A 57671-nucleotide genomic window follows, 5' to 3' on the forward strand; every position below is an offset into this window, starting at 1 on the left:
GGCGGCCAGGGCATGGCCATGATCATCGAGCGGCTGAGCTGACCTCGTTTTCGATCGCGGCCCGCGTCCGATGGACGCGGGCCGCTCGTCGTTCACGGCGAATGATCTACGTTACGCACCGGATAGGTCCTCGTTGGGGGGTTGTCACCGGCCCTTCCCTGTTGCATTGTCGGCACAAGAGCCCGCCCCGGGAGGTGCCGATGTCCCTGAACCACTCGCCCGAAACGCACTCCAAGCTCCTCGAGCGCATCCCCCAGGTCACGGGACGTGACCTCGCCGAGTGGTTCAAGACCATCGAGAACGGACCGTCGTTCCTCCGCTGTGAGGAACGCTCGCACTGGCTGGCCGACGAACACGGGCTGTCCCACGGTTATGCCGCGGCGATCGTCCGCGAGCACGAGCGCAGCCGCCGGCTCCGCCGGCTCTGACCGACGGCCTCATCGCCCCCTGGATCCCATCGACGAAGCGCGCAAGGAACACTGAAGACGCCGAGCGGCCCCCGTCACGGCGTGACGGGGGCCGCTCGGCGTCTTGCGCGTGTGGCGCCGGGGCTCTCCCCCGCTACTCGCGGAGGTAGGACAGCAGGCGCAGCAGCTCCAGGTAGATCCAGACCAGGCTGAGCACCAGGCCGAAGGCGCAGTACCAGGCGAACTTCTCCGGCATGCCGGCGTAGACGCCCTGCTCGATGGTGTCGAAGTCCATCAGCAGGAAGAAGCAGCCCAGCAGGATGGCCACCACGCTGAAGGCGATGCCCAGCGGACCGCTCTCCCGGATGCCCAGGCTGGTGTCGGTGAACGCGGTGAGCAGCAGGTTCACCAGCATCAGGCCCAGCATCGCGAATCCGGCGGCGACGACGAACCGGGCCAGCTTGGGCGTCATCCGGATGATGCGCAGGGCGTGCACCGCCAGCGTGCCGCCGAACGCCAGCGCGGTCCCGATCACCGCCTGGAAGACGATGCCGTTGTAGAGCGTCTCGTAGTAGTGGCTGATCGCGCCGACGCCCACGCCGTACACCCCGGCGAACGCCAGCACCAGCGGCGCGTTGGCCTTCTGCCCGAAGCTGATGAACAGTCCCAGCCCGAGCTGAAGCACGAAGGCCACCACGGCGATCGCCAGCGCGGTCTCCAACGGCACCAGCGCCCAGGTCAGCGCACCGGTCAGCATCAGCGTGCCGAGCGCCATGAAGCCCTTGACCACGACATCGTCGATGGTCATCGTGCGCTGTGCCGGAGCCGGGGGCGCGTAGGCCGGCCGGCCGTACATGTCATGAAGCTGCTGCGGGCCGGGCGCGTACCCCGCGCCGCCGCCCATGTGCCGACCGAAGCGGTCGCTCCGGAAAGCGGGGTTGTGGCTCTGCATCCCTGGCCTCCGAACCTAACGTTCCTGCGACCAGTGTAGACGTGCCAGGCCGCCCCGACGTTCCCGGCGAACATGACGGGTCGATATCGATGCCGGGCGGCTGCGGGCGGCGCGGGACCGCCCGCAGCCGCCCGAAAAAAGGAACTGCGACCGGTTCGTGCCCCCGGTCGGATTCGAACCGACACCGAAGGCCCTTTTAGGGGGCCTGCCTCTCCCGTTGGGCTACGGGGGCGGTGTCAGCCTATCGAAACCGACGGGAAAATAAGGCACTCCCGTATTGGTCCGAGCCCGGCTTTTGCCCTTTCCAGGGGCAGACATTTCCCGGACTCCGACAATTCCCCGCAAATTCCCCGCCTCGGTTCAGCGGCCTCCGGAACGCGCGGCCAACGCGTCCGCCAGCGACTCCCCGGCCCGGCCGTCGCGATCCCGGCGCACGGCGTGGATCTCGTGCACCCCGATCCGACCGGTCTCACAGGCCAGCGCGGACGCGGCCAGATACAGCAGCCACACCCGGGCCCGGCCCGGAGTGGCCAGCTCGCCGCACTCGTCCCAGTGCCGGCGCAGATTGTCCGCCCAGGCGCGCAGGGTGCGGGCGTAGTGCTCGCGCAGCGCGGTGACCCGCCGGACCTCCAGTCCGGCCTCCTCCAGCAGCGAGATCACCTCGCCCAGCGGCCGCAGCTCGCCGTCCTCGGGGAACATGTAGCTGGTGGTGAACGTGCGGCGGACCTGATGCGGACCGGGCCGGCGCAGCGTCTGCTGCACCAGCAGCCGCCCGCCGGGGGCCAGCAGCTCGTGCAGCCGCTCGGCGGACAGCCCGGCCGTGCCGATCCCCCCGCCCAGCTCGGCGCCGCCCAGCCCCACGATCGCGTCGTAGGGCCCGTCCCCGGCCACGGTCAGATCCCCCAGCCGCGGCTCCACCCGGTCGACCAGCCCCATCTCGCCGGCGCGTTCCCGGATGTGGTCGGCCTGGGCGCGGGAGCGGGTCAGCCCCACCACCCGCACCGACTCCTTGCGCGCGACGTGGAAGGCGAACGCGCCCCAGCCGCAGTTCAGGTCCAGCACCCGGGCGCCGGGGAACAGGCCCAGCCGGTCGGCGACCGCCTCGCGCATGGCGCGCTGGGCCTCGTCCAGATCGTCGGCGCCCGTCCAGTCGCCGCAGCTGTAGGCCATGCTGTCGCCCAGCAGCAGCCGGAAGAACTCCGCCGACTCGCCGAACGGGCCGGCCCCCTCACCGCCCCGCCCGGCCGGGAACTCCTCCGCCGGCGGCTTGGGCTCGGGCCCCACCGCGCCCAGCATCACCGCGGTGCGGACGATCTCCCGCTTGTCGTCGCTGCTCAGCCTGATCGGCTCGTCCCCGCGCCGCATCACCGACTGCACCGCGCCCAGCGCGGCGAAGATGTCGCCCTCGATGTCCAGCTCGCCCGCCACATAGGCGCGGACCAGTCCCATCTCGCCGGGTTTCCACAGCAGCCGGCGCAGCGCCCGGCGGTGCCGGATCACGAACGCCGGAGCCGTGTCCGGGCCGATCGAACTGCCGTCCCAGGCCCGCACTCGGACCGGCAGCTTCGCGGCGTCCTGGTGCGGATCGCCCGAAGCACGGTCCGTGCCCAGCATGATCCTGGTCAGCAACGGCGCGAGCCGTACGGCGACACCATCTTGCATGCCCGGCCCACCTTCCTGTCATCGCCACAGCGAGGCCTCCCGGCGTCCCGCCGCCAACGAGAACTCCTCCCGCGGACGGTGAATCTCCCCCATGGAGACGATCTCACGCCGGAAGAACAACGCCAGCGTCCAGTCCGCGGTCACCCGCACCTTGCGGTTGACCGTAGGCATTCGAGACAGATGGTAAGTGCGATGCAGGAACCAGGCAGAATACCCCTTGAGCCTGATGCCATAGACGTTCGCCACGCCTTTGTAAAGCCCCAACCCGGCCACCGACCCGGCGTAAGCATGCCGGTACGGACGGCGGGGCCTGCCGTGCAGATCGGCCACCAGATTGTCGGCCAGCCGGCGGGCCTGCCGGACGGCGTGCTGGGCGTTGGGGGCGCAGAACTCGCCGGGCTTGGTCAGATCGGGCACCGCGGCGCTGTCGCCGGCGGCGTACGCCCCCTCCCGCCCGACCACCACCAGGTCGGCGCCGACCTTGACCCGGCCGCGCTCGTCCAGCGGCAGGTCGGTGTCGGCCAGCATCGGGTTGGGCTTGACCCCGGCGGTCCACACCAGGGTCCCGGCCTCGAACTCCCGGCCGTCGCTGAGCACGATCCGGCCGTTCTCGGCCGACTCCAGACGGGTGTTCAGCGCGACCTCGATGCCGCGGCGGCGCAGCGCCTCCACGGTCCACCGCCCCATCTCCGCGCCGACCTCCGGCAGGATCCGGCCGGTGGCCTCCACCAGCACCCACCGCATGTCGCCGGGGTCGATGGACGGGTAGTAGGCGCAGGCGTCGCGGGCCATGTCCTCCAGCTCGCCCAGCGCCTCCACCCCCGCGTAGCCGCCGCCGACGAACACGAACGTCAGCGCCCGGCGGCGGACGTCCGCACGCTGGGTGGAGGCCGCGATGTCCAGCTGGGACAGCACATGGTTGCGCAGGTAGATGGCCTCGCCGAGGCTCTTGAAGCCGATGCCGTGCTCGGCCAGGCCGGGGATCGGCAGCGTCCGGGAGATGGAGCCGACCGCCACCACCAGCCTGTCGTAGGGCAGCTCGCGGTCGCTCTCGCCGTCGTCCTCGGCGCCCGCCACGCGGACGGTGGCGCGCCGGACGGCGTGGTCGATCCGCACCGCCCGACCGTTGAGGATGGTGCAGCGGTGCAGCACCCGCCGCAGGGGGACGACCACGTGCCGGGGCTCCAGGTTCCCGGCCGCCGCCTCGGGCAGGAACGGCTGGTAGGTCATGTAGGACTGGGGCTCGACGACGGTGATCTGCACCCGCCCCCGGGAGATCTCCCGGCGGAGCCGGCGCTGCAGCCGCAGGGCGGTGTACATGCCGACGTAGCCGCCGCCGACGATGAGGATCCGTGTGGTGTTGCGCGTACGCGTAGCCGACATGCGGGTCCGGTACCCCCGCACGCGGACGCGTCACGTGACCCGGTGTCTCCGCGGCCGGCAGGGCCCCTCCCCCGGCAGGCCGGGGACCCTCCGAAGAAATCCCGTGAATCCGCCGAACCAGACCGGGCGCGGGCGCATCTCAACGGGTGAACGGGGGACACCGGCGGGTCAGGGCCCGACGGGGGCGCCCAGCGATCACGCGTCGCTGGGCAAGGCCCTGGCCCGATCCGCGTCCTGTTCCGCGAGGCGGCGGGCGCGGGCGAACACGGCGTCCAGCATCTCCTCGGTGACCCGGCCGGTGAAGGTGTTCTGCTGACTGGGGTGGTAGCAGCCCAGCAGCGTCACCCGGTCCACGTCGGTCCCCTCCGGCGGGACCAGCGCGACCTCCACGCCGTGCCCGAACCGGGGACGGGGGCGCGGCAGGCCGTAGCCCGCCTTCCGCAGCGCCGGCCATACCCCCTGCCAGGCGAAGCCGCCGAGCGCGACGACGACGCGGACCGATCCGGCGACCTCGGCGACCTCGCGTTCCAGCCACGGCAGGCAGGCGGTGCGCTCGGCGGGGGCGGGCTTGTTGTCGGGCGGGGCGCACCGGACGGTGGCCGCCATCCGGGCGCCGAGCAGCCGCTGGCCGTCTCCGGCGTGCACGCTGGTCGGCAGCGCCGCCAGACCGGTGCGGTGCAGGGACGCGAACAGCCAGTCGCCGCTGCGGTCCCCGGTGAAGATCCGGCCGGTGCGGTTGCCGCCGTGGGCGGCCGGGGCCAGCCCGACGATCAGGATGCGGGGCGCCTCCTCGCCCCAGCCGGGGACCGGACGTCCCCAGTACTCCTGGTCGGCGTACGCCCGGCGGCGCTGCACCGCGACCCGCTCGCGCCACTCCACCAGCCGCGGACAGGCCCGGCACACCGACTGGCGGGCGCACAGTTCGTGCAGGGTGGGGGCGGCGGCGGCCAGGGCGCGGACCTCATCGGGGGTGCGGGCGACGGGAGTGGCGGGGGTGGCCGGGTCGCCGGGCCACCCCGACCCCGGGGGAACGAAGGGAGCGTTGCCGGAGGACATGGCTCGATCCTCGCACGCGCGCCGGTCCCCCAGACCTGCTCGGCAGAACAGCGTTTGCGCGGTCGGGCGGGGGATACGATCAAGCCAGTGCGGGTGCTCGGAGGTGCGCGTTGAGTCAGCCGGGTTGGTACTCCGATCCTCTCGGCTCGGGCCGCCTGCGGTGGTGGGACGGGCAGCGCTGGACCGAGCACGTCCATCCGCCCGAGGAGCGGCCCGCCCAGCAGTCCCCACAGGCCCAGCAGGCGCACCAGGCGCAACAGGCCCAACAGCCTCAACAGCCCCAGCAGGGCGACGCCGACGCGGTGGTCGCGGACGTGCGCGGCTATCGCCTGCACGCCGACCAGCGCGGCATCGCCTACGGCGCCATCTCGATGATCTGGGCGGTCGTCGAATGGGTGGCGTACTGGCCGACCGGCCAGGGCCAGTGGGTCTTCCAGGTCGGCCGCGAGCCGTTCCACGGAGGGGCGCGCGTGGAGGTGGTCTGCGACCAGGAGGACCTGTGGAGCCAGCTGGTGGAGCTGTGCCGTTCCCAGGTCGAGCCGCGGCTGGTCGCCGAGCTGGCCGGGCGGGTGCGCGCCGGCGAGCAGATCGACGTGGGCGCCGGGCTGGCCGTGCACCCCGACGGGCTGAGCGGCGGGCAGGTCTCGCTGAGCTGGGCCGAGGTCGGCGGCGCGAGCATCCGGGACGGCCGGGTGTGGCTGCACCGGGCCGAGTCGGAGACCCCGGTGCTCTACGTCCCCCAGCAGAACCCGAACGCGGTGATCATCCCGGCGTTGCTGAGCGAGCTGAAGCGCTGAACCGCCCCGCACGGCGGCTCGTGCGGCCCGCCGGCCCCGTCCCGCTCCGCAGGGGTCCGCCCCTCCCCCGCCCGAAGGGGGCCTCCTCGGAGGTCTCCGACGACCCGCGGTGCGTCCCGCCGCGGGTCACGCGGGACCGCACCGCCCGCGGACCGGCGTCCCTCAGACCAGCGACCAGGCCAGTCCGTCCAGGATGTCGTGCTCGCTGACCACCACCGCGCCGAACCCGTACTCGCGCATGATCCGGTCCAGGATCAGCGCGCCCATGCCGATCACGTCGACCCGGCCGGGGTGCATCACCCCGATGGCCGCCCGCTCCTCGTGCGTCATCCGCAGCAGGTCGCGGGTGATCTGGTGGACCTGGGCGGCGGTGATCCGGGACAGGTGGATCCGGCTGGAGTCGTACTCGGACAGCCCCAGCGCGATCCCCGCCACCGTGGTCACCGACCCGGCCAGCCCGACCAGCGTGCGGGCCTCGTCCACCGGGACGGTCTCGCGGACGGCGGCCAGCGCGGCGTCGATGTCGGCGACCGCGGCGGCGATCTGCTCGGGGGTGGGCGGCGCGCCCGGCTCGGTCCGGCCGGGGCGGACGTGGCGCTCGGTCATCCGCACGCAGCCGATGTCCACCGACCGGGCGGCCTGCGCGTGGGAGGAGCCCACCACGAACTCCGTGGAGCCGCCGCCGATGTCCACCACCAGATAAGGCCGCGGAGGGCGCAGCCCGGCCAGCTCCCGGGTGGCGCCCAGGAACGACAGCTCGGCCTCCTCGTTCCCGGTGATGACCTCCGGCTCGACGCCGAAGATGTCCAGCACTCCGGCGGTGAACTCGTCCCGGTTGGCGGCGTCGCGGGTGGCGCTGGTGGCCGCCACCCTGACCCGCTCGGCGCCGTGCTGGTCGATCAGCTTGGCGTAGCCGCGCATCGCGGTGAAGGTGCGCTCCAGCGCCTGGGGGGCCAGCCGCCCGGTGCGGTCCACGCCTTCGCCGAGCCGGACGATCTCCATCCGGCGTTCCAGATCGGTCAGCCCGCCGTCGGCGATGTCGGCGATCAGCAACCGGACCGAGTTGGTCCCGCAGTCGACGGCCGCCACCCGGGTCATCGGTCTCCACCTTCCTGCTCGACCTGTACGCAGGGACCGTCCTGCCACCACTGCGGCAGGGCGTCCAGGGCCTCCCTGCCGAACGGATTGGCGCCCGGGACGGCCAGTTCATGGGCGACCAGCGCATGCAGGCACTTGACCCGCGTGGGCATGCCGCCGGCGCTCTGGGTGCCGGGCGGCAGCGGCTCGACGCCCTCCTGGCGCGCCGCCTCCTCTCGGCGTCGCAGATAGTCCTCGTGCGCGGCGGCGTACCGCTCGGCCAGCTCGGGGTCGTGGGCCAGCCGCTCCTGCATCCGGCGCATGACGCCGTCGGCCTCCAGGGTGCCGATCGCCGAGGCCGCCCGCGGGCAGGTCAGGTAGTACAGCGTGGGAAAGGGGGTGCCGTCGGGCAGCCGCGGAGCGGTCTCGATCACATCGGGCAGTCCGCACGGGCAGCGGTGCGCCACCGCGCGGACCGCACGCGGGGTGCGGCCGAGCTGCTCGGCGACGACGGCCAAGTCCGCGGGGGTGGGTCCGTCCTGGCGTCGGTCGGTCACGCCTTCCTCGCAATCGAGCCGGTCGATCCGGCCGGTCAGGGACGGTCGGCGGCCTGCACCGACCGCCACAGCGTCTCATACCAGGGGGGTTTGCGGGCGGGACCGGTCTGCCGGGGGGCGTCGTCGGCGTCGTCGTCCAGCACCACGTAGCACTTCTCCCCCGGCATGCAGTAGTGCAGCCGCCGCCGCGCCTCGCGTTTGATGTACGCCTCGTCCGACAGCCGCCGCTTGTGCTCGGCGAGCCGCTGCACCTCCCGGTAGGCGAGGCGCTCTCGGTGGCGCAGCTCGGCGATCTCCCGGCGCTGGGCGATGTACTCGCGCACCGGATAGGCCAGGGTGAGCGCGATCGCGCACACCACCAGCGCCAGGATGGCCGCACGGCCGGTCAGATGGCCGCGGGGCCGCCGGTCGTCGTCGCGGACGACGTCGCCGGCGGCCCGGGGATCGCGTGCGCTCGGCACGGCGGTCGGTCAGCCGTCCCAGGAGAAGCGCGGGAACGCGGAGGCGCCCGCGTAGCGGGCCGCGTCGCCGAGCTGCTCCTCGATGCGCAGCAGCTGGTTGTACTTGGCGACCCGGTCGCTGCGCGCCGGGGCGCCGGTCTTGATCTGACCGCAGTTGGTGGCCACCGCCAGGTCGGCGATGGTGGTGTCCTCGGTCTCGCCGGACCGGTGGCTCATCATGCAGCGGTAGCCGTGGGCGTGGGCCAGCGCGACCGCGTCCAGGGTCTCGGTCAGCGTGCCGATCTGGTTGACCTTGACCAGCAGGGCGTTGGCGGTGGAGCCGTCGATGCCGCGGCGCAGCCGCTCGGGGTTGGTGACGAACAGGTCGTCGCCGACGAGCTGGAGCCGGTCGCCCAGCCGCTCGGTCAGCGCGCGCCAGCCGTCCCAGTCCTCCTCGTCGAGGGGGTCCTCGATGGACAGCAGCGGGTAGGCGTCGGCCAGCTCGGCGTAGTAGTCGCCCATCTCCTCGGCGCTGCGCTTGCCGCCCTCGAACGCGTACACCCCGTCGGAGCAGAACTCGGTGGCGGCCACGTCCAGGGCCAGCGCGACGTCCCGGCCGGGGGTGAAGCCGGCCTGGCGGATCGCCTCCATGATCAGGTCGAGGGCCTCGCGGTTGCTGGGCAGGTCGGGGGCGAAGCCGCCCTCGTCGCCCAGGCCGGTGGCCAGCCCGCGCCCCTTGAGCACGGACTTGAGGGCGTGGTAGACCTCCGAGCCCCAGCGCAGCGCCTCGCGGAAGGTGCCCGCGCCGATCGGGGCGATCATGAACTCCTGGATGTCCACGTTGGTGTCGGCGTGCGCCCCGCCGTTGAGGATGTTCATCATCGGCACCGGCAGCAGGTGCGCGTTGGGGCCGCCGACGTAGCGGAACAGCGGCAGCTCGGCGGACTCGGCGGCGGCCTTGGCCACGGCCAGCGAGACGCCGAGGATCGCGTTGGCGCCGAGCCGGGACTTGCCGGGAGTGCCGTCCAGGTCGATCAACCGCTGGTCGATCAACCGCTGGTCGCTGGCCAGATAGCCGACCAGTGCCTCGTCGATCTCGTCGTTGACGGCCTTGACCGCCTTCTCCACGCCTTTGCCGCCATAGCGCTCCCCGCCGTCGCGCAGCTCCACGGCCTCGAACTGACCGGTGGAGGCGCCGGAGGGCACCGCGGCGCGGCCCTCGGTCCCGTCGTCGAGGAGCACCTCGACCTCGACGGTGGGGTTACCGCGGGAGTCGAGGATCTCCCGAGCGAACACTGCCTCGATCGAGGACACGGATCACTCCCTGTGGTGACGGCTGAGCTGTTTCGCCCACAGAGCCTATCGGGGGGCCGTCCGGCCCGCCCACCGGGCACGCCGCAGGGCATAGCGGACACCGATGAGCGAATCAGCGACGGCGGACCGCGCCCGGCGCACGACTTGACCAATCCCTACCAGGATTGTCTACTATCCGCCTTAGCAAATAGACATGATTAGTAGGGAAACTGTCCAATGCTACGCACATGGAAACGGCGCGCCGTCGCCGCCGCACTCGTCCTGTTCGCCGGCACCGGGGCGCTGACGGCCTGCGGCGGCGGCTCCGAAGAGGGCGCCGGAGGGGCCGAAGAGATCAAGCTGGGCTTCTTCCCGAACGTCACCCACGCTCCCGCGCTGGTCGGGATTGAGAAAGGCATTTTCACCAAGCACCTGGGCGTCGCCCCCAAGACCGCCACCTTCAACGCCGGCCCCTCGGCGGTGGAGGCGCTGTTCGCCAAGGGCATCGACGCCACCTTCATCGGACCCAACCCGGCCATCAACGCCTGGTCGCAGTCCAAGGGCCAGGGAATCAAGATCATTTCCGGGGCGGCCTCCGGCGGCGCCATGCTGGTGGTCAAGCCCGAGATCAAGTCCCTCGAGGACCTCAGGGGCAAGAAGATCGCCACCCCGCAGCTGGGCAACACCCAGGACGTGGCGGCCCGCTCGTACTTCAAGTCCAAGGGCCTGAACGTGGGCAAGGACGGCAGCGGGGACCTCACGATCGTCCCGCAGGAGAACTCGCAGACCATCGAGACCTTCAAGCAGGGCGTCATCGACGGAGCCTGGGTGCCCGAGCCGCACGCCTCCCGGCTGGTGGTGGAGGCCGGCGCCAAGGTGCTGGTGGACGAGAAGGACCTGTGGCCGGACGGCAAGTTCGTGGTGACCCACCTGATCGTGCGGACCGACTTCCTCAAGGAGCACCCCGAGACGGTCCGCAAGCTGGTCCAGGCCACCGTCGAGGCCGTCGACTACATCAACGCCAACCCCGAGGACGCCAAGAAGGCGGTGAACGACCAGCTGGCCGAGCTGGCCGGCAAGCCGCTGGCGAAGGAGATCATCGACGCCTCCTTCAAGAACATCACCTTCACCGTCGACCCGGTGGCCTCCTCACTGATCACGGGCGCCAAGAACGCCGAGGCCGTGGGCCTGCTGAAGCCGGTGGACCTGAACGGCATCTACGACCTCACCATCCTCAACGACGTGCTCAAGGCGAGCGGAAAGGCTCAGGTCAACGCAGGATGAACCAGGCCATCACGGCCGCCTCGAGCCGGGCCGCGACGGACGCCGTCGCGGTCCGGCTCAGTGGCGTCCGCAAAGCATTCGGTTCCGGCGACACGGCGCTGCTGGCGCTGGACGACGTCTCCCTCCAGGTGGCCCCGGGCGAGTTCGTGTGCCTGCTGGGCGCCTCGGGGTGCGGCAAGAGCACCCTGCTCAACCTGGTGGCCGCCCTGGACGAGCCCACCGCGGGCAGCATCGACACCGGCGGCGCCCGGATCGCCCTGATGTTCCAAGAGCCCGCGCTGTTCCCGTGGCTGACCGTCACCGGGAACATCGAGCTGGCCCTGCGTCAGCGCGGCGTCCCCAAGGCCGAGCGCCGCCGGCGCGCCGCCGAGCTGCTGGCCTCGGTGCACCTGAGCGGCTTCGAGAAGAAGCGCCCCCACCAGCTGTCGGGCGGCATGCGCCAGCGCGTGGCGCTGGCCCGCGCGCTGGCGCTGACGGTGCCGGACGAGAGCCACGACGACGGCAAGGGCACCGTGCTGCTGATGGACGAGCCGTTCGGCGCGCTGGACGCCATGACCCGCGACCTGCTGCACGACGAGATCGAGCGGATCTGGCGGGAGCGTGCGCTGACCGTGCTGTTCGTCACCCACAACGTCCGCGAGGCGGTGCGGCTGGGCGACCGGGTGGTGCTGCTCAGCAGCCGTCCCGGCCGGGTGGTGGAGGAGTTCCCGGTCACGTTGGAGCGTCCCCGCCGCATCGACTCCCCCGAGGTCGCCTCGCTGGCCGCCACCATCACCGACCGGCTGCGCGAGGAGGTCAGCCGCCATGGCTCTTGAGACCCACAAGTCCCCCGACCTGGACCGGCAGCTGGCCGGGCTGGACGCGCTGGAGCTGGCGACCGGGACCCGACGCAGCCCGCTGGCCAGGGCCTGGTCGGCGCTGTGGCCGATGCTCACCGCGGTGGCGATCGCGCTCACCGCCTGGGAGCTGGTGGTGCTCAGCGGCTGGAAGGAGCCGTGGGTGCTGCCCGGCCCGCGCGATGTGCTGCCGGAGTTCTGGAACGTGGTCAGCGAGGGCGACTTCTGGGCGGCGGTCGGGCTGACCATGCGGCGGGCGCTGGTCGGGTTCGCGGTGGCCATCGTGATCGGCGTGGTGATCGGCTCGCTGGTGTCCCAGTCGCGGATCCTGCGCCGGGCCTTCGGATCGCTGATCACCGGGCTGCAGACCATGCCGTCGATCGCCTGGTTCCCGCTGGCCATCCTGTTGTTCAAGCTCAGCGAGAGCGCGATCCTGTTCGTGGTGGTGCTGGGCGCCGCCCCGTCCATCGCCAACGGGCTGATCACGGGGGTGGACTACACCCCGCCGATCCTGCTGCGGGTCGGCAAGGTGATGGGGCTGCGCGGCCTGGGGCTGTACCGGCACCTGATCATCCCCGCCGCGCTGCCGTCCTTCGTGGCCGGGCTCAAGCAGGGCTGGGCGTTCGCCTGGCGCAGCCTGATGGCCGGCGAGCTGCTGGTGATCATCAACAACACCCAGTCGGTGGGAACCCTGCTGCACTACTCCCGGGAGCTGTCCGACACCCCGCGGATGATCTCGGTCATGATCGTGATCTTGATCATCGGCATCCTGATCGACCAGCTGTTCGGGCTGGCCGACCGGACGCTGCGCAACCGCTGGGGCCTGCGCACCGAGACCGGCTGAGCCTCAAAAGACCAGCACCGGCTTGACCGCGTCGCCGCCGTGGGCGGCGAACACCCGGTCGATGTCGGTGAAGGAGTAGGTGCGCACCAGCCGCTCCAGCGGCAGCTCGCCGAAGCGGTAGTGCTCGATCAGCCGGGGGATGAAGCGCTGCGGGATGCCGTCGCCCTCGATGCAGCCGCGGATGCCCCGGCCCATCATCAGCAGGCGCTGGTCCAGCTCGACGGGGTTGGCCGGACCTCGGAAGCCGAGGGTGACGCACATGCCCGGGGCGGTCAGCGAGGCGACCGCCGCCTGCACCGCCTCGGGCCGGCCCACGCACTCCACCGACTGGTCCACCCCGCCGGTCCGGGCGAGGATCTCCGCCGCCGGATCGCCCTCGGCCGGGTCGAGCACGACGGTGGCGCCCAGGGACTCGGCCAGGGCGCGACGGCGCGGATCGGGGTCGACCGCGATGATCGTCCCGCAGCCGGCGATCCTGGCGGCCATCACCGCGCTCAGCCCCACCGCCCCGGCGCCGAACACCGCGATGGAGGAGCCCCGCCGGGGCCGCAGCACGTTGAGCACGGCCCCGGCGCCGGTCTGCACGCCGCAGCCCAACGGGGCCAGATGCTCCAGCGGCAGGTCGGGGTCGACGCGGATCACGTTGCGCTCAGTGGTCACCGAGTGGGTCGCCCAGGAGGACTGGCCGAAGAAGTGGGAGCGGATCGGCCGGCCGTCCCGGCTCATGGCGGTGCTGCCGTCCGGCCTCGTCCCGGTGTAGTTCAGCTTCAGGAAGGACTCGCAGTAGGCCATCGCGCCCCGGCCGCAGTTGGCGCACAGCCCGCACCAGCCGTAGCTGAGCACCACATGGTCGCCGGGCTCCACCGCCCCGACGTCCTCGCCCACCGCCTCCACGATCCCCGCGCCCTCGTGGCCGAGCACCAGCGGCGGCGCCTCGGGGTCGTGACCGGCGGCCGTCACCAGATCGGTGTGGCAGATCCCGGCGGCGACCATGCGCACCAGCACCTCGTCGGGCCGGGGCTCGCCCAGGTCGACCTCCTCCAGCCTCGGCGGTCCGGCGGGATCGCGCAGCACGGCGGCGGTGATCTTCAACGGGCCTCCTCCAGTTGCGCGCGCAGCACCTGCGGCGCGGTCACCAGCGACGGTCCGTACCAGGTCAGGTGGCGTCCGCTGACCAGGGCGCACGGGATGCCGGGAAAGCTCTCCGGGCCGTCGTCGGCGGTGAAGCGGTAGGGCTCGTCCGGCAGCACGACCAGGTCGGGACGGGCCGCCACCAGCTCCTCCAGGGCGACCTTGGGATAGCGCTCGGGATGGCCGGCGTAGAGGTTGTCCACGCCGAGCCGGGCCAGCACGTCCCCGGCGAAGGTGTCGCGGCCCACCACCATCCACGGCCGCCGCCACACGGGGATCACCGCGCCGCGCCGCCGCCGCGGCCGCGGCCGGGGCCGCGCCGCCCAGGCCCGCCGGGCCTCCTCCAGCCAGGAGGGGGCGGGCAGCCGGCAGGCCTCGGTGAGGACGCGGCGCAGCGAGACCAGCGCCTGGTCCACCGTGCGGATGTCGGTCACCCAGACCGGCAGCCCGGCGTCCCGCAGCGCCGCCAGGTCGGCGGGCCGGTTCTCCTCGGCGTTGGCCAGCACCAGGTCGGGGCGCAGCGCACCGATCAGCTCCACGTCGGGGTTCTTGGTGCCGCGCACCCGGGTGACCTCCAGGCCGGGCGGGTGGTCGCACCAGTCGGTGGCGCCGATCAGCAGCTCGGGATCGGAGGCGGCCACGGTCTCGGTGAGCGAGGGCACCAGCGACACCACGCGCCGCACCCGATCCGGCACGGGGACCACGGCCCCGGTGTCGTCCCGCAGCACCATGCGTTCTCCCGGTTGACCTCAAACAGAATGCGATTCTAGTGTCAGCCCATGAATGCGGAACAGCGGCTTGCCAAGATCATCGAATCCGGCGGGACATGCGACCGGGACACCGTGGAGGAGCTGTACGACCGCCTGGCGCCGGTGTCCGTGGACTTCATGCTGGGCACCTGGCGGGGCGGCCTGTTCAACCGGGACGACGCGCTGGCCGGGATGCTGCTGGGGATGAACTGGTACGGCAAACGGTTCGTCGACCCCGACCACGTCGAACCGCTGCTGTGCCGCTCCCCCGACGGCTCGATCTACTCCTATGAGAGGCTCGGCCTGGCCAGGCTGCGCGAGGTCGCCCTGCGCGGCACGGTGTCGGCGGCCATGGTCTACGACAAGCAGCCCATCATCGACCACTTCCGCCGGGTCGACGACCGCCTGGTGGTGGGCGCCATGGACGCCAAGGGCCAGCCCGACATCCTCTACTTCCACCTGACCCGGACCCGCTGAACCCCCGCCGCCCGTCCGCACCCGGCGATCCCCGCCCTCTGCGCCCCGGGCGCCGCAGAGCGTCCGCGCACGCCCGGCGTCCCGCCGCGGCGGGACGCCCGGGTCCGCCGCGGCGGGGCGATGCGGTCACACGTTCCGGCGATGGTCACACGTTCCGGCGATACTGGCCGCCGGCCTCGAAGAAGGTCTGGGTGATCTGGCCGAGCGAGCAGACCCGGGAGACGTCCATCAGCACCTCGAAGACGTTCTCCTCGGACATGGCGGCCTCCCGGAGACGGCGCAGGGCGGCGGGGGCCTCGGCGGAGTGCGCGGCGTGGAACTCGGCCAGGCGGCGCAGCTGGCTCTGCTTCTCGGCCTCGGTGGCGCGGGACAGCTCCAGCGGGCCGCGCCCGGTCTCGGCGCCGTCGGGCCGGGTGAAGGTGTTGACCCCGATGATCGGCAGGCTGCCGTCGTGCTTGCGCTGCTCGTACAGCATCGACTCGTCCTGGATGCGGCCCCGCTGGTAGCCGGTCTCCATGGCGCCGAGCACCCCGCCGCGCGCGCTGAGCCGCTCGAACTCGGCGAGCACGGCCTCCTCCACCAGGTCGGTCAGCTCCTCGATGATGAACGAGCCCTGGTTGGGGTTCTCGTTCTTGGCCAGTCCCCACTCCTTGTTGATGATCAGCTGGATGGCCAGGGCGCGGCGCACCGAGTCCTCGGTGGGGGTGGTGATCGCCTCGTCGTAGGCGTTGGTGTGCAGGCTGTTGCAGTTGTCGTAGAGGGCGATCAGGGCCTGCAGCGTGGTGCGGATGTCGTTGAAGTCCATCTCCTGGGCGTGCAGCGACCGCCCCGAGGTCTGGACGTGGTACTTGAGCTTGCAGCCGCGCTCACCGGCCCCGTACCGCTCGCGCATGGCGATCGCCCAGATCCGGCGGGCCACCCGGCCCAGCACCGTGTACTCGGGGTCCATGCCGTTGGAGAAGAAGAACGACAGGTTGTGGGCGAAGTCGTCGACGTGCATCCCGCGCGCCAGGTACGCCTCCACATAGGTGAAGCCGTTGGCCAGCGTGAACGCGAGCTGGGTGATGGGGTTGGCCCCGGCCTCGGCGATGTGGTAGCCGGAGATCGACACCGAGTAGAAGTTGCGGACGCCGTTGCGGACGAACCACTCCTGGATGTCGGCCATCATCCGCAGCGCGAACTCGGTGGAGAAGATGCAGGTGTTCTGGCCCTGGTCCTCCTTGAGGATGTCGGCCTGCACCGTGCCGCGCACAGTGTGCAGCACCTGGGCGCGCAGCGCGGCGGCCTCCTCCTCGGAGGGCGGGCGGCCGTGCTCGGCGGCGAACCGCTCGATCGCCTGGTCGATCGCGGTGTTGAGGAAGAACGCCAGGATCGTCGGGGCCGGCCCGTTGATCGTCATCGACACCGAGGTGGTCGGGGCGCTCAGGTCGAATCCCGCATAGAGCGCCTTCATGTCCTCCAGCGTCGCGATCGACACCCCGGACGTGCCGATCTTGCCGTAGATGTCGGGGCGCTCGGCCGGGTCGTGGCCGTAGAGGGTGACCGAGTCGAACGCGGTGGACAGCCGCGCCGCCGGCATCCCTTCGGAGAGCCTCTTGAACCGCCGGTTGGTGCGGAACGGGTCGCCCTCCCCGGCGAACATCCGGGTCGGGTCCTCATCCTCCCGCTTGAACGGGAACACCCCGGCGGTGAACGGGAAGAAGCCGGGCAGGTTCTCCGAGCGCAGGAAGCGCAGCAGGTCGCCGTCGTCGGACAGCCGGGGCAGCGCCACCCGCGGGATGCGGGTGCCCGAGAGGGTCTCCCGCCACAGCGGCGTGTGGATCTCCTTGTCGCGGACCCGGACCACCAGCTCGTCGCGGGAGTAGTCGTCGCGGATGCGCGGCCAGCGCTCCAGCAGGGCGCGGGCCTCCTCGCTGATCCGCTCCTCGGTCTCGGCGAGCAGCCGGTCCAGGTCGGCGACATCCCCGCCGCTCTGGGCGACCAGCTCGCGGGCGGTCCGCAGCCGCTGGCGCCGGCGCACCAGCTCGGCCTGCTCGGCGGTCTCGGCGTGATAGGCCCGCACGGTGCGGGCGATCTCGGCCAGGTAGCCGGAACGCTCCGGGGGAATGACCGTCTGGATCTTCGAGGAGGCCTTCACCGACACCCGCGGCAGCGCCCCGGGCTCATAGGGCAGCCCGTGGTCGGCGAGCCGCGCGCGCAGCTCCTGGTACAGGGCGGTGACGCCGTCGTCGTTGAAGCGGGCGGCGATGGTGCCGAACACCGGCATGTCCTCCGGCCTGGCGCCGAACGCCTCCCGGTTGCGCACCAGCTGGCGGCGCACGTCCCGCAGCGCGTCCTCGGCGCCGCGGCGCTCGAACTTGTTGATCGCCACCGCGTCGGCGAAGTCCAGCATGTCGATCTTCTCGAGCTGGGAGGCGGCGCCGAACTCCGGCGTCATCACATACAGCTTGACGTCGGCGTACGGCACGATCGCGGCGTCGCCCTGGCCGATGCCGGGGGTCTCCACGATCACCAGGTCGTACCCGGCGGCCTTGCAGGCGGCGATCACGTCGGGCAGGTGCTCGGGCAGCTCGTGGGCGCCCCGGGTGGCCAGCGACCGGAAGTAGACGGTGTCGCCGTCCAGGGAGTTCATCCGGATCCGGTCGCCCAGCAGCGCACCGCCGCTGCGGCGCCGGGTCGGGTCGATGGCGATCACCGCGATCCGCAGCTTGTCCTCGGTGTCCAGCCGGAACCGGCGCACCAGTTCGTCGGTCAGCGAGGACTTGCCCGATCCGCCGGTCCCGGTGATCCCCAGCACCGGCACCTGACGGCGTCCGGCGGCCTCGCGGACCGTCCGCAGGTCCTCCTCGGCGGCCCCGCCCGCCTCGATCACCGTGATGGCCCGTGCCAGCGCCCGCACGTCGCCCGTGGTCAGCGCCTCGCCGAACGCCTCGCCGGGCTGCGCCGCCAGGTCCACGTCGCAGGCCTCGATCATCGTGTTGATCATCCCGGCCAGCCCGAGCCGCTGCCCGTCCTCGGGCGAGAAGATCCGCGCCACCCCGTGCCGGTGCAGCTCCTCGATCTCCTCGGGCACGATCACGCCGCCGCCCCCGCCGTACACCTTGATGTGCCCGGCGCCGCGCTCGGCCAGCAGGTCCACCAGGTAGCGGAAGAACTCCATGTGGCCGCCCTGGTAGGAGCTGACCGCCACACCCTGCACGTCCTCCTGGATCGCCGCCTCGACGATCTCGGCGACCGACCGGTTGTGGCCCAGGTGGATCACCTCGGCGCCCTGCGACTGCAGGATCCGCCGCATGATGTTGATCGCCGCGTCGTGGCCGTCGAACAGCGCCGCCGCGGTGACGAACCGGACATGATGCTCAGGACGGTGCAGGGTACCCATACGCAAAATGCTAGGACGTCCAACTATCTGGCGTCCACACATCGGGCGCCCGGGCGGGCAAAGAACAGGTCAGTTCGCCGGAGATGCCCACGGATCGGCGACTTCGGGGCCGAAGTCCCCCGCCGCCTGCCGGATCTTGCGCAGCAGCCCGCTCAGCCGCACCGCGTCCTGCTCGGTCAGCGCGCCCAGCCCGAAGGAGATCCCGTTCAGCACCTCGGTGGCCTCCACCGCCACCTTGCGCCCCCGTTCGCTGATCTCCGCCAGCACCCGCCGCCGATCCGCCGGATCGGGCACCCTCCGCACCAGCCCGGCCGCCTGCAGCCGGTCGATGGTGTTGGTGATGCTGGTCGGGTGCACCATCAGCCGCTCGCCCATCTTCCCCAGCGGCAGCCGTCCGGCCCGGCTGAAGTGCAACAGCACCAGCGCCTCGTAACTGGCGAACGTCAGCCCATACGGCTTGAGCGCCCGCTCCACCTCGGCCAGCAGGATCTGCTGCACCCGCATCACCGAGGTGATCGCCGCCATGTGCTCAGCCTGCTCGGGCCACCGGTGCAGCCACTGCCGGCGGGCCTCTGCGATCGGATCCAAGGGGGCCGTCATCACCGGTCACCGTACAGCCCTCCGGCGGACGAACGCCCCCGACACCCGCGGGCAGCCCCCGCCGCGCACGCCCCGGCCCGGCGTCCACCCGCCCTCCGGCCGACCGGAACGCCGCCCGGGCACCGCGCTCCCGGGCCCCGTCCCCCCAGGTCACCGGACCCTTCGGATCACGCCTCCTCGAGCCGGTCCTTGAGACGGTCCCGGATCGCCTCGAGGTTGGCGATCATGGTGTCGCGCTCCTCACGGGCGGCCAGATCCGCACCGGCGTCCCCGAAGTCCTGAGGCTCGCCGGTGGGGGGATCGCGCTGGGCGCGCAAGGCGGCCAGATCGGCCTCGATCTCACGCAACCGGGCGCGCAGGCGATCGGTGTCCTCGTCGCTCATATCGGCCCCCCGTTCTGGCACTGACTGCCGCGAAGGGCACATTCCCTGCGAGAGGGCGACCAATCGAAGACCCCCGCCGCCTCAGCGCGCGGCCGGGCCGCGCGGCCCGCGGCCTCCGGCCCCCCCGTCCCGCGGCGGCGGGTCGCCGGCGTCACGGCTCCCGGGGCCGGCGCGGGGACCGGTCCTGCGGCTCGTCGGAGACCTCCTCGGGGTCCGGCCCCTCCTCCGGCTCCTCGTCCGCCGCGGGCCGTCCGCTGCTCGGCCGGATCGTCACGATCGTGCCGGGCTCGTGCGCGGTGCCCGGCCCCGGCTCGATCACGGCGACCCGCCCCTTGGGCTCGTCGGAGTCCACCGGCTCGCCGACATCGACCCCGAACCCGGCCGCGCGCAGCCGGGCGATGGCGGCCGGCAGCCGCAGCCCCCGCACGTCCGGGACGCGGACCCGGTCCTCGCCGCTGCCCCGGCTGAAGTACCGGGCGGGCGGCCGGTGGAAGGAGCCCGCGGGCCGTCCCGCCAGCGCCCCGATCATGCTGTCGCGCCAGATCGGGGCGGGGATGGTGGCGCCGAACACCGGTCCGTAGCAGCGGCCGTCCATGCACAGGTTGGACATCGGGTACTTGTAGCCGCCGCGCGGATCGCCGACCCACACCGCCGCCGCCAGGTCCGGGGTGTACCCGGCGAACCAGGCGGCCGAGAAGTCGTCGACGGTCCCGGTCTTGCCCGCCGCCGGGCGCCCGATGCCCATCCCGCGGGCGGTGCCGCGGGTCAGCACCCCCCGCAGCACGTAGTTGACGGCGTCGGCGACGCCCTCGTCCATCACCTGCCGGCAGTCGGCGGACGGGACCTTGAGCCTCCTGCCGCTGCTGTGGGTGACGGAGGTGATGGCGATCGGCTTGCAGTACCTGCCCCGGGCGGCGAACGCGGCGTAGGCGGCGGCCAGGCGCAGCGGCGAGACGGTGTTGGCGCCGAGCGTGAAGGAGGGGACCTGCTCCAGCGGCTTGCCGTCGGCCCGCTTCATGCCCAGCCGCTGGGCCATCTTCACGGTGTCGCACAGCCCCACCTCGCGCTGCAGCGCGAGGAAGAACGTGTTCACCGAATGGTGGGTGCCGGTGACCAGGCTGAAGCTGCGCCCGCCCTCGCTCTCCGCGGAGTTGCGCAGCCCCACCGAGGGGTCGCCGACCGGCTCCCCGTCGCAGTTCCGGTAACCGGTGGGGACGAACCGGCGCGGCGCCGTCAGCCGGGTGCCGAACGGCATCCCCTCCTCCAGCGCCGCCGCCAGCGTGAAGACCTTGAACGTGGACCCGGCCTGCATGCCGATGCTGGAGCCGTGGCTGGCGTCGGCGGCGAAGTTGATCCAGGTCTTGCCGCGCTCGGAGTCGGGGCCGAGCTCGCGGTCGATCACCATCCCCCTGATCTTGCCGGTGCCCGGCTCGATGAGGACCTCGGCGGCGGCCTTGCCGGCGGAGTTCTTCGGCGGGACGTACCGGTCGACGGCGCGCTGGGCGGCCCGCTGGGTCTGCGGGTCCAGCGTGGTGCGGATGGTCAGCCCGCCCTGCTTGAGCAGCCGCTCGCGCTCTGCGGCGGTCTTGCCGAACACCGGATTGGTGAGGATCTCCCGCAGCACGTAGTCGCAGAAGAACGGGGCCTTGCTCTCGGTGCAGCCGTTGGGGGTCTGCGTGACGTTCAGCTCGATCGGGCGGGCGGCGGCCCGGCGGGCCTGCTCCCGGTCGATCCACCCCAGCTCGACCATCCGGTTCAGCACCAGGTCGCGGCGCTTGCGGGCGGTCCCGGGATGCAGCCGCGGGTTGTAGGCGTTGGGGTTGCGGATCACCCCGGCGAGGGTCGCCGCCTCGCCCAGGTCCAGCCGCGCGGCGGGCTTGCCGAAGTACCGGCGGGCGGCGGCCTCGATCCCGTACGCCCCGTCCCCGAAGTAGGCGATGTTGAGATAGCGCTGCAGGATCTCGTCCTTGGACAGCCGCTTCTCCAGCGCCACCGCGTACCGCAGCTCGTTGATCTTGCGGGCCGGCGTGACCTCCAGCGCCCGGCGCTGCTCGGCCTCGGTCTCGGCCTGCCCCAGCAGCAGGTTCTTGACGTACTGCTGGGTGATGCCCGAGCCGCCCTGGGTGATCTCGCCGGAGTTCAGATTGCTGACCAGCGCCCGCAGGGTGCCGCGGACGTCCAGCGCGCCGTGCTCGTAGAACCGGCTGTCCTCGATGGCCAGCACCGCCTTGCGGACCACGGGCGCGACCTGGTCGAGCCGCACCTCGATGCGGTTCTGGTAGTAGAACGTGGCGATGGTGGAGCCGTCGGCGGCCAGGATCCGCGACCGCTGGGGCGAAGAAGTCAGGGCGAGGTCGTCCGGCTCCCGCTGGAACCACTCGGCCCCGTCCCGCGCGCTCACCCCGACGGTGCCGACCAGCGGCAGCGCCAGCAGCGCCACCAGCACCCCGGCCAGCGCGCCCATGCCGACCAGGCCGCGCACCGCCTCCGCGGCGGTGGCGTGCCGGTCGCTGTCGAACAGTCGTGGCGGCACGCCACGATCGTAGACCGGAGGAAAAACCCGCCCTCAGCGCCTCGCCGATGCTCCACCGAACGGTGACCGCCCCCGACGGGCCGGCCGCGGCGCCGGGGCGCCGTTCAGTCCTCCCCGTCCGCCCGGCGGTCGCGCTCGCGCGACTCCCAGGCGCGGATGCGGTCGGCGTACCGGCGGGCGACGGTGCGCAGCGCGGCCTCGGGGTCGACCCCGTCCCGCTGGGCGCGGCGGGCCGCCGCGAACAGCTCGGCGCCGACGCCCTCGCCGAGGTCGGCGTGCAGCTCCTCGGGGGCCTCGGCCCGGAGGGCCCGCCGGTAGAGCTGCGCGGCCAGCGACAGCGCGGGCTGGCCCATCGCGACCCCGTCCAGGATCGACCGCTCGCCGCCCTTGGCGGCCCGCTCGGCGGCCTTGATCCGCTCCCAGTTGGCGTTGACCTCGTCGGCGTCGGCGACCGACACGTCCCCGAACACGTGCGGATGGCGGCGCACCAGCTTCTCGACGATCCCGGCGGCCACGTCGTCGACGGTGAAGCGGGTCTCGTCGGTGCGCTCCTCGGCCACCCGGGCGTGGAAGACCACCTGCATCAGCACGTCGCCGAGCTCCTCGCGCAGCGCCGCGTGGTCGCCGTCCTCCACCGCGTCGGCCAGCTCGTAGGCCTCCTCCAGCAGGTAGGGGACGAGGGTGGCGTGGGTCTGCTTGCGGTCCCAGGGGCACTCACGGCGCAGCCGGTCCATCACCGACACCAGGTCCAGCAGCCGCGCCCCCGGCAGGTCGTAGGAGCCGTGCAGCACCTCCACCTCCACCGGGTCGGCGGCGTGCACCACCAGCTCCCCGACCCGGCGCATCAGCGGCTCGTCGCCGTCGGGGTCGGCCACCCACACCACCGTGCCCGCGGCCGCGGCCGCCACCAGCTCGGCGGCCAGCTCCGGCGCCTCCCGGTCGACGACCTCCACCGCGACGCCGGCCTCCCGCAGGTACGGCAGCTGCGGCTGGTCGCCGCGGGCCAGCACCCGGTCCGCCGACCGCAGCGTCTCCCACGCCCGCCAGCTCAGCAGGCCCGCCGCCACCCGGTGGGTGGTCGCCAGCATGATCAGCCCCATGTCAGCTCGCGTCCTCCGGCGGCTCCCCGGTGCCGGTCTCGCCGCGCGACAGGCCGTACACGGTGGGCATGACGGCCAGCCGGGAGACGTCGAACTCGCCGTAGCGAGGGTTGATCTTGACCTTCAGCCGGCGGGCGGCGTCGGCGTACAGCCGCACCACCTGTTGCTGGACCTGCCTGATGCGGTCGCGGGAGGCGTTCGGCTCGAAGCCGTGGCGTGTCAGCACCTCCTGCTGGATCAGCTCCTGCCGCGCCAGGTCCCGGGTGTAGCGCACCGGCAGCCCGTTGGCCAGCGTGATGGACCCGGCCCGCCGCTGCCCGCCGGCCTGCTCGATCAGCTCGTCGACCTGGCCCGTGGAGACGTCGATCCGCTCGGTGCGGGCCACCTCGTCCGCCAGCCGGATCATCACCAGCCGGGTCAGCGCCTCCCGGATCTGCGACTCGGAGATCGCGTCGATCGGCAGGCGCTGGTCGGGGGCCAGCGAGCCGACGCGCCGCATGTTGGCCTCCGGGTCGGCGCGGAACTGCTCGTTCCACTCCTCCACGGTGCGGTGCAGCGCGGCCGTGGTGATCCGCTCATCGCCGATGATGGCCGCCGAGCCCATCTTCATCGGCTGGCAGCCGGTCAGCACCATCGCGGCGGCCCCGGCGGCCAGTGCCGTCTTGACAGCGGTACGGAACACGAGGCTCCCATCGTCGAAGATCGTCCGAAGAACGGTCCTGCGACCGTGCGGACCCGTCCTGGGGTCCGCGCCATCCTAGGCGCGGGCCGGCTCCAACAACAGCGCCTCCACCAGGTCGGTCGCCCACTTCAGCAGGGCGACGTCGCGCAGCGGGCGCCCGCCCAGCGGAGCGGTCTTGGGGGCCGGCACCAACAGGGTGCCGGTCGCGGCCTTGTAGACGCTCTTGGGGTACAGCCGCTGCAGCCGCACCTGCCGGGAGTCCGGCAGCTCCACGGGCGCGAACCGGACGTGGTTGCCCTGCAGGGCCACCTCGGTGAGCCCGGCCTTGCGGGCGCGGACCCGGAACCGGGCGACCGCCAGCAGGTTGAGCACCGGCTCGGGCGGCTCGCCGAACCGGTCCTTCAGCTCCTCGAGCACCGCCTCGACCTCCTCGTCGGAGGTGATCGCGGCGATCCGCCGATAGGCGTCCAGCCGCAGCCGCTCCCCGGGCACGTAGTCGTGCGGCAGATGCGCGTCGACCGGCAGCTCCACCTTGGTCTCGGGAAGCTCCACCGGCTCGGCCTCGCCGCCGGTCTTGGCCTTCAGCTCGCGGACCGCCTCCCCGACCATGCGCACGTACAGGTCGAACCCGACCCCGGCGATGTGCCCGGACTGCTCGACGCCCAGGATGTTGCCGGCGCCGCGGATCTCCAGGTCCTTCATCGCCACGTACATGCCGGCGCCCATCTCGGTGTGCTGGGCGATGGTGGCCAGCCGCTCGTGGGCGGTCTCGGTCAGCGGAGTCTCCGGCGGGTACAGGAAGTAGGCGTATCCGCGCTCCCGGCCCCGGCCGACGCGGCCGCGCAGCTGGTGGAGCTGGGAGAGGCCGTAGGTGTCGGCGCGGTCCACGATCAACGTGTTGGCGTTGGGGATGTCCAGGCCGGACTCGACGATGGTGGTGGCCACCAGCACGTCGTAGTTCTTCTCCCAGAAGTCGACCATGACCCGCTCGAGCTGGTGCTCGTTCATCTGACCGTGCGCGGTGGCGATCCGCGCCTCCGGGACCAGCTCCCGCAGGTGCGCCGCCACCCGGTCGATGGACCGCACCCGGTTGTGCACGAAGAACACCTGGCCCTCGCGCAGCAGCTCACGGCGGATGGCGGCGGCGATCTGCTTGTCGTCGTAGGGGCCGACGAACGTCAGGATCGGATGCCGCTCCTCCGGCGGGGTGAGGATGGTGGACATCTCCCGGATGCCGGTCAGGCCCATCTCTAGGGTGCGCGGGATCGGGGTGGCCGACATCGCCAGCACGTCCACCTGGGTCCGCAGCCGCTTGAGCTCCTCTTTGTGCTCGACCCCGAACCGCTGCTCCTCGTCGATGATCACCAGGCCCAGGTCCTTGAACCGGCTCTGCGCCGAGAACAGCCGGTGCGTGCCGATCACCAGGTCCACGCTGCCGTCGGCCAGGCCGCGCATGGTCTGCTCGATCTCGGCGTCGGTCTGGAACCGGCTGACCGGCCTGATCACCACCGGGAACGGGGCGAACCGCTCGGTGAAGGTGGACAGGTGCTGCTGCACCAGCAGCGTGGTCGGCACCAGCACCGCCACCTGCTTGCCGTCCTGGATCGCCTTGAACGCCGCCCGCACCGCGATCTCGGTCTTGCCGTAGCCGACGTCGCCGCAGATCAGCCGGTCCATCGGGACCGGCTTCTCCATGTCCCGCTTGACCTCCTCGATGGCGGCGAGCTGGTCGGCGGTCTCCACGTACGGGAACGCGTCCTCCAGCTCCCGCTGCCAGGGGGTGTCGGGGCCGAACGCGTGGCCGGGGGTGGCCATCCGCGCCGAGTACAGCCGGATCAGCTCCCCGGCGATCTGCCTGACCGCCTTGCGGGCCTTGGACTTGGTCTTCTGCCAGTCCGCGCCGCCGAGCCGGTGCAGCGTGGGCGCCTCGCCGCCGACATAGCGGGTGATCTCCTCCAGCTGGTCGGTCGGCACGAACAATCGGTCGCCGCGGGCGTACTCCAGCACCAGGTACTCGCGGGTGGCGCCCTGCACGGTGCGGCTGACCATCTCCACATAGCGGCCGACGCCGTGCTGCTCGTGCACCACATAGTCGCCGGGCCGCAGCTGCAGCGGGTCGATGCCGCCGCGCCGCCGGGAGGGCATCCGCCGCATGTCGCGGGTGGAGGCGCGCTGCCCGGTCAGGTCGGTCTCGGTGAGGACGGCGAGCTTGACCGACTCCCAGACGAACCCGCTGCCCAGTCGTCCGGTGGCCACATGCGCCACCGCCGGCTCGGGCGGCTCGGGCAGGTCCGACAGGCGGGCGCCCAGGCCCTCCTCGCGCAGCACCTCGGCGAGCCGTTCGGCGGGGCCGTGCCCGGCGGTGACCAGCACCACCCGCCACCGGTCGTCGACCCAGCGTTTGATGTCGCCGATCACCCGGGCGGTGTCGCCCCGGTACTGCTCGGCGGCGTGCACGTCCAGGTGGACCGCGGCGTCGCTCTCGCCGGTGAGCGCGGTGACCGTCCATCGCGGCAGACCGCGCCGGGCGGCCTGGTCGCCGACCTCCTCCAGGGAACGGAACGCCGCCGCGCCCAGATCGATCGGGGCCTGCCCGCCGACGGCGGCGTTGACCCAGCTGGCCTCCAGGAACTCCTGGCTGGTGCGCACCAGCTCCTCGGCGCGGGTGCGGATCCGCTCCGGCTCGCACACCAGCAGCGCCGAGCCCTCCGGCAGCAGCTCGACCAGCAGCTCCATCCGGTCGACCAGCACCGGGGAGAACGCCTCCATGCCCTCCACGGCCTCGCCGTCGGCGATCCGGGTGAGGATCTCGGCCAGCTCGGGGTGCCGGTCGGCCAGGGCGCGCGCCCGCTCGCGGACGGCGTCGGTCAGCGGCAGCTCACGGCACGGCGGGGCCCACAGCCCCTCGTCGGCGACCTGCAGGGACCGCTGGTCGGCGGCCTTGAAGTAGCGGATCTCCTCGACGGTGTCGCCCCAGAACTCCACCCGCAGCGGATGCTCCTCGGTGGGCGGGAACACGTCCAGGATCCCGCCGCGCACCGCGACCTCGCCGCGTTTCTCCACCAGGTCGACGCGGTGGTAGCCGGCGTCGGTCAGCCGCCGCACCGTCTCGTCCATGTCGGCCTCGTCACCGGTGCGCAGCCGCACCGGCTCCAGGTCGCCCAGGCCGGCCACGACGGGCTGCAGCACCGCCCGCACCGGGGCGACCACCACATCCAGCGGTCCGCTCGCCGGGTCGTCGGGATCGGGGTGGGCCAGCCGGCGCAGCACCGCCAGCCGCCGCCCCACCGTGTCCGAGCGCGGCGAGAGCCGCTCGTGCGGCAGCGTCTCCCAGGCCGGGAAGTGCGCCACCCGGTGCGGGTCCAGGAAGCAGGTCAGCGCCGCCTCCAGGTCCTCGGCCTCGCGGCCGGTGGCGGTGACCGCCAGCAGCGTGCCGGAGCCGGAGGCGCGCGCCAGCGCGGCGGCCAGCACCGGCCACAGTGACGGCGGGGCCACCACGTCGCGGTCCGAACGGGCCTGGGCGTAGGCGCGCAGCGCCTCGGCGAAGGGGCGATCGCCGACGGCGACGTCGAGAAGTCCGGTGAGAGTCATCGTCATCCAGGGTTCGGCCCGGTGCCCGGCCGACGGCCCCGATCCCGTGTCGGGGCAGCCCGAAGACCCGGGACGGGCGTCGACCCCCGGGTCGGCCCCAGTCTACGCCGGGCCGGCCGGAGACCGGCGCGGCCGCCGCGGTCACGGAGGGTTGCCATGAGACACGTCAAGATGAGGCAAATGGCGGACGCTGCGGAGTCGAATGGCTACTCTGCGAAACGTGACCGATCTGCGTACGCCGCCGGTCAACGACGGCGATCTGTTCTCCGCACGAGCCCGCCAATACGCCCTCGAGCGTCGCGGGCAGACCATCGAGATCCTGGAGGCCGGCTGCGGCTGGGGCCACGGATTGGGGCTGACCGATCTGGACTGCCAGGTCGTCGGGGTGGACGCGGATCTGCCGGCGCTGCGCGCGCACGCCGAGGCCCGCACCGACCTGCACGCCCGCCATCTGGGCGACCTGCGCACCGTGCCGATGCCGCCGCGGACCTACGACATCGTGCACGCGCCGTACCTGATCGAACGGGTGCCGCACGCCGAGCTGGTGCTGGACCGCATCGTGGCCGCGCTCAAGCCCGGTGGGCTGCTGCTGGTGCGGCTGCGGGACCGCGGCACCGCCTACGGCCTGGTGGACCGGCTGCTGCCGGGCCGCCAGCGGCGCGCCCGCAACGCCGGCGGCCTGCCGCCGGCCGTCTACGACGAGATCGCCTCCCGCAAGGGCATGCAGTGGTACTGCATGATGCGCGGGCTGGTCATCACCGAGGAGCACGCCTCCGCGCAGATGCTGACCGCCGCCGGACGCGCCACCGCCACGCTGTGCCGGCTGATCGCCGCGGTCACCCGGGACCGGCTGCCGGGCGGGCACAGCGAAGTGGCGATGGTGATCCGCAAGCCGGAGAGCCGGTTCGCCCGGGTGATCTGAACCGTGATCCGCATCACGGCGGGGACGCCCCGGACGCCGGTGCGCGCATCGGCCGCGAACGCAGTATTTTTTGGCGCGTACCCCATGAACCCTTTTTTCAACGCGCGGCCTCGGCCCTGCTGTGGAGGGAGCGAACCCGCATGGGCATGACCGGCGACAGGAGCGTTGAGAGAGGATTCGCCGACTTGGCCGGCCCGATGAAGAATCCGGGCCGGGAACGGAGACTGCGGTGACCGCCGAAGCCGGCCATCTTGACCAGCTGCCCGACACGTTGCGCGACCTGCCGTCCTGGACCCCCGACCCGGTCGAGCTGGCTGATCTGGAACTGCTGCTCACCGGGGCGTACCGTCCGCTGACCGGGTTCCTCGGCGCCTTCGACGCGGCCATGGTGATCGCCGGAGGCCGACTGGCCGACGGGACCCCGTGGCCGGTGCCGGTCACGCTGACGGTCCCTCAGGACCTCACCTCCCATGAACGGCTGGTGCTCCAGGACCCCGAGGGCGTCCCGCTGGCGGTGCTGCAGGTCACCGAGGCCTGGCAGGACCCCACGACCTCCGACTGGCGGCTGGCCGGCCCGCTGGAGCCGCTGCGCGCCCCCGCGCACGGCCCGTTCCACCGGCTGCGCCGCCGCCCCGACGAGGTGGCCGCCGAGCTCCCCGAGGGGGCGGTGCTGGCGGTGGCCACCCGCGAGCCGCTGCACCGCAAGCAGCTCGGCCAGCTCCGCCAGCTCGCCGAGAAGCTGAACGCGACGGTGCTGGTGATGCCGCTGCTGGGCGGCGCCCACGACGAGTCGCTGGTGCGGGCGCTGCTGGCGGTGCGCCGCGACCTGCCCGACGGCGCCCGGATCGTGCCGGTGCCGCTGCCGCCGCGCCCCGGCGTGGACGACGAACGCGATCTGCGGCTGCGCTCCCATGTCGCGGCGGCCTACGGGGCCACCCATCTGATGGGCGCCGAGGCCGACGAGGCGAGCGAGGAGACCGAGGACGCCACCACCGCGATCCCCGTCGTCCGCCCCGAGCCGTGGGCCTACGACGCCGACGTGGAGGTGTGGCGGCCGGTCGCCCGGATCGAGCCCGACCATGTGCAGGCCGAACTGACCCGGGCCGAGCTGGAGGACCTGCTGGACCGCGGGGAGCCGATCCCCGAATGGTTCACCCCGCCCGCGGTGGCCGCCGAGCTGGCCGTGGCGCGCCCGCCGAAGCTGCGACGCGGGCTGACGGTGTTCTTCACCGGCCTGTCGGGGTCGGGCAAGTCCACGGTGGCGCGGGGGCTGTCCGACGCCCTCATCGAGCGCGGCGGCCGCACCGTCACGCTGCTGGACGGGGACGTGGTGCGGCGGCTGCTGTCGGCCGGGCTGTCGTTCTCCAAGGCCGACCGGGACCTGAACATCCGCCGGATCGGCTACGTCGCCGCCGAGATCACCCGGCACGGCGGGGTGGCGATCTGCGCGCCCATCGCCCCGTACGCCGAGACCCGCGCCGAGGTGCGGCGGATGGTGGAGGCCACCGGGGACTTCGTGCTGGTGCACGTGTCCACTCCGCTGGAGGAGTGCGAACGCCGCGACCGCAAGGGCCTGTACGCCAAGGCCAGGGCCGGCCTGATCCCCGACTTCACGGGCATCTCCGCCCCCTACGAGGAGCCCGACGACGCGGATCTGGTGCTGGACACCTCGCAGCTCACCCCCGAGGAGGCGGTGAACAAGGTGCTCGACCTGCTGGTGGCCGGAGGTTGGGTCCGCCCCGAGTGAGACGCGGGCACGCCCCGTCGTCTATCGTGGGCGTGCTTTGCCCAACTTTCCGACCTACCAGGTAGGACATCCCGATGCACTTCGACTACTCGATGGCCCTCGGCTCCTTCCTGGTCGCCATCGTGGTCGGGCTCACCGGCATGGGCGGCGGGGCCCTGATGACCCCGATGCTGGTCACGTTCTTCGGGGTGTCACCGCTCACCGCGGTCTCCAGCGACCTGGCGGCCGCCGCCGTCATGAAGCCGGTCGGCAGCGCGGTGCACTACCGCCACGGCACCATCCACATGCCGCTGGTGCTGTGGCTGTGCGTCGGCTCGGTGCCGGCGGCGTTCTGCGGAGTGCTGGTCGCCCGCGCCCTCGGCGACGGGGAGGGGGTCCAGGACGTCATCCAGACCTGCATGGGGATCGCCCTGCTCATCGCCGCCGGCGGCCTGACCGTGCGGATCTACCAGGCGATGGTCGACCGGGCGGCCCGCCACCCCGACGCCCGCCGCCGCACCGCCCCGCCCGGCGAGCCCGCCGCCGTCGCCCCGCCGCAGATCACGGTCAAGCCGGTGCGGACCGCCCTGGTCGGCGCGATCGGCGGCCTGATGGTCGGGATCACCTCGGTCGGCTCCGGCTCGCTGATCATCGTGGCGCTGCTGGCCCTGTACCCCACGCTCAAGGCCAACCAGCTGGTCGGCACCGACCTGCTCCAGGCGGTGCCGCTGGTCGTCTCCGCCGCGCTGGGCCATCTGCTGTTCGGCGACTTCCACCTGGAGGTCACGCTGGCGCTGCTGGCCGGCTCAATCCCGGGCGTCTACCTCGGCTCGCGGATCTCCTCACGCGCCCCCGGCGGCCTGATCCGCCGGGCGCTGGCCCTGGTCCTGCTGGCCTCCGCGTTGAAGATGTTCGGCCTCGGGCCCGTCCCCATGGCCTGGATCCTCCTGGGCTTCGCCGCCGCCGGCGTCCTCACCTGGCTGTGGGTCCGGCACCGCCACGGGCTGCCGGTCCTGCCGGTGCGCGGCGGCCAGGAGCCGCCGGCCCGGCGGGCCGCGGTCGACGCGGACCTGTGAGACGGATCCACGGCCCCCGGGGCGCGGTCTCGGGGCACGGCCCCGTGAGGTCCCGGACCGCCGCGGCTCAGCCCACCGCGAAGAAGACCTCGTCCAGCTCCCCGTGGAACTGGTCGTTGCGGATCGCCGCGTTCGCCGCTCCGGCCACCACCGGCATCCCGGCCGGGGCGACGACGAGGCCGGGCGCGACCGCCGCGGCGCCGACGACCTCGCCGTCCACCAGGATCTGCAGCTCCCCGGCGGTGCGGCGGCAGACCACCTCGTGCCACCGGCCGTCGGCGACCCCCGCGCGCGCCCGGACCAGCGTGAACGGCGCGCCGCCGGCCGCCCGCACCACGCAGCTGGGCCGTCCGCCGCGGGCGTCGTCGATCTGCAGCTTCCACTGGGAGGTCAGGGAGGAGCCCTTCTGCATCAGGTTGGAGCCGTGGGCGGGGGTCAACTCGGCGCGCTCCACCCGGACCCGCACTCCGAACGTGAACGGCGCCGTCCCCGGATCCAGCGCCGGATCGGCGGGCCCCTGAATCGCCGCGCGGGGGCATCTGCCGTCGACCTCGATGCACACGGCCGGGAAGCGCACCGCTCCGCCCACGCCGTCATGTCCCGGCCGCACCGCCTCGACCCGCCCGCCGGAGGAGGCGATCGCCGTGCCCGTCCGGCCCTCCCCGCTGGCGTCGGCCACCTCGGTCACCGGGTCGGTCACCTCGTCGAACCGCCAGTGCAGGCGCAGCTCGGCCGACCGCGGCACCGCGCCGGGACGGGACGTGGAGGGCGCGGCGGTCGGCGCGGCGCCGGAGCCCCCTTCGCACCCGGCGATCAAGATCAGGGCCGCTGCCGCGGCGCCGGCCGTCCGGCCGCATCCCTGCATGCGTCGACGCCCTTTCCCAGCACGCGAGCCGGATGCCGCCGGCCCTCTCCGAGCACGGAATGTATCCCATCGCCCACTGAGACGGGCATGCTCGGCACCACTGTGCGGATCCGCAGGATACGGCGCGATCCGGGCGAGTAACGTATCCCCCCGGATCAGTCACCAAGAGGGAGATCAGTCCCGGTGAAGCACTACCTCGGCCCGTCTCGCATCTCGCTGCGCCGCATCTGGGCGCTGCTCGCCGCCGGCGCGCTGCTGCTGCTCGGCCCGCTGTCGGGCCCCGTCGGCGCCGCGCCCGTGGCCGACGCGCAGACCATCGTCGACTCGCTGCTGGAGCATGAGGGTCTGTACGTCCACTCGCAGGCGAGCCGACGGTTCGACGACGCCGTGCTGGAGCGGCTGCGGACCGCCCGCGACTCCGGGCGGCTGCCGGTGTACGTGATCGTGCTGCCGACCAAGGCCGCCCCCGCCGACGCCGCCGCGCAGGACGAGCTGCTGCGCCAGGTGGCCCAGGGGATCGGCCGGTCCGGCACCTACATCCTGCAGGCCGGGCCCGCCCTGCGGGTCCACTCCACGGCGCTGACCCAGCAGACCGTGGACCGGCTGACCGCTCAGGCCAGGTCCACCGGGCGGGGCGGCGCGGTGCAGACGCTGATCGCCTTGACCGGCCTGGCCGCCCAGGCCAAGCAGGAGACCTCTGCGCCGGGCCCGCACGCCGACGGCGGCAAGGTCATCCCGCCCGCCCCGAAGGAGGACGACGGCGGCGGCCTGGTCCTGCTGCTGGCCGCGGGCGGGGTGCTCGTGGCGGCCCTCGCCGGCATCGGGTTCTGGCTGCTGCGCAAGCGCGGCAAGGACGGCAAGGGCGGCGCCCCCGCGGCGGGACGGCCCGCCGACGCCCCGCAGCCCGACGCCCCGCAGCCCGGTGCGCCCGCTCCGGCGGCCGGGCAGGGCCCCGCCCCGGCTCAGGTCCCGGCCTCCGGTCCCGCCCAGGCCCCGGCGGCGCCCCAGGGGCCCCCTTCCGCCTCCGGCCCCGACGGCGCTCCGCCCGCGGGCCGCTGACCGTGCGGTGCGGCGCCGGTGAGGTGACCGCACCGCGCGGGCGAGTCTGCGCTCACCCCCGCGCCGGACAAAGGTCAAGGTAATGTAATCTCGGCTTTTCCGGCCCGCTCCCATGCCCTGTGCGCCCCGTCGATCGAGGAGTTCGCGCAACCGATGGACCCGTCACCCAGGCCGGACACGACCGAGATCACCGACTACGCAGCGATGCTGCGCCGCCGCTGGCGGTTGATCGCGGCCTGCACCCTCGGCACCTTCCTGGTCTCGCTGCTGGCCTTCCTGCTGACGCCGAAGTCCTACACGGCGCAGGCGTCGGTGCAGGTCACCCGTACCGGCGCGGAAGAGGTCGGCGCCAACAACGGGCGCACCAACGACGGCATCAACCTCGACACCGAGGCCCAGCTGGTGCGCTCCGCCGAGGTCGCCAACCGGGCCAAGGCGCTGCTGAAGTCGTCGGAGTCGGCCGGCGCCCTGTCCAAGAGGGTCTCGGTCACCGTTCCGCCGAACTCCACCATCCTCGACATCGCCTACAGCGGCGACTCGCCGCAGGCCGCCCGGGCGGGGGCGGACGCGTTCGCGCAGGCCTATCTGGACCACCGGCGCGGCAGCGCCGAGGCCCGGCTGCGCGAGAGCATGCAGACCATCAACGAGCGGATCACCAAGATCTCCGCCGAGCTCCAGGAGCTGACCGCCAAGATCCGGGTGCTGCCGCGCGGCTCGGCCGAGCGCGGCGCCGCCGCCACCCGCCATCAGCTGCTCAGCGACGAGCTGGAGAAGCTGAACAACCAGCTCTCACAGGCCAGCGTCACGGCCGCCAACCTGACCCCCGGGACCGTCATCACCAAGGCCAGCGCCCCGCGGCGCCCCTCGTCCCCCAAGGCCCAGCTCTACCTGCCCGGCGGGCTGATGGCCGGGCTGCTGATCGGGCTGCTGGGCGCGGTGATCCGGGACCGGATCGACAAGCACGTGCGGCACCCCGCCGACATCGAGCGGGCCACGGGGCTGCCGGTGCTGCTGGCCACCCCGTTCGGCCGCAAGCCCGCCCCGGTCGGCCTGTACGACGCGCGCAGCCGCATCGGCCAGCGGGTCAACCAGCTGTGTCATCTGATCTCCGCCACCCTCGGCCACGGCCATCACGTCATCTTGGTCACGGGGGCCAGCGACGGCGCGGGCACCGGCATCGCCGCGGCCAACCTGGCCGCCGGGTTCGCCCGCACCGAGTCGCGGGTGCTGCTGCTGTCGGCCAACCTGCACAGCACCGCCAGCTGCCGGCTGCTGGGGGTGCGGCCCGGCCCCGGCCTGGCGGAGGTGCTGCTGGGCCGCAAGGGCCCCGGCGCCGTGGTGCAAGAGTCCCCGGCGGTGCCGAACCTGCAGGTCATCCAGCCCGGCACGGACGTGGAGGAGGCCGCCGAGCTGCTGCAGCGCAGCGCGATGGAGCAGCTGCTCAACCGGCTGCGCAAGACCGCCCGCTACATCATCGTGGAGACCGCCTCCCCGGTGGAGAGCGCCGACGCCCAGGCCGTCGCCGACGTGGCGGACGCCGCCGTGATCGTGGTGGAGATCCCGCGCGCCCGCTATGAGGACATCTCCGACAGCGTCCGCCAGCTCGACCGGATGGGCAGCGCGGTGCTCGGCGCGATCGCGATGCCGGTGCAGGAGCAGGTCCTCGCGCCCGCCGGGCGGGCGTCCGCCCCGACCCGGTCGTCCGGCCACGGCCGCGGGGCGCAGCCGGGACGCGGCTCGACGGGCCGCGCCGCGGGGAGCCGCGCCAAGCCGGGCCGGCGGGCGCTGCCGACGCCTCCCGCCGCAGAGCCCGCCGAGCCGGGCGACACGGTCGTGTGGACGGGGTCCTCCGCAGGCGATCCCACCTCCACCGCACCCGATGCCGGTGCGTCGGACACCGAGCTCCGGCCGGAGTCCGGAACCGTCGACCGGGTCAACCGGCCGGCCGACCCGGCCCCATGGTCGTAACGGAACGGCGCGACAAGGCCCCGCAGGCCATCCAGTCGCTGGAGGGGGGCAGCCTCCCCGGCCTGCGGCGAATGCCCGTCTGGCCGCTGTACGCCCTGTTCCTGGGCTACCCGCTGTGGTGGGCGCTGGGGCTCACCTCGGTGATCTGGGTGCTGGCCGCGATCCCGATGACGGTCGCTCTGGCCCGCCGGGGCCGGATCCGGGTGCCGCGCGGGTTCGGGCTGTGGCTGCTGTTCCTGCTGTGGGTGCTGGTCGGGGTGACCGCCCTCGGCATGGTCGCGCCGGACACCATGCCGGACTCCGGCGGGTTCCTGGGTTATGCCCACCGGCTGGTGCTCTATCTGACGGCCACCGTCATGCTGCTGTACGTCGGCAACCTCACCGAGGAGGAGATGCCGCAGTTGAAGGTGGCCGGGCTGCTGGGCTTCCTCGGCGTGGTGACGGTCGTCGGCGGGCTGGCCGGGGTGCTGGTGCCGTCCCTGGAGTTCACCTCGCTCCTGGAGATGCTGCTGCCGCAGCGGCTCACCAAGGACAAGTGGATCGAGGAGATGGTCCACCCGGCCGTCGCCCAGCTCCACCAGGTCATCGGCAGCGCCCCCGAGCCGCGACCCAAGGCCCCCTTCGAGTACACCAACACCTGGGGCAACAACCTGTCGGTGCTGCTGATCTGGGCGGTGGTGGCCTGGTGGGCGCACGGCTCCCCCCGGCGGCGGTGGCTGACCGGGCTGCTGGTGGCGGTGGCGATGATCCCGATCGTCTACTCGCTCAACCGAGGCGTGTGGGTCGGGCTGATCATCGCGGTGCTGTACGTGGCGTTCCGGATGGTCCTGCAGGGCCGGGTCATGGTGATCGGGGCGCTGATGGTCGCCGCCCTGCTGGCGATACCGGCGTTCGCGGTGACCCCGCTGGGGGGCCTGGTGCAGGCCCGGCTGCAGAACGGGCACAGCGACAGCATCCGCACCACACTGGCGATCAAGTCGGTGGAGGCCGCCCGCAGCTCCCCGATCATCGGGTACGGCACCAGCCGGGCCATGCGCGGCAGCGCCCGGTCCATCGCGGTCGGCCGCTCCCCCACCTGCCGGCAGTGCGGCAACGCCCAGATCGGCAGCACCGGGCAGCTGTGGCTGGTGCTGATCTCGCACGGGCTGGTCGGCACCGTGCTGTACTTCGGGTTCTTCGTGCACGCCATGTGGCGGTACCGGCGGGACGACTCCGCCATCGGGATCGCCGGGTCGCTGGTGGTGCTGCTGTCGTTCTGGTACGCCACCACCTATCCGTCCGCGGGCTCTCCGCTGTGCCTGACGTTCATCGCGATCGCCCTGCTGTGGCGCAACGACCTGGCCCGCCGGGAACGGCTGGCCGCCGAGCGGGCGGAGCGGTGGCGGCGGCTCAAACGGGCGCGGACCGAGCACCCCCGCGGCCTGCAACCGGTCAAGCCGCCTCCCGGGCCCGCCGGGCGCACGAGGATCGGGACGACCGTCCCGTTGGTCAAGGACAGGAAGACGCGGGTGAGCGTCACGTGAACGACAACGATGCGCGGCTTTCCGGCCGGGTCCGCTATCTCCGCCAGATCGGGGCGCTGCTGTGGCCCGGCCAGCAGGTCACGATCGGCCGGGAGCGCTCGGGACGGCCGGTCCGGGAGTATCTGCTGGTCCCCCACGCCCGGGAGCCCAGGCTGATGCTGCCCGCCCCGCGGCGGGCGGCGGCCGCCGCGGTGATGGGCTTCAACAAGGGCCGCTCCCGCAAGGCGGCGGCGCTGTCCCGGGTGCTGTGGGCCGCTCTGCGGTCGGGGGCGGCCGGTCCGCTGCTGCGGGACCGGCTGCGGGTGTACGGCGACGGTTCGGGCATCGAGGCCCATCTCGGTCGGGTGCTGGGCCGGGAGGTGCTGATGGGGCTGCACGTGGGCCCCGACCGGGCCAACCGCAAACCCGTCGCCCAGCTGCTCACCCCCCGCGGCGTCACCGTCGGCTACGCCAAGATCGGCTTCAATCCGCTGACCCGGGAGCTGGTGCGGGCCGAGCGGACCGCGCTGGAGGTCCTGGCGGAGCGGCCGCTGCGGACGCTGCGGGTGCCGCGGGCCGTGCACGCCGGCCGCTGGAACGACCTGGAGATCCTGGTGCTGGAGCCGTTGCCGGTGTGGAACCGGCAGGTCCCCCTCGACCGGGACCGGCTGCACGCCGCCATGCGCGAGGTCGCCGAGGCCGGCGGGGTGGAGCGGCATCGCCTCACCGGCGGCCCGTACTGGAAGGACCTGCGAGAGCGGCTCGACGGGCTGGACGGCCCGCAGGCGAGCGGCATCCGCGGCGCCTTGGAGCGGCTGGCCGCCGCGCACGGCGACCGGGAGGTGCCGCTGGGGGCCTGGCACGGCGACTGGACCGCCTGGAACATGGCGGTGCTAGCGGACACGATGCTGGTGTGGGACTGGGAGCGGTTCACCCAGGGCGTCCCGGTCGGGTACGACGCCGTCCACTTCCACATGTGGGACGCGCTGACCGAGCGCGGGGTGGAGCCGAGGAGGGCCGCCGACGAGGCGGTCGCGGCGGCGCCCCGCCTGCTGGCCTCCTTCGGCCTGGACGCGCCGACGAGCACCGTGGTGGCGCTGCTGTACCTGGCCGAGCTCGGCACCCGCTATCTGATCGACCGGCAGGACGAGGCGGGCGCGGCGCTGGGCCGGCTGGACACCTGGCTGCTGCCGGTGCTGACCGACCGCACCGCCCGGGTCGCCGAGCGCTGACCCGCCGGGCCCGGGGACCGCGGGGCCCGTGGGCCCCGGTCCGCCGGACCGCAGAGTCCGCCGAGCCCTGAATCCGCACGGAGCCGGGCCCGAGGCCGCCGGTCGCGGCCTCGGGCCCGGCTCCGCTCATGGGGGCGTCTCACGTGCGCGTGATCGGCCGCCCGGAACGCACGAGCGGGGCCGCCGCGGCGGCCCCGCTCTCAGGCGTCTCCCCGGGTCACGGGGCGGGGTTCAGCACGATCGTCCACATCAGGCCGTTGTTGGCGGCCACGTTCGCGGTCGCCGTCAGCCCGCCGTAGGACCCGACCGGGACGGACCCGCCGGAGTCGGCGACGAGCGTGCTGATGCTGGCGGTCGTGCCGCTGCCGCTACCGGCCCGGCGGGTCACCGCCGAGGGGGCGGTCCACGAGGTGGTGGTGCCCTTGTCGGACCAGTAGGAGACCACCCAGCGGCCCGCGCCGGTCACGTTGACCGTGGGGGTGGTGCGGACGGTGCCCTGGGGGTCCATCCGCGAGACCGCCTGCGCGATCGGGTTGCCGCCGTCGACGTTGCGGTACACCAGCAGCCGCAGGTCGGTCTTGATGATGGCGCTCAGCGGGATGGTCACATCCGTGCCGGCGTCGGCGGCGGTGGCGGTGCGACGCCACACCCGGCTGTTCATCGCCGCGTTCCCGGCGGTGGCGACCTGGGTCCAGCCCGACGGCGGGGTCACCGTGGCGCTGGTGTTGTTGGCCGTCAGGATCAGCAGCATCTGGTCACCGGGCTGGACACTGGTCGGCACGGTCACCTTGGGCGCGTTGCTGTTGCCGTTGTAGCCCGCGGTGGCCCGGTAGCCGATGGAGCTGTCGAGGACCTGGACCTGCTTGCTGGTGGTGCCGATCGCCCCCTTGTTGTCGGTCACCGTGAGCTTGACGGTGTAGGTGCCCGCCTGCTTGTAGGTGTGGTCGGGCGAGACCCCGGTGCCGGTCGAGCCGTCGCCGAAGTCCCACGAGTAGGACTCGATCTTGCCGTCGGGGTCGGTGGAGGCGGCGGCGTCGAAGGAGCACTTGACGGCCTGGCAGGACGCGGTGAACGCGGCGTTCGGCGCGGAGTTGGGGGTCCCGTCGAACAGGAACAGGGCGCGGGCCCGCCAGTCCCCGGTGGCGACGGTGGTCGCGGTCCCGGCGACGGGCTTGCCGTTGGTGAACTGCACGCTGCGCAGCGCGCCGTTGTTGCTGCGGCTGGCGTAGTAGAGCTTGTTGCCGGCCTTGAACATGCCCTGCACGTCGGACCAGTTCACCCCGGTGATGGAGCCGGAGGCGGTGTAGGCCTCGGCGCCGACGATGTCGGACTCGGGCTCGAAGTACCGGTAGTACAGCTTCGAGTCGCCCGACTTGGTGTAGTAGATCCGGCCGTTGTCGAAGAACATGCCGGTGATGGACTTCACCTCAGAGTGCCAGGTGGTCATCCGGACCAGCTGGTCGGCGGTGTCCACCTTGCTCGCGGCGCCGTAGCTCTGGCCGTTGTAGGTCCGCTTGTACAGCTCGCCGTCCGACATGCCGTAGTACAGCGTGCCGTCCAGCATGAACCCGCCGCGGACCGAGGACCAGTCGATCCCGCCGTTCGCCACGGAGGCGGGCGCTCCGGCGGTGGTGCCGTCGAAGGAGCGCTTGTCGACGTTGTCGTCGGGGTTGAAGGTCTGCACCCCGCCCGCCAGGTACACGTCGCCGGGCAGCGTGGGCGGCGTGGGCTGGCGGATCTGCTTGCCGCCGGCCAGCGGGAACTTGGCGATCTTCTGGTGCAGCTCGCCGGCCACCCGGTCGGTGTCGCTGCCGATCCACAGCCCGTCGCTGGTGGGCACGATGTCCTCGACGGCGTGCCCGCGGTCACGGCCCGGGTTCCAGCTGTAGGGCAGCCCGTTGATCGGGTTGACGGCGGCGATGCCCGGCCGGCTGACCGCCCCCTGGCAGGCCTTGTCGCCGCAGAAGGGGTTGTTCAGCCAGCGGTTGTGTCCGCCGACGTAGATGACGTCGCCGGTCAGCGCCACGTTGGTGAGGGTGTCGCCGCCGGTGTAGTTGATCCAGGTCGGCTGGATGTCGGTGCCGGAGGCGTTGGTCTCCCAGCGGGTCAGCGTGTCGCACAGCTGGCCGGCGCGGTAGGCGCCGGTGGTGGCGACCACGAAGTACTCCCCGCTGGGGGCGAACTCCACGTCCCGCATGTAGGTCTCCACCGCGGTGGAGCAGGCCGCCTCGAAGCGCTTGGTGTAGTAGTTGGCGACGGTGGCCTTCTGCCCGGTCAGGTCGAGCACCGCGAACTGGTCGCGCAGCTGCCCGCCGACCCGGGTGAAGTTGCCGATCATGACCAGCTTGCGCTCGTCAGGGGAGATGGCGAACTGCCACACCTTGGTGGTGCCGCCGTTGTGCAGACCGGAGACGTTCAGGTCGACGAAGTCGTCGCGGGCGCCGGTCTGCGGGTTCAGCGTGGCCAGGCCGGTCCGGGAGACGCCGCCGACGGTGGTGAAGGTGCCGCCGATGTAGAGCCGGCCGCCGGCCAGCTCCAGGTCGCGGACCTGACCGTCGAGCGCGGCGGGCGTGAACGAGGCCACCCGGTTGCCGTTGGTGACGTTGATCCGGGCGACGCCCTTGCTGCGCACGCCGCCGACGGTGCTGAAGTTGCCGCCGATGTAGACGGTGTCGCCGTCGGGCGCGACCAGGATGTCGCGCACCGGCTTGTCCACATCCGGCCGGAAGGCGGTGTCCAGCTTGCCGGTGGTCGCGTTGAAGGCCGCCAGGTAAGGGCGAGTGACGGCGGTGTTCGAACCGGCTTCCTTGATCTGCGTGAAGGTGCCGCCGATGATGACTTTGTCGCCCACCTGGGCGATGGCGTACACGGTGCCGTCCACCACGTTGGGCGACCAGTCCACCGGATTCGGATTGACCAGTCGGTCCTGCGGCAGCCGCTCGGCCTGGGCGGGCGTCGACAGGCCGACCATCCCGGCCAATGTCAGCGCCCCGGCGAGCAGCAGGCTACGCGCTCGTCCAGCTATCAAGGTCACTCCTGAAAGACGCCCGATGAGGGCCGGCCAAGGCGCGTTTCGGTGCGGTCTTCCCCCTGTCGTCCGCGATCGCCGCGCCACCTAGCGGCGGCCAGACTATCGTCTGACGGGGCGATCACCTACCCGTTCGTCCAGTTTCGTGACCATTGCCGAGGGAGTCGGTCAGAAGTCCATAACATTCGGCGCACGGTTGATTCACCGGGTAAACTCATCCGACCTTTCAGACGTCCCCTCTCATCGGCCGGGTGCGGGCGGAGCGGCGCGCCGCTCCTCCTCCGGCGCCGTGCGCACCCGCGTCCGTCACCCCCTGACGACGGAGGGACCCGATCCACACCATGGCAGCGCGTCGTCGCCTTCGCGTCGTATGGCTGCTCCTTCCGGTGCTGCTGGTGACGGCCGTGATCGTGGCCGTGGCCCGGAAGTCCGACGACCCCGACGACCTCCCGGCCGACGGCGGCCCCCGGCAGCCGGAGCACGGCGCCTGGTTCGGCGCGTACGTGGACCCCCTCGACGGCGACTTCAGCCAGCGGGGGCTGATCGAGGCGCTGGCCGACTACGAGCGCCGCATCGGCGGGCCGCTGGACCTGGTCCGCACCTACTACCCGTGGGACAAGGAGTTCCCCCGCCGGATCGACCGGCAGGTCGTCGAGGACGGCCGGATCCTGATGATCGGCTGGGGCGGCACCCGGCTGACGAAGATCCTCTCCGGCGGGCAGGACGAGCTGATCAGGGAGCGCGCCCGCGGCCTGGCCGGGCTGCGGCGCCCGGTGCTGCTGGCCTGGCGGGGCGAGATGGACCGGCCCAACCTGCGCGACCAGATCCGCGATCCGCAGGAGTACATCGCCGCCTGGCGGCGGATCCGGCGGCTGTTCGCCGAAGAGGGCGCCCGCAACGTCGGCTGGGTGTGGTGCCCCACCGCCGAGGGGTTCGCCGACGGCCGGGCGCAGCGCTACTACCCGGGCGACGACCAGGTGGACTGGCTGTGCGCGGACGGGTACGCCTTCCCCGAGCTGGTGCCGCCGGAGCGGATCTTCGACGCGTTCCTCGGCTGGGCGCGGGGACGCCCCGGCAAGCCCGTCGTCATCGGCGAGTACGGCGCCGAGTCCAACCAGGGGCGGCGGGCGGAGTGGCTGCGCTCCTTCGGCGCCTACGTCAAGCGGAATCCGCAGATCAAGGGCATCGCCTACTACGACCGTCACCACCGGCACAGCGCGCAGACGATGATGTACTACTCACTGCGCGATGATCCGACCTCCATGGCGGCGTTCCGCGCGTTGGCCCACGACCCCTACTTCGATCCTCACAGGAGACGACGTGGCTGATTCCCTGCCGCTCACCCGGCCGCTCAAGAACGCCGCCCGGCGGGGCGTGCGGACCTTCGGCAGGCTCACCCACGAGGCGCGGATGACCCCGGACTTCCTCATCGTGGGCGCACAGCGCTGCGGCACCACGTCCCTGTTCCGCTATCTGCGGCGGCATCCGGCGATCCTGCGGGACCGGCTCGACAAGGGCGTGCACTACTTCGACATGCACTACGACCGGGGCATGGCCTGGTACCGGTCGCACTTCCCGCTGACGGCCACCGCCCGGATGGTGGAGCGGCGGCTGGGGGTGCGGCCGCAGACGTTCGAGGCCAGCCCGTTCTACATGTTCCACCCGCTGGGACCGGAGCGGATCGCCCGCGACCTGCCCGGGGTGAAGCTGATCGCGATGGTGCGCGACCCGGTGGAGCGGGCGTTCTCCGCGCACGCCCAGGAGGTGCGGCGCGGGTTCGAGACCGAGCCGTTCGAGCGGGCGCTGGAGCTGGAGGAGACCCGGCTGGCCGGCGAGATCGACAAGATGCTGGCCGACCCGGGCTATGTGAGCTTCAGCGTGCAGCACCACGCCTACCGCGCCCGGGGCCGCTATGTGGAGCAGCTGGAGCGCATGGAGCGCCTGGTCGGCCGCGAGCGCATCCACGTGATCGACAGCCACGAGCTGGCGACGAACCCCACCGCCGTCTACGACCGGCTGCTGGAGTTCCTGGGGTTGCCGAACCTGGGCTACCCGGAGTTCGAACAGCACAACGCCGCCCCGCGCCCCGCGCCCATGCCGGAGTCGGTGCGACGGGAGCTGACCGAGTACTTCGAGCCCTATGACGCCCGCCTGGCGGACTGGCTCGGCCGGGAGCCGTCCTGGCGATGACGGTCACCGGCACCCCCCAGCCCGCCCGGAGCCGCGCCGATCTGCGGTCGCTGGCGCGCGGCGGCACCCTCAACATGGTCGGCGCCGCCGTCACCGCGGCCGCCCAGTTCCTGGCGGTCGCGGTGGTCACCCGCGGGTTCTCCCCGCGCGAGGCGGGGATCTTCTTCGCCGCCACCACGGTGTTCCTAGTGGGGCTGGCGCTGTCCCGCCTGGGCACCGACATCGGCCTCGTCTACCACATCGCCCGGGCCCGAGCGCTGGAGGCGACGGGCCGGGCCACGGCGTTCGTCCGCACCGCCGTCCCCCCGGTGCTGGCGGCGGCGACGCTGACCGGGGCGGCGCTGTGGGCGTTCGCGCCGCAGGTGGCGCGATGGTCGGTGGACGGGGACCCGGGCCACTTCGTCGGCTACCTGCGGGTGCTGGCGATCTTCCTGCCGATCGCGGCGATGTCGGACACGGCGCTGGCGGCCACGCGCGGTTTCCGCCAGATGCGCCCGACGGTGCTGGTGGAGAACATCGGCCGGCAGACGCTCCAGCTCACCGCCCTGGTGGCGGTGTCCCTGGCGGGCAGCGGGGCGCTGCTGGGGCTGGCCTGGGCGGGACCGTACGCGTGCACGGCGGTGGCGGCGTCGCTGTGGCTGCGGGCGATGGTGCGGCGGCACACCGCCGACGCGCCGCCGGCGCCCCGGGCGGGGGCCGCCCGGGAGTTCTGGGGCTACACCTGGCCGCGGGCGGTGGCGGCGCTCGCCCAGCTGATCCTGCTGAGGTTCGACATCGTGCTGGTCGCGGCGCTGCTGGGGCCGGTGGAGGCCGCCGTCTACACCGCCGCGACCCGCTACATCCTGGTCGGCCAGGTCGGCAACCAGGCCCTCGGGCAGGCGGTCGCCCCGCAGCTGTCGGAGGTGCTGGCGCGCGGGGACCGGCGGGCCGCCGCCGACCTCTACCAGACCGCCACCGCCTGGCTGGTGCTGATCACCTGGCCGCTGTACCTGATGCTGGCGTCGTTCGCGCCGTTCGTGCTGCGGCTGTTCGGGGACGGCTACCAAAACGGCGCGGACGTGGTGCTGGTGCTGTCGCTGACGATGCTGCTGGCCACCATCTGCGGGCAGGTCGACACGGTGCTGATCATGGCCGGGAAGACCACCTGGAACCTGGTCAACATCGTCACCGCGATGGGCGTCAACATCCTCGCCGACCTGATCCTCATCCCCAGGATCGGGATCATCGGCGCCGCGGCCGGATGGGCGATCGCGCTGGTGGTCAAGAACCTCGTGCCGCTCGCCCAGATCGCGGTCACGCTGGGGCTGCATCCGTTCGGCCGCGGCACCCTCACCGCCGCCGCGCTGGCCGCGCTGTCCTTCGGGGCGCTGCCGCTGGCGGTGCGGCTGACCGCCGGGGACGGCTTCGCGGCCGTGCTGGCGGCGGGCACGGCCGGCCTCGCCGTGTACGCGACGGGCTGCTGGCGGTGGCGCGAGACGCTGAAGCTGCGGGAGCTGCGCCGGGCCCGGCGGCGCGCACATCGGCCAGAACCGGCATCCTGACCATGTCCGGGCAGGTCACGAGATAGAGTCTGGTGTCCTCCCCCGCCTCCCCCCGCATGATGAGGAGCCTTTGTGCCTTCCGGTACGCATGTCCTTCTCGTGGGATCCACCGGCGGCCATCTCACCCAGCTGCTGGCGCTCAAGCCCTGGTGGGAACGGCATGAGCGGTCCTGGGTGACGTTCAAGTCCCGGCACGCCGAGTCGCTGCTGGCCGGTGAGCGGATCGCGTGGGCCTACCATCCGACGACCCGCAACATCCCCAACCTGATCCGCAACACCTGGCTGGCCTGGCGGCTGCTGCGCCGCGACCGTCCCGACGTCATCGTCTCCACCGGGGCCGGCGTGGCGTTCCCGTTCTTCCTGCTGGGCCGGCTGTGGCGGATCCCCACGGTCTTCATCGAGGTCTACGACCGGATCGACTCCCCGACCCTGACCGGCCGGCTGGTCCGCCCGTTGGCCTCCCTGTTCCTGGTCCAGTGGGAGGAGCAGCGCCGTTTCTTCCCGAACGCCGTCGTCGTGGGGAGCCTCCTGTGAGCGATCGTCCGCTGGTGCTGGTGACCGTCGGCACCGACTTCCACAAGTTCGACCGGCTGATCGGATGGGTGGACCGGTGGTTCCGCGACACCGGGGCCGACCGGGTGCGGTGCATCGTGCAGCACGGCGCGTCGGCGGCGCCCGAGCACGCCGAGGCGCGCGACATGCTCGATCACGAGGAGCTGCTGCGGCTGATGGGCGAGGCGGCGGTCGTCGTCACCCACGCCGGGGCGTCCACCATCGGCGAGGCGCGGCGGCTGGGACGGCTGCCGGTGATCGTGGCCCGCGACCCCGGGCGCGGTGAGATCGTCGACGGCCACCAGATCGACTTCGCCCGCCGAGTCGCCGCCAAGGGCCTGGTCGAGCTGTGCGAGGACGAGGCGGCGCTGCGCGAGCGGCTGGACCGGGTGCTGACCGACCCCCAGGCGTTCCGCCTGGCCGAAGGGGACGACGCGGCGGCGCAGGCCGAGGCGGTGCGGCGGACCGGGGAGCTGATCGACACGCTGGTCGCCGCGCACCGGGGCGCGGCCGTCGCCTCGGCTGGCGACGGCGCGGCGACCGCCCGGGACGCCGAGGGCGACGGGGACGGCGAGGACGGCGACTGGCCCTCGGTGACGGTGGTGATCGCCACCCGGAACCGGCCCGAGCTGCTGCGCACCGCGCTCGACTCGGTGCTCGCCCAGGACTACCCGGGCGATGTGCGCTGCCTGGTGGTGTTCGACCAGAGCGACCCGGACAAGGAGCTGGAGTCCGGCGACGCCCACCGAGGTGTGCGGGTCATCGTCAACGAACGCGCCCCCGGGCTGGCGGGGGCCCGCAACACCGGGATCCTGGCCGCCGACGGAGAGCTGATCGCGTTCTGCGACGACGACGATGTGTGGCTGCCGGGCAAGCTCCGCGCCCAGGTCGCGGTGCTGCGCGCCGATCCCGCCGCCGAGCTGGTGTGCTGCGGCATCCGGGTGGACTACGACGACACCGCGATCGACCGGACGCTGGACCGCACCGCGGTGACGTTCCCCGAGCTGCTGCGCTCCCGGGTGACCGAGCTGCACCCCTCGACGTTCCTGATGCGCCGCCGGGCGCTGCTGGAGGGGATCGGGCTGGTCAGCGAGGAGGTGCCGGGCAGCTACGGGGAGGATTACGAGTTCCTGCTGCGCGCCGCCCGCCGCACCCCCGTCCGCAACGTGCCCGAGGTCCACGTGCGGGTGCTGTGGCACAAGAGGTCCTACTTCGCGCAGCGGTGGCGGACCATCGCCGAGGCGCTGGACTGGCTGCTGGAGCGGTATCCGGAGTTCCGGTTCGTGCCGCGCGGCTACGGGCGGATCGCCGGGCAGATCGCGTTCGCCGAGGCCGCGTCCGGGCGGCGGCGGGCCGCGCTGCGCTGGGCGCGTCGCACGCTGCGCGCCAACTGGCGGGAGCCGCGCGCCTACCTGGCGCTGGCCGTCGCCGGACGGGCGCTGAACGCCGACAAGGTCGTGCAGCGGCTGCACCGGCGAGGCCGCGGCATCTAGCCGCCGGGCCGCCGCTGGTTGACGTAAGGGTCCTGACCGGCCCGTGCGAAGGCCTCCACCTCGGCGGGCCGGTCGAAGATCCGCCACGGGCACCTCATGCCCTTCGGCGGCTGCCACAGCTGCACGGCCTTGATCTGGGGATAGCGCCTGAGGGTGGCGGGGATCTCCCGGTACCAGCGGGCCGACAACGCCGGGTCGGTGTAGCGGACCGCGCCCAGCCCGTTGATCATGTAGGGCTTGCGCGGGTCGATCCCGGCCTTGACGCCCTCGCTCTTGAGCCAGTCGTGGAACGGCTTGAGCGTGTCCTCGAACGAGGCGTACTTCTCGGCCCGCCAGATCCGCCCGTCGCACAGGTACGCCTGGTAGGCCTCCCAACCGATCCAGTCGACGTACCGGTCGCCGGGGTAAAAGCCCGCGGCGCGCGGGAAGTTGCCCGGGTAGCCGGTCAGCACCCACACCCACACCGCGTTGTCGGCGCCGTTGCGCCGGTACACGTCGTGGACGCGCCGCCAGGCGGCCACGAAGTCCGCCCCCGTCCCCCGGGTGCGGAGCTTGGGCGGGGTGTCGGGCTCGTGGTCGAAGGTGACGAACACCGGCGCGCCCAACGCGGCGATCCCCCGGGCCTGCCGGGCGAGGGTGCGGTCCCAGCGGCCCTCGGCGATCTGCCGCCACCGCACCCGCCCGCCGCCGAACGCCCGACCGGCGATGTTGATGTGCAGGATCCGGCCCTGCCGGGCCAGCCTGCGCGCCGCGGCGTCGGGGACGTCGACGGAGTCGATCCCGTACCAGAAGTGCACCAGGTCGAACCGGCGTCCGAACCGGGACTCCATGTACTCCAGCGAGTCGACGCCGGGACTGACCCCCCACCACGCCCCGCAGGAGGGCACCAGATCGGCGCTCACCGCACCGCAGCCGTCTCCCCCGGTCACGCCGGCCGTCGCGTCCCGCCGGGCGGGCCGCCGTGGGCGGGGCGAGCCGGTGATCTCGGCCTCGGCCCGCAGCGGCGGTCCGACGGGATGCAGCGTGCGGTACGGGCCGGGGTCCCCGGCCCGGCGGGCCGGGGCGGGCGCCTCGTGATCGGCGGTGAGGACGGCCGTCCCCGCCGTGACGGCCGCGAGGACCGCCGCCGCGACGACCCTCCGCCGGATCCGGGGCGGGGGCTCGACCCCCAGCGGTCCTCTCCGGCGGTCCCGGAAGGCCCTCGGGAGACGGCTCATCCGGCCCGCGTCCCGTCGGCGTCCCGCCGCGTCTCCTCGTCCCTGCCCACCGCGCACGGTGCGACAGTAGCCGCCTCCGGCGTCCCGGGTGAACGGGATGTCGCGATGGTTATGACCGCCCGGTGACCGGACGGTAACCGTAGCGGGTCATCGTCGGCAGCGTCAGCGCCGTGACCAGGGCCTGCTGGGCGGCGGGGAACGCGGTCCGCCACGCCTCGTCGCGGCGCAGCTCGACCCGGCCGGTGCGGAACCGCATCGGGTTGCCCGCCACCTGGTGGTTGGCGCTCAGCTCCACCGTGACCTCGTCCACGAACGGCGCCTTGGCGTCCGGCAGCCCGGCGAACGCGGCGATCTCGGCGACAGTGTCGGCGGGCGCGGCGACGAAGTCCTCATACCGCACCCGCAGGGTCGGCACCCCGGCCCGGGCCAGCAGGTCCATGCCCATGTTCTGGGCGTTCCAGTGCGCCGCCGTCTTGGCCGGAGACCAGCGGGCCATGAACTCGCCTTCGGCGGAGCCCTCGGCCGCCTCGGGGCGCCTGACCACCTTCGACCACGAGTAGGCCACCGCCCGCGGGTCCCGCACCACGTGCACCGCCCGCAGGTCCACCCCCTCGCACCAGCGCAGGCAGTGCGCCAGCGACGCCGACTTGCTGGAGTCCACCAGCACCTCGGCCCCGCTGACCCGCTCGACCGCCGCGTACAGCCGCCGGTACAACTCGTTGTGCCGCTCCACCCGTTCCCGCATGTCCGGGCGGAGCCGGGCGCGGGCCAGCGCCGGGATGAACCGGGTCCGGTCGGCCGCCGCCTTGCGGGCCAGCGCGTCGGCGGCGTCCAGCCGGTCCCAGCCGCCGAACGCCTCCCGCCCGACCCGGGTCCACAACGGGCACTCCCCGAACGGCACGCCGCAGCCGCAGCGTTCCCCGTCGACGACGCCCCGCTGCCACAGATGCACGACCTCGCCCATCGCGAACGCGCCCGGCAGCTCGCCGAGCAGCCGCTCCAGCAGGGTCGAGCCGCTGCGGCCCAGGCCGCCGATGTACAGCACGCGCACCGGGCCGGTCATCGGTCGCCTACCTGGCGTCGGTGATCATGCCGGCCGCGACGGTGCCGTGGGTGGCCTCGTCGATGAGGATGAACCCGCCGGTCAGCCGGTTGCGCGAGTAGTCGTCGACGAACAGCGGCTGGGTGACGCGCAGGGTGATGCGGCCGATCTCGTTCAGCCCCAATCCGTCGGCCCGCTCGTCGCGGTGCAGGGTGTTGACGTCCAGCCGGTAGTGCACGTCCTTGACCATCGCCCGGGCGGTGCGGGTGGTGTGCTTGATGATCAGCTTCATCCGCGGGGTGAGCCGGCGGGCGTCGGTCATCCAGCACACCATCGCGTCCAGGTCCTGGGCGACCCGCGGCTGGTTGTGGGGGCGGGCGATCATGTCGCCCCGGGAGATGTCGATGTCGTCGGCCAGTCGCAGCGTCACCGACATCGGCGGGAACGCCTCCTGGACCGGCCCGTTGGGGCCGTCGATGTGGGTGATGGTGGTGGTCAGCCCGGACGGCAGGTGCACCACCTCGTCCCCGGGCTTGAGCACCCCGCCGGCGACCTGCCCGGCGTAGCCGCGGTAGTCGTGCAGCTCCGGGTCGGTGGCCTTGTGCGGGCGGATCACGTACTGCACCGGGAAGCGCACGTCGATGAGGTTGCGGTCGGAGGCGATGTGCACGTGCTCCAGGTGGTGCAGCAGCGACGGCCCGTCGTACCAGGGCATGTTGTTGGAGCGCTCGACCACGTTGTCGCCGTGCAGCGCCGAGATCGGGATGAACGTCAGGTCCCCGATCTCCAGCTTGGTGGCGAACGCGGTGAACTCGTCGACGATCCGCCGGTAGACGGCCTCGTCGTAGTCGACCAGGTCCATCTTGTTGATCGCCACCACCAGGTGCGGCACCCGCAGCAGCGTGGCCAGGAACGCGTGCCGCCGGGACTGCTCCAGGATGCCCTTGCGCGCGTCCACCAGGATGACCGCCAGGTCCGCGGTGGACGCCCCGGTCACCATGTTCCGGGTGTACTGGATGTGCCCGGGGGTGTCGGCGATGATGAACTTGCGCCGCGGGGTCGCGAAGTAGCGGTAGGCGACGTCGATGGTGATGCCCTGCTCCCGCTCGGCCCGCAGGCCGTCGGTCAGCAGGGCCAGGTTGGTGTACTCCTCGCCGCGGTCGGCACTGGTGCGCTCCACCGCCTCGAGCTGATCCTCGAAGATCGACTTGGAGTCGTACAGCAGGCGGCCGATCAGCGTGGACTTGCCGTCGTCGACGCTGCCCGCGGTGGCGAACCGCAGAATGTCCATCACCATGGCTAGAAGTAGCCCTCCTTCTTGCGGTCCTCCATCGCGGCCTCACTGGTGCGGTCGTCGGCACGGGTCTGGCCGCGCTCGGTGATCCTGGTGGCGGCGATCTCCTCGATCACCTCGTCCAGCGTGGCGGCGGTGGACTTGACCGCGCCGGTGCAGGACATGTCGCCGACCGTGCGATAGCGCACCATCGCCTCGAACACCGGCTCGTCCTCGCCGCGGTTGGCGTAGGGGTTGTCGTCCAGCAGCAGCCCGTCCCGCTCGAACACCCGCCGGGTGTGCGCGAAGTAGATCGAGGGGATCTCCAGCCCCTCCCGCCGGATGTAGTCCCACACGTCCAGCTCGGTCCAGTTCGACAGCGGGAACACCCGCACGTGCTCACCCGGCCGGATCTTGGTGTTGTACAGGTTCCACAGCTCGGGCCGCTGGTTCTTGGGGTCCCACTGGCCGAACTCGTCGCGGAAGGAGACCACCCGCTCCTTGGCGCGGGCCTTCTCCTCGTCGCGCCGGGCGCCGCCGAACGCCGCGTCGAACCGGTGCTCCTCGATGGCGTCCAGCAGGGTGGTGGTCTGCAGCCGGTTGCGGCTGGCCCACCGGCCGGTCTCCTCCACCACCCGGCCCTTGTCGATCGACTCCTGCACCGACGCCACGATCAGCCGGACCCCGAGCTCGGCCACCCGCCGGTCCCGGAACTCGATCACCTCGGGGAAGTTGTGCCCGGTGTCGACGTGCATCACCGGGAACGGGATGGCCGCCGGCCAGAACGCCTTCTTCGCCAGATGCAGCATCACCACGCTGTCCTTGCCGCCGGAGAACAGCAGGACCGGCCGCTCGAACTCGGCGGCCACCTCGCGGATGATATGGATCGACTCGGCCTCGAGAACGTCGAGTTGAGACAGCAGATAGTCACTGCGCTGCATTATCACGGGCTTTCTGTGGGGCTGATCAGCCTGACAGACCTGGCGAGACGTCCCGGATGCCGGCCAGCATCATCGGCGCCGACACGGGATGGCAGACAAGGATATCGGGCAGCAGCACGTCACGGTTGTTGTAGGTCGGCGCCGTCCCGTCGATCCTGGTGGCGTGCGCCCCGGCGGCCAGCGCCACCGCGGCGGGCGCGGCGTTGTCCCACTCGTACTGACCGCCGGCATGGACGTAGGCGTCCACGTCCCCGAGCAGCACCGCGGAGATCTTCGCCCCCGCCGAGCCGATCGGGACCAGCTCCACCTTGGCCTCCAGCCGCTCGGCCAGCCGCTGCACGAACCGGGGCGGGCGGGTGCGGCTCACCGCGATCCGCAGCACTCCCGGCGTCGGCTCGGGCACCGTCAGCGGGGTCCGGCCCGATGCGACGGACACCACGGCGCCGCCGTCGGCCGCGGTGTGCAGGGTGCGCCCCTGGGCGGGCAGTGCGACCGCCCCGGCGACCAGCCGGCCGCGTTCCCACAGCGCCACGTGCACCGCCCAGTCGGTGCGGCCCTCCTCGGAGAACTCCCGGGTGCCGTCGAGCGGGTCGACGATCCACACCCGTTCGGCCTCCAGCCGGGCCGGGTCGTCCTTGCCCTCCTCCGAGAGCACCGCGTCGGCCGGGCGGGCCTTGGCCAGCTCGGCCGTCAGGAACTCGTGCGAGCCCCGGTCGCCGGCGTCCTTGAGGGCCTTGCCGTCGGCGTGCCCCACCCGCGCGCGGATGTCCAGCAGCACCCGGCCGGCGGCGGTCGCCAGCTCGGCGGCCAGATCGTGGTCGGCGCTGTCGGGGGCGGGTTCGTATGCGGCCGTGAGGTGGGAGGGCATGAATGTCGACTTCCAGACTCGGTTTGGTGGGTCGCCACCCCATTGTCCATCATGAGGCGCTCATGCGGCCGGCGGGGCGGCGGGATGGGGCCGAAAGCGGCGGTCAGTACGCGCCGGAGGCCCGGATCACCGCCGACCAGGTCTTCCACATGATCTGCAGGTCCATCACCAGCGACCAGTTCTCCACATACCGCAGGTCGAGCCGCACCGACTCCTCCCACGACAGGTCCGAACGGCCGCTGATCTGCCACAGCCCGGTCATCCCGGGTTTGACCACCAGCCGGCGGCGCACGTCGTCCCCGTACCGCGCCACCTCCTCCGGCAGCGGAGGACGCGGTCCCACCAAGGACATGTCCCCGCGCAGCACGTTGAGCAGCTGGGGCAGCTCGTCCAGGGAGTAGCGGCGCAGCACCCGGCCCACCCGGGTGACCCGCGGATCCTCCCTGATCTTGAACAGCACTCCGTCGTGCTCGTTGCGCTCGGCCAGCTGGGCCTTGAGGATCTCGGCGTCGTCCACCATGGTGCGGAACTTGATCATGGTGAACGGGCGGCCGTCCCGGCCCACCCGGGTCTGCCGGAACAGCACCGGCCCGCCGTCGCCGATGCGGATCGCCAGCGCGACCCCGGCCATCACCGGGGCGGCCAGCAGCAACAGCACCAGCGCCCCGATCCGGTCCGACAGCTCCTTGACCAGCCGGCGTCCGCCCGACAGCTCCGGATGCTCCACGTGCAGCAGCGGCAGCCCCGCCACCGGGCGGATGGAGATCCGGGGGCCGACCACGTCCATCAGCGCCGGCGCCACCACCAGCTCCACGTCGTCGGCCTCGATCTGCCAGGCCAGCCGGCGCAGCGCCACCCCGTCCATCTCCGGACACGCCAGCACCGCCACCGAGTCGGCCCGGGCCGCCTTGACCACCTGCGCCGCCTGCCCGAAGTCCCCCATCACCGGCACGCCCTCGACGTGCTCGACGGCGTCCTCACCGTGGCTGAGGGCGGGCGGCAGGCACACCCCCACGATGTGCATGCCGTGGTAGCGCTGCTTCTCCAGCAATTTGATCAGGTCGGCCACCGCGCCGCGGTGCCCCACCGCGATCACCCGGCGCATGCACTCGCCGTGCCAGCGCCGATAGTGCAGCCGCTTGCGCAGCCGGTACCGCATCACCAGGGTCAGGAAGGTGCCCAGCGGCAGCGCGATCAGCACGTATCCGCGGGCGACCTCGGTCTTGGTGGCGTACGCCGCGGTCGCCACGATCGCGGTCATCACCCAGCCGGAGCGGATGACCCTGCGGAACTCCTCCGACCCCACCCCCACGAAGCGCGGGTCGTAGCCGCGCAGCACCGACAGCACCGCCACCCACACCACCGGCAGCGCCACGGCCAACCCCACGTACGGCAGCGTGTAGTCGTCCGGAACCGGTGTGAAGCGCACCGCGAACGCCACCAGCCCGGCCACCAGCATGGCGACGAAGTCCAGCGTGAAAGCCCAGTGCAGATAGCGCCTGAGCCAGGTGGCGGGCCTGCGGCGCTCACGCGCGGCGCGCGGCGCGCTCCTCACTCCCACTTCGTCGACGACGGCCATCAGCGTCCTCACAGACTGGGCGACGAAGGCCCCCCATGTTGGCTTACATCCCAGGACGCCCATCTGTCACCTGCGGTTCACACGCCGTCCCGCAAAATCCCCCCGATCATGGGCGTCCCGTGTCGGATCGGCGAACGTCTCAGGACTTCACGACAACCAGGGATCTCTCGGCATTCTTAGCACACCGCGCCGATCCGCCACACGGGCCACCCGGAAAAGTGTCCGAAAGGTCGGAGAAGGGTCACGAGGCGGATCGGGAGTGGTAGACGTTCTGGGTCGCCTCCAGCCCTTTGGCCAGCAGGTGCTCCACCGCGTCCGCCACCAGCTCGACCTGCAGGTCCAGCTCCTTGCGCTCGGCGGCGGAGAAGTCCTGCAGCACGAACGTCGCCGGATCGGTCCGGCCCGGCGGGCGCCCTATTCCAAACCTAACCCGTAGGAATTCTGCAGTTCCCAGGGATTTCGTAATCGACCGCAGCCCATTGTGGCCGCCCGTGCCGCCGCCGCGCTTCAACCGGACCGCCCCGAAGGGGATGTCCAGTTCGTCGTGCACCACCACGATTCGTTCGACGGGGACCTTGAAAAAATTCCGCAATCCCGCTACCGGGCCCCCCGACTCGTTCATATACGACCGCGGCTTGGCGAGCACCACCCGCCGCCCCGCCAGCCGTCCCTCCACCACCTCGGCCCGGGCCCGGTGGGCCTTGAAGCGCCCTCCGGCCCGCGCCGCCAGCGCGTCCAGCACCATGAACCCGGCGTTGTGCCGGTTCCCGGCATAGCGGGGGCCGGGGTTCCCCAGCCCGACCACCAGCCACAGCTCACCGTCGTCCATCACGCCCGCCCGACCGGCACGTCCACCACCGAGTCCACCACCGATACGCTTCCACCAACGTCGCAGCATCACCGCAGCACCCCCGGATCCCCGTGACGCCGCCCGGTCCCGCCGCGCCGGCGACCCCCGCACACGCCGACGGCCCCCGGCGGGTGCGCACCGCGGGGGCCGTTGGCGGAAAGCCGTTGCGAAGAGGCCGTCACTCGGCGGCGGCCGCGGAGTCCTCGGCGGACTCGCCCTCGGCCTCCTCCGCGGCCGGGCCGGTCGCCGCGGAGGCGTCCACGATCTGGAGGATCAACGTCTCCTCGTCGGCCGCCAGCGACACGCCCGCGGGCAGCTTCAGGTCCTTGGCCAGCACCGAGTCGCCGATCTGGAGCCCCGTCACGTCCACTTCCACCGCCTCGGGGATGTGGGTGGCCTCGGCCTCCACGGCGACCTCGATGACCGGCTGCTCGATCCGGCCGCCCGACGCCACGTCACCGGTCGCGTTGACCGGGATCTCGACGGTGACCTTCTCCCCTCGCTCCACCAGCAGCAGGTCCACGTGCTCCAGGAACCCCTTGATCGGGTCCCGCTGCACGTCCTTCGGCAGGGCCAGCGCGGGTCCATCCGCCAGGCCCTCCACCCGCAGCAGCACGTTCGGCGTCTTGAGGGCCAGCATCAGGGCGTGGCCCGGCAGCGTGATGTGCTGCGGAGGGGTGCCGTGACCGTAGAGGACGGCAGGCACCTTGCCGGCCCGGCGGGCGCGCCGAGCTGCGCCCTTACCGAACTCGGTGCGCGGCTCGGCGACAATACGTACCTCGGACACGGCGAAGTCTCCTCATGTTGCGATCCACGGCCGTCCACACAGGACGTCCGTTACGGACAGTGCGTATCAAGGCGAAGGCTCGATTGCGGCAAGCGCCTCGTCAAAGATCCAGATGCGATCCCCGGGGAGTGCGAGTCCACCGTCGGAGCCGTACTGAACGACCCGGGGCGCACACGGCGCACCAAGTCTAACCGATCTCAGGCCGTCCCGATGCCACGAGCCCGGCGCGCCGCCCGCCCGGCGCAGCGTGCGCCGGGCCACGAGACCGACCCGCGACGCCCGCTGCACGGGGCGCCCCCACGGGCGAGACGTCCCCGCGCAGCACGCCCCCGCACGGCGCGCCGGGACCGCCGCACGGGCGGCCCGGCACGCGGCCGGCGGCCGGCCTCAGCTGTGCCCGCCGAACAGGCTGGTCACCGACCCGTCGCTGAACACCTCGTGGATCGCCTGCGCGATCAGCGGAGCGATCGACAGCACCGTCAGCTTGTCGAACCTCTTCTCCTCCGGGATCGGCAGGGTGTTGGTGAGGATCACCTCAGAGATCCGGGAGTTCTTCAACCGGTCCACCGCCGGGCCCGACAGCACCCCGTGCGTGGCCGTCGCCACCACGCGCGCCGCGCCCTTCTCGAACAGCGCGTCGGCCGCCTTCACGATCGTGCCGCCGGTGTCGATCATGTCGTCCACGATCACGCAGGTGCGGCCTTCGACCTCGCCGACCACCTCGAAGACCTTGACCTCGTTGGCGACCTCGGGGTCCCGGCGCTTGTGGATGATCGCCAGCGGGCAGCCCAGCCGGTCGGTCCACCGCTCCGCCACCCGCACCCGGCCCGCGTCGGGGGCCACCACCGTCACCTGCGAGGTGTCCAGCTTGGACTCCACGTGGCTGGCCAGCAGCTCCAGCGCGAACAGGTGGTCCACCGGGCAGTCGAAGAACCCCTGGATCTGCGCCGTGTGCAGGTCCACCGTGATCAGGCGGTGCGCCCCCGCCGTCTTGAACAGGTCGGCGATCAGCCGCGCCGAGATCGGCTCCCGGCCCCGGTGCTTTTTGTCCTGTCGCGCGTACCCGAAGAACGGAGCGACCACCGTGATCCGGGCGGCCGACGCGCGTTTGAGCGCATCGACCATGATCAGCTGCTCCATGATCCACTGGTTGATCGGCGAGGTGTGCGACTGGATCACGAACGCGTCCGAGCCGCGCACCGACTCCAGGAACCGCACGAAGGTCTCGCCGTTGGCGAAGTCATAGGCCGCGGTCGGCGTCAGCTCCACGTGCAGGTTGTCGGCGACCTCCTTGGCCAGCTCCGGGTGCGCCCGGCCGGAGAAGAGCATCAGCTTCTTCTCACCGCTCGCCTTGATCCCACTCACCTGAGAAAACTCCCCCTCGAAGGAAAATCTATGCACCCGTGTCCTGGCCGGCGGCGGGCTCGTCCGCCCGACGCTCGGCCGCCCGGCGCGCCGCCTCCGCGGCAGGGGTTCCGGGGCGCTTGCGCTCGACCCACCCCTCGATGTTGCGCTGCCGGCCCCGCGCCACCGCCATCGCCCCGGGAGGGACGTCGCTGACGATCACGGAACCCGCCGCCGTATAGGCCCCATCGCCTATGTGCACCGGAGCGACCAGCATGTTGTCGCTGCCGATGCGCACGTGGTCGCCCACGACGGTGCGGTGCTTGCGCACCCCGTCGTAGTTGACGAACACCGACCCGGCGCCGATGTTCGAGCCCTGCCCGATCTCGGCGTCGCCGACATAGGTGAGGTGGGGCACCTTCGCCCCCTCTCCCACCACGGCGTTCTTCATCTCCACATAGGTGCCCGCCTTGGCCTTGCGGGCCAGGCGGGTGCCCGGTCGCAGATAGGCGAACGGCCCGACCGTCGCCTCCGGGCCGATCTCGGCCCGGTCCGCCACCGCGTTGACGACCACCGCGCCGGCGCCCACCACCGTGTCGGTCAACGTGGTGTTGGGGCCGACCTCGGCACCCTCCTGCAGCCGGGTGCTCCCGCGCAGCTGGGTGTTCGGATGGATCACCACGTCGGGCTCGGTGACCACGTCCACATCGATCCAGGTGGTGGCCGGATCCACCACCGTCACGCCGGCCCGCATGTGCTCCCGGACGATCCGCTCGTTGAGCAGCCTGCGCGCCTCCGCCAGCTGCACCCGGTCGTTGACGCCCAGCATCTCCACCCAGTCCGGGGCGGTGAACGCCCCGATCCGGTGGCCCTGCTCGCGCAGGATCGCCGGGACGTCGGTCAGGTACTCCTCGCCGCCGGCGTTGTCGGTCGTCACCTGCTTGAGCGCGGACTCCAGCAGCTCGCCGTCGAAGGCGTACATGCCGACGTTGATCTCGCGCACCGCGCGCTGGGCCTCATCGGCGTCCTTGTGCTCCACGATCGCGGTCACCGCGCCGTCCGGACCGCGCAGGATCCGCCCGTATCCGGTGGGGTCGGGGACCTCGGTGGTCAGGACGGTCGCCGCGTTCTGCTCCCGTTCGTGGGTGCGCACCAGTTCCGCCAGCGTGGCGCCGCGCAGCAGCGGATGGTCGCCGTTGGTGACCACCACCGTCCCCTGCAGCGTTCCGACCTGCTCCAGCACGGTGCGCACGGCGTGTCCGGTCCCGCCCTGCCGCTCCTGGACCACCGGCTCGGCGTGCGGGGCGTGCTCGGCCAGGTGCTCGATCACCTGCTCACGGCGGTGCCCCACCACCACGAGCAGCCGCTGCGGCTCCAGCTCGCGGGCGGCGGCCAGCACA

At 72.5% G+C, this 57671-nt stretch carries 47 protein-coding genes and 1 tRNA gene (1 of these 48 running past the window's edge); 18 read left to right on the plus strand and 30 right to left on the minus strand.

The window, feature by feature from the left end:
• The first annotated feature begins 200 nt into the window (after positions 1–200).
• Positions 201–428 carry a DUF4287 domain-containing protein gene (locus tag EIO00_RS08570; protein ID WP_140176948.1) on the plus strand — a complete coding sequence of 76 codons (228 nt, stop codon included), beginning with the start codon at positions 201–203 and terminating at the stop codon, positions 426–428.
• Positions 429–561: 133 nt separating this feature from the next.
• Here EIO00_RS08570 and EIO00_RS08575 read toward each other — a convergent pair whose 3' ends face one another.
• The 5 genes from EIO00_RS08575 to EIO00_RS08595 all read right to left on the minus strand — a co-directional run bounded on the left by EIO00_RS08575 (position 562) and on the right by EIO00_RS08595 (position 5460).
• On the minus strand, positions 562–1359 hold the full coding sequence (locus EIO00_RS08575) for a Bax inhibitor-1/YccA family protein (protein WP_140176950.1): 798 nt from the start codon (positions 1357–1359) through the stop codon (positions 562–564).
• A gap of 158 nt (positions 1360–1517) precedes the next feature.
• Positions 1518–1591 (minus strand) — tRNA-Leu (locus tag EIO00_RS08580).
• 128 nt (positions 1592–1719) lie between these two features.
• Positions 1720–3021: a class I SAM-dependent methyltransferase gene (locus EIO00_RS08585; RefSeq protein ID WP_140176952.1), complete on the minus strand. Its 1302-nt coding sequence runs from the start codon at positions 3019–3021 to the stop codon at positions 1720–1722.
• 18 nt (positions 3022–3039) lie between these two features.
• The gene (locus EIO00_RS08590; protein WP_140176954.1) at positions 3040–4404 is read right to left on the minus strand and encodes an NAD(P)/FAD-dependent oxidoreductase; all 1365 of its coding nucleotides are present in this window, start codon (positions 4402–4404) and stop codon (positions 3040–3042) included.
• A gap of 195 nt (positions 4405–4599) precedes the next feature.
• On the minus strand, positions 4600–5460 hold the full coding sequence (locus EIO00_RS08595) for a uracil-DNA glycosylase (protein WP_140176956.1): 861 nt from the start codon (positions 5458–5460) through the stop codon (positions 4600–4602).
• Positions 5461–5570: 110 nt separating this feature from the next.
• Between EIO00_RS08595 and EIO00_RS24780 the strand changes: the two genes are divergently transcribed.
• Positions 5571–6257 (plus strand): DUF2510 domain-containing protein, encoded by a 687-nt coding sequence (locus tag EIO00_RS24780; protein ID WP_206664085.1) that lies wholly within the window; start codon positions 5571–5573, stop codon positions 6255–6257.
• 162 nt (positions 6258–6419) lie between these two features.
• On the opposite strand, the gene EIO00_RS08605 is transcribed toward EIO00_RS24780, so the two are convergent.
• The 4 genes from EIO00_RS08605 to eno are packed head-to-tail and all read right to left on the minus strand — an operon-like array spanning position 6420 to position 9645.
• The gene (locus tag EIO00_RS08605) at positions 6420–7355 is read right to left on the minus strand and encodes a Ppx/GppA phosphatase family protein (RefSeq protein ID WP_140176958.1); all 936 of its coding nucleotides are present in this window, start codon (positions 7353–7355) and stop codon (positions 6420–6422) included.
• Entirely contained in the window at positions 7352–7891 is a 540-nt protein-coding gene (locus EIO00_RS08610; RefSeq protein WP_140176960.1) for a DUF501 domain-containing protein, read from the minus strand. Before EIO00_RS08610 ends, EIO00_RS08605 begins: the two co-directional genes overlap by 4 nt.
• A gap of 35 nt (positions 7892–7926) precedes the next feature.
• Entirely contained in the window at positions 7927–8352 is a 426-nt protein-coding gene (locus EIO00_RS08615; protein ID WP_140176961.1) for an FtsB family cell division protein, read from the minus strand.
• A 9-nt stretch (positions 8353–8361) separates the two neighbouring features.
• Positions 8362–9645 (minus strand): phosphopyruvate hydratase, encoded by a 1284-nt coding sequence (eno, locus tag EIO00_RS08620; RefSeq protein ID WP_140176963.1) that lies wholly within the window; start codon positions 9643–9645, stop codon positions 8362–8364.
• A gap of 216 nt (positions 9646–9861) precedes the next feature.
• Here eno and EIO00_RS08625 point away from each other — a divergent pair, with 216 nt between their 5' ends.
• The 3 genes from EIO00_RS08625 to EIO00_RS08635 are packed head-to-tail and all read left to right on the plus strand — an operon-like array spanning position 9862 to position 12588.
• Entirely contained in the window at positions 9862–10908 is a 1047-nt protein-coding gene (locus EIO00_RS08625) for an ABC transporter substrate-binding protein (RefSeq protein ID WP_140176965.1), read from the plus strand.
• On the plus strand, positions 10905–11723 hold the full coding sequence (locus tag EIO00_RS08630) for an ABC transporter ATP-binding protein (RefSeq protein WP_140176967.1): 819 nt from the start codon (positions 10905–10907) through the stop codon (positions 11721–11723). Before EIO00_RS08625 ends, EIO00_RS08630 begins: the two co-directional genes overlap by 4 nt.
• Positions 11713–12588 carry an ABC transporter permease gene (locus tag EIO00_RS08635; RefSeq protein ID WP_140176969.1) on the plus strand — a complete coding sequence of 292 codons (876 nt, stop codon included), beginning with the start codon at positions 11713–11715 and terminating at the stop codon, positions 12586–12588. Before EIO00_RS08630 ends, EIO00_RS08635 begins: the two co-directional genes overlap by 11 nt.
• A gap of 3 nt (positions 12589–12591) precedes the next feature.
• Here the strand turns inward: EIO00_RS08635 and EIO00_RS08640 are convergent, their stop codons facing one another.
• Both EIO00_RS08640 and EIO00_RS08645 read right to left on the minus strand, forming a co-directional pair.
• On the minus strand, positions 12592–13680 hold the full coding sequence (locus EIO00_RS08640; protein ID WP_140176971.1) for an NAD(P)-dependent alcohol dehydrogenase: 1089 nt from the start codon (positions 13678–13680) through the stop codon (positions 12592–12594).
• The gene (locus tag EIO00_RS08645; protein ID WP_140176973.1) at positions 13677–14450 is read right to left on the minus strand and encodes a helical backbone metal receptor; all 774 of its coding nucleotides are present in this window, start codon (positions 14448–14450) and stop codon (positions 13677–13679) included. The genes EIO00_RS08640 and EIO00_RS08645 overlap by 4 nt, the downstream gene beginning before the upstream one ends.
• Before the next feature lie 48 nt (positions 14451–14498).
• Between EIO00_RS08645 and EIO00_RS08650 the strand changes: the two genes are divergently transcribed.
• Complete coding sequence (locus tag EIO00_RS08650) at positions 14499–14945, plus strand: DUF4334 domain-containing protein (RefSeq protein WP_140176975.1); 447 nt, start codon at positions 14499–14501, stop codon at positions 14943–14945.
• A gap of 145 nt (positions 14946–15090) precedes the next feature.
• Here the strand turns inward: EIO00_RS08650 and icmF are convergent, their stop codons facing one another.
• The 7 genes from icmF to mfd all read right to left on the minus strand — a co-directional run bounded on the left by icmF (position 15091) and on the right by mfd (position 27216).
• Positions 15091–18327, minus strand: coding sequence for a fused isobutyryl-CoA mutase/GTPase IcmF (gene icmF, locus EIO00_RS08655; RefSeq protein ID WP_140176976.1), 3237 nt, complete (start codon positions 18325–18327; stop codon positions 15091–15093).
• Positions 18328–18396: 69 nt separating this feature from the next.
• Positions 18397–18927, minus strand: a complete 531-nt coding sequence (locus tag EIO00_RS08660) for a MarR family winged helix-turn-helix transcriptional regulator (RefSeq protein WP_140176978.1) — start codon at positions 18925–18927, stop codon at positions 18397–18399.
• Positions 18928–19094: 167 nt separating this feature from the next.
• On the minus strand, positions 19095–19310 hold the full coding sequence (locus EIO00_RS08665) for a hypothetical protein (RefSeq protein WP_140176980.1): 216 nt from the start codon (positions 19308–19310) through the stop codon (positions 19095–19097).
• Positions 19311–19461: 151 nt separating this feature from the next.
• Positions 19462–21843: a penicillin-binding protein gene (locus EIO00_RS08670; RefSeq protein WP_153280065.1), complete on the minus strand. Its 2382-nt coding sequence runs from the start codon at positions 21841–21843 to the stop codon at positions 19462–19464.
• 104 nt (positions 21844–21947) lie between these two features.
• Positions 21948–22943, minus strand: a complete 996-nt coding sequence (locus tag EIO00_RS08675; protein WP_140176982.1) for a nucleoside triphosphate pyrophosphohydrolase — start codon at positions 22941–22943, stop codon at positions 21948–21950.
• 1 nt (position 22944) lies between these two features.
• The gene (locus EIO00_RS08680) at positions 22945–23625 is read right to left on the minus strand and encodes a SurA N-terminal domain-containing protein (protein ID WP_140176984.1); all 681 of its coding nucleotides are present in this window, start codon (positions 23623–23625) and stop codon (positions 22945–22947) included.
• Between the two features lie 75 nt (positions 23626–23700).
• The gene (gene mfd, locus EIO00_RS08685) at positions 23701–27216 is read right to left on the minus strand and encodes a transcription-repair coupling factor (RefSeq protein WP_140176986.1); all 3516 of its coding nucleotides are present in this window, start codon (positions 27214–27216) and stop codon (positions 23701–23703) included.
• A 220-nt stretch (positions 27217–27436) separates the two neighbouring features.
• Between mfd and EIO00_RS08690 the strand changes: the two genes are divergently transcribed.
• From EIO00_RS08690 to EIO00_RS08700, 3 genes are all read left to right on the plus strand, one after another.
• The gene (locus tag EIO00_RS08690; RefSeq protein ID WP_241661227.1) at positions 27437–28138 is read left to right on the plus strand and encodes a class I SAM-dependent methyltransferase; all 702 of its coding nucleotides are present in this window, start codon (positions 27437–27439) and stop codon (positions 28136–28138) included.
• 229 nt (positions 28139–28367) lie between these two features.
• The gene (cysC, locus tag EIO00_RS08695) at positions 28368–29885 is read left to right on the plus strand and encodes an adenylyl-sulfate kinase (protein ID WP_140176990.1); all 1518 of its coding nucleotides are present in this window, start codon (positions 28368–28370) and stop codon (positions 29883–29885) included.
• 74 nt (positions 29886–29959) lie between these two features.
• Positions 29960–30940, plus strand: coding sequence for a sulfite exporter TauE/SafE family protein (locus EIO00_RS08700; RefSeq protein ID WP_140176992.1), 981 nt, complete (start codon positions 29960–29962; stop codon positions 30938–30940).
• A 67-nt stretch (positions 30941–31007) separates the two neighbouring features.
• Here the strand turns inward: EIO00_RS08700 and EIO00_RS08705 are convergent, their stop codons facing one another.
• On the minus strand, positions 31008–31685 hold the full coding sequence (locus tag EIO00_RS08705; protein WP_140176994.1) for a LamG-like jellyroll fold domain-containing protein: 678 nt from the start codon (positions 31683–31685) through the stop codon (positions 31008–31010).
• 303 nt (positions 31686–31988) lie between these two features.
• Here EIO00_RS08705 and EIO00_RS08710 point away from each other — a divergent pair, with 303 nt between their 5' ends.
• The 4 genes from EIO00_RS08710 to EIO00_RS08725 all read left to right on the plus strand — a co-directional run bounded on the left by EIO00_RS08710 (position 31989) and on the right by EIO00_RS08725 (position 37566).
• Positions 31989–32864, plus strand: coding sequence for a hypothetical protein (locus EIO00_RS08710; RefSeq protein ID WP_140176996.1), 876 nt, complete (start codon positions 31989–31991; stop codon positions 32862–32864).
• 153 nt (positions 32865–33017) lie between these two features.
• Entirely contained in the window at positions 33018–34832 is a 1815-nt protein-coding gene (locus EIO00_RS08715) for a Wzz/FepE/Etk N-terminal domain-containing protein (RefSeq protein ID WP_140176998.1), read from the plus strand.
• Positions 34823–36355 (plus strand): O-antigen ligase family protein, encoded by a 1533-nt coding sequence (locus EIO00_RS08720; protein WP_140177000.1) that lies wholly within the window; start codon positions 34823–34825, stop codon positions 36353–36355. Before EIO00_RS08715 ends, EIO00_RS08720 begins: the two co-directional genes overlap by 10 nt.
• On the plus strand, positions 36352–37566 hold the full coding sequence (locus EIO00_RS08725; protein ID WP_140177002.1) for a hypothetical protein: 1215 nt from the start codon (positions 36352–36354) through the stop codon (positions 37564–37566). Before EIO00_RS08720 ends, EIO00_RS08725 begins: the two co-directional genes overlap by 4 nt.
• A gap of 217 nt (positions 37567–37783) precedes the next feature.
• Here the strand turns inward: EIO00_RS08725 and EIO00_RS08730 are convergent, their stop codons facing one another.
• Positions 37784–40594 carry a PKD domain-containing protein gene (locus EIO00_RS08730; protein ID WP_241661228.1) on the minus strand — a complete coding sequence of 937 codons (2811 nt, stop codon included), beginning with the start codon at positions 40592–40594 and terminating at the stop codon, positions 37784–37786.
• 341 nt (positions 40595–40935) lie between these two features.
• On the opposite strand from EIO00_RS08730, the gene EIO00_RS08735 reads away from it, so the two are divergent.
• The 5 genes from EIO00_RS08735 to EIO00_RS08755 all read left to right on the plus strand — a co-directional run bounded on the left by EIO00_RS08735 (position 40936) and on the right by EIO00_RS08755 (position 46370).
• A complete protein-coding gene (locus EIO00_RS08735; protein ID WP_140177004.1) occupies positions 40936–41922 on the plus strand; it encodes a glycoside hydrolase family 26 protein in 987 nt (328 codons plus the stop codon).
• Positions 41915–42784, plus strand: coding sequence for a sulfotransferase family protein (locus tag EIO00_RS08740; protein ID WP_241661229.1), 870 nt, complete (start codon positions 41915–41917; stop codon positions 42782–42784). Before EIO00_RS08735 ends, EIO00_RS08740 begins: the two co-directional genes overlap by 8 nt.
• The gene (locus EIO00_RS08745) at positions 42781–44325 is read left to right on the plus strand and encodes a lipopolysaccharide biosynthesis protein (protein WP_140177008.1); all 1545 of its coding nucleotides are present in this window, start codon (positions 42781–42783) and stop codon (positions 44323–44325) included. Before EIO00_RS08740 ends, EIO00_RS08745 begins: the two co-directional genes overlap by 4 nt.
• Before the next feature lie 99 nt (positions 44326–44424).
• Positions 44425–44859, plus strand: a complete 435-nt coding sequence (pssD, locus tag EIO00_RS08750) for a PssD/Cps14F family polysaccharide biosynthesis glycosyltransferase (protein WP_140177010.1) — start codon at positions 44425–44427, stop codon at positions 44857–44859.
• Complete coding sequence (locus EIO00_RS08755) at positions 44856–46370, plus strand: glycosyltransferase (RefSeq protein WP_140177012.1); 1515 nt, start codon at positions 44856–44858, stop codon at positions 46368–46370. Before pssD ends, EIO00_RS08755 begins: the two co-directional genes overlap by 4 nt.
• Here the strand turns inward: EIO00_RS08755 and EIO00_RS08760 are convergent.
• From EIO00_RS08760 to glmU, 10 genes are all read right to left on the minus strand, one after another.
• Positions 46367–47587 (minus strand): glycoside hydrolase family 26 protein, encoded by a 1221-nt coding sequence (locus EIO00_RS08760; RefSeq protein WP_161602679.1) that lies wholly within the window; start codon positions 47585–47587, stop codon positions 46367–46369. The genes EIO00_RS08755 and EIO00_RS08760 overlap by 4 nt on opposite strands.
• Before the next feature lie 109 nt (positions 47588–47696).
• Positions 47697–48629 carry a sulfotransferase gene (locus EIO00_RS08770; protein WP_140177212.1) on the minus strand — a complete coding sequence of 311 codons (933 nt, stop codon included), beginning with the start codon at positions 48627–48629 and terminating at the stop codon, positions 47697–47699.
• A 28-nt stretch (positions 48630–48657) separates the two neighbouring features.
• Positions 48658–49926: a sulfate adenylyltransferase subunit 1 gene (locus tag EIO00_RS08775; protein WP_140177018.1), complete on the minus strand. Its 1269-nt coding sequence runs from the start codon at positions 49924–49926 to the stop codon at positions 48658–48660.
• Positions 49927–49928: 2 nt separating this feature from the next.
• The gene (cysD, locus tag EIO00_RS08780; protein ID WP_140177019.1) at positions 49929–50843 is read right to left on the minus strand and encodes a sulfate adenylyltransferase subunit CysD; all 915 of its coding nucleotides are present in this window, start codon (positions 50841–50843) and stop codon (positions 49929–49931) included.
• 25 nt (positions 50844–50868) lie between these two features.
• Entirely contained in the window at positions 50869–51711 is an 843-nt protein-coding gene (locus EIO00_RS08785) for a 3'(2'),5'-bisphosphate nucleotidase CysQ (RefSeq protein WP_140177021.1), read from the minus strand.
• Positions 51712–51814: 103 nt separating this feature from the next.
• Positions 51815–53290, minus strand: a complete 1476-nt coding sequence (locus tag EIO00_RS08790; protein WP_140177023.1) for a sugar transferase — start codon at positions 53288–53290, stop codon at positions 51815–51817.
• A gap of 241 nt (positions 53291–53531) precedes the next feature.
• On the minus strand, positions 53532–54119 hold the full coding sequence (pth, locus tag EIO00_RS08795) for an aminoacyl-tRNA hydrolase (protein ID WP_140177024.1): 588 nt from the start codon (positions 54117–54119) through the stop codon (positions 53532–53534).
• A 199-nt stretch (positions 54120–54318) separates the two neighbouring features.
• Complete coding sequence (locus EIO00_RS08800) at positions 54319–54927, minus strand: 50S ribosomal protein L25/general stress protein Ctc (RefSeq protein WP_140177026.1); 609 nt, start codon at positions 54925–54927, stop codon at positions 54319–54321.
• Between the two features lie 387 nt (positions 54928–55314).
• A complete protein-coding gene (locus EIO00_RS08805; RefSeq protein WP_140177028.1) occupies positions 55315–56292 on the minus strand; it encodes a ribose-phosphate diphosphokinase in 978 nt (325 codons plus the stop codon).
• Between the two features lie 28 nt (positions 56293–56320).
• Positions 56321–57671: the 3' portion of a bifunctional UDP-N-acetylglucosamine diphosphorylase/glucosamine-1-phosphate N-acetyltransferase GlmU gene (gene glmU / locus EIO00_RS08810; protein WP_140177030.1), read on the minus strand. The gene runs 116 nt beyond the window's last position; the window shows 1351 of its 1467 coding nt (coding positions 117–1467); the start codon falls outside the window, past its right edge; its stop codon occupies positions 56321–56323.

The organism is Thermomonospora catenispora (assembly GCF_006363815.1).
In the GTDB taxonomy this organism is placed as follows: Bacteria; Actinomycetota; Actinomycetes; order Streptosporangiales; family Streptosporangiaceae; genus Thermomonospora; species Thermomonospora catenispora.

Coding starts and splice junctions, on each gene's coding strand:
- EIO00_RS08715 (WP_140176998.1), top strand. CDS start 33,018: ATGGACCCGTCACCCAGGCCGGACACGACCGAGATCACCGACTACGCA.
- EIO00_RS08595 (WP_140176956.1), bottom strand. CDS start 5,460: ATGTCCTCCGGCAACGCTCCCTTCGTTCCCCCGGGGTCGGGGTGGCCC.
- EIO00_RS08790 (WP_140177023.1), bottom strand. CDS start 53,290: ATGGCCGTCGTCGACGAAGTGGGAGTGAGGAGCGCGCCGCGCGCCGCG.
- cysD (WP_140177019.1), bottom strand. CDS start 50,843: ATGCAGCGCAGTGACTATCTGCTGTCTCAACTCGACGTTCTCGAGGCC.
- EIO00_RS08720 (WP_140177000.1), top strand. CDS start 34,823: ATGGTCGTAACGGAACGGCGCGACAAGGCCCCGCAGGCCATCCAGTCG.
- EIO00_RS08635 (WP_140176969.1), top strand. CDS start 11,713: ATGGCTCTTGAGACCCACAAGTCCCCCGACCTGGACCGGCAGCTGGCC.
- pth (WP_140177024.1), bottom strand. CDS start 54,119: ATGGACGACGGTGAGCTGTGGCTGGTGGTCGGGCTGGGGAACCCCGGC.
- EIO00_RS08605 (WP_140176958.1), bottom strand. CDS start 7,355: ATGACCCGGGTGGCGGCCGTCGACTGCGGGACCAACTCGGTCCGGTTG.
- icmF (WP_140176976.1), bottom strand. CDS start 18,327: ATGGGTACCCTGCACCGTCCTGAGCATCATGTCCGGTTCGTCACCGCG.
- EIO00_RS08785 (WP_140177021.1), bottom strand. CDS start 51,711: ATGCCCTCCCACCTCACGGCCGCATACGAACCCGCCCCCGACAGCGCC.
- EIO00_RS08570 (WP_140176948.1), top strand. CDS start 201: ATGTCCCTGAACCACTCGCCCGAAACGCACTCCAAGCTCCTCGAGCGC.
- EIO00_RS08665 (WP_140176980.1), bottom strand. CDS start 19,310: ATGAGCGACGAGGACACCGATCGCCTGCGCGCCCGGTTGCGTGAGATC.
- mfd (WP_140176986.1), bottom strand. CDS start 27,216: ATGACTCTCACCGGACTTCTCGACGTCGCCGTCGGCGATCGCCCCTTC.
- EIO00_RS08675 (WP_140176982.1), bottom strand. CDS start 22,943: ATGGGGCTGATCATGCTGGCGACCACCCACCGGGTGGCGGCGGGCCTG.
- EIO00_RS08645 (WP_140176973.1), bottom strand. CDS start 14,450: ATGGTGCTGCGGGACGACACCGGGGCCGTGGTCCCCGTGCCGGATCGG.
- EIO00_RS08660 (WP_140176978.1), bottom strand. CDS start 18,927: ATGACGGCCCCCTTGGATCCGATCGCAGAGGCCCGCCGGCAGTGGCTG.
- EIO00_RS08735 (WP_140177004.1), top strand. CDS start 40,936: ATGGCAGCGCGTCGTCGCCTTCGCGTCGTATGGCTGCTCCTTCCGGTG.
- EIO00_RS08775 (WP_140177018.1), bottom strand. CDS start 49,926: ATGGTGATGGACATTCTGCGGTTCGCCACCGCGGGCAGCGTCGACGAC.
- EIO00_RS08590 (WP_140176954.1), bottom strand. CDS start 4,404: ATGTCGGCTACGCGTACGCGCAACACCACACGGATCCTCATCGTCGGC.
- EIO00_RS08760 (WP_161602679.1), bottom strand. CDS start 47,587: ATGAGCCGTCTCCCGAGGGCCTTCCGGGACCGCCGGAGAGGACCGCTG.
- EIO00_RS08745 (WP_140177008.1), top strand. CDS start 42,781: ATGACGGTCACCGGCACCCCCCAGCCCGCCCGGAGCCGCGCCGATCTG.
- EIO00_RS08585 (WP_140176952.1), bottom strand. CDS start 3,021: ATGCAAGATGGTGTCGCCGTACGGCTCGCGCCGTTGCTGACCAGGATC.
- EIO00_RS08650 (WP_140176975.1), top strand. CDS start 14,499: ATGAATGCGGAACAGCGGCTTGCCAAGATCATCGAATCCGGCGGGACA.
- EIO00_RS08630 (WP_140176967.1), top strand. CDS start 10,905: ATGAACCAGGCCATCACGGCCGCCTCGAGCCGGGCCGCGACGGACGCC.
- EIO00_RS08625 (WP_140176965.1), top strand. CDS start 9,862: ATGCTACGCACATGGAAACGGCGCGCCGTCGCCGCCGCACTCGTCCTG.
- EIO00_RS08700 (WP_140176992.1), top strand. CDS start 29,960: ATGCACTTCGACTACTCGATGGCCCTCGGCTCCTTCCTGGTCGCCATC.
- EIO00_RS08575 (WP_140176950.1), bottom strand. CDS start 1,359: ATGCAGAGCCACAACCCCGCTTTCCGGAGCGACCGCTTCGGTCGGCAC.